The sequence below is a fragment of the Klebsiella sp. X13 genome (genome assembly GCF_003323835.1).
Lineage (GTDB): Bacteria > Pseudomonadota > Gammaproteobacteria > Enterobacterales > Enterobacteriaceae > Klebsiella > Klebsiella ornithinolytica.
On sequence record NZ_CP030874.1, the window covers coordinates 3,611,324 to 3,668,994 of the forward strand.

Sequence of the window (57,671 nt, forward strand, 5' to 3'; positions counted from 1 at the left end):
AACTACCACCGTATGGCCCGGTTGCCATACATTGAACTTTACAGTGCAGGTGCACCATCCTGGTGCATGTTTTCGCTGCACTTTAATCCGTTTGTTGCCCGGCCGCGTGGAGCAACCACCCGGCCGGGTCAGACCTTTTCAGGCCCGGTGAACCGGGCCATCAGGTTTTATTTCCCGCTTTTGACTTTCGTCCACGCACGCGTGCGTACGCGGTCGATTTTCGGATCCTGCACCTTCAGGGTGAACAGTTTGGCGAACACATCGGCCGGCGGGTAGATAGCCGGGTTATTACGGATGGTTTCGCTCACCAGCGGCGTGGAGGCTTTGTTGCCGTTAGCGTAGTACACCTGATCGCTGATTTTGGCGATCACTTCCGGGCGCATCAGATAGTTAAGGAACTGATAAGCCTCATCTTTGTTTTTCGCATCCGCCGGCATCGCGAAGACATCAAAGAACGCCAGCGCCCCCTCTTTTGGAATGAAGTAGGAGACGTTCACACCGTTCTTGGCTTCTTTTGCCCGGTTCGCCGCCTGCCAGACGTCGCCAGCCCAGCCGATGGCGACGCAGATATCGCCGTTAGCAAGGTCGTTAATATATTGCGAGGAGTGGAAGTAGCGGATATTCGGCCGCAGTTTCAGCAGCAGGTCGGTCGCCGGACCGGTGTAATCATCGGCTTTTGTGCTGTTCGGATCTTTGCCCAGATAGTTCAGGACGGTGGCAAAAATCTCTTCCGGTGCATCGAGGAAGGAGACGCCGCAGCTTTTCAGTTTTTCAAGGTTCTCCGGCTTAAGTACCAGATCCCAGCTATTCAGCGGCGCATCTTTACCGAGTACGGCTTTCACTTTATCGACGTTATAGCCAATGCCGGTGGTCGCCCACAGATACGGCATCGCGTACTTGTTATCCGGGTCGTGTTTGGCGACCAGCTTGAGGACTTCCGGGTCAAGATTCTTCCAGTTTGGCAGCTTGCTCTTGTCCAGCGGCTGGAAGACACCTGCCGCCAGCTGACGTTCAAGGAAGCTGGCGGACGGGACCACCAGGTCAAAGCCAGTGCTGCCCGCCATTAATTTGCCTTCCAGCACTTCGTTGGAATCAAAAACATCGTACACCACTTTAATGCCGGTCTCTTTTTCAAAATTTGCCACCGTATCCGGCGCAATATAATCAGACCAGTTATAAACATGCAGGGTTTTTTGTTCAGCGGCGAGTGAACCGGCAGAGACGGCCATCAACGCACCCGTAACCAGACCTGTTAACCATTTTTTACCAAAGGCGGTCATATCTCTTTTTCCTTCTCAATGCCCGTTAACAAGCGGGCTTAATATACGCACTTGTCTGCATGCAATAATCATGCATATTTTCTCATTGCCTAAGAAAAGGAGAGAGGACCTCTCCCGGAATGGTTGCCCGCAACTGGAAGCATCGTCAGAATAACTGTAGCCAGAATAAGAGGCTATAGCCCAGGTAAAATAACGCCTTTTATCAATTTTTTATGCAGTAACGGTCTACGTGATAAGCCAAAAGCGGCTGAATGGCGGTGAAAAATTCTTTAAGGGAAGGTTAAATGCAGAATAAAAGCACGTAATACGCAGCCGCTATGGCAGTGGCTGCGCTATTCATCGACAGGCTTAGTGAAGAAAATGGTGCTGAATATCTTCAGCGACGTACTCTTCTTCTTCGGCTTTATAGAGCACCTGGTTGGCGGCTGCTTCGAGGATAACCATAGAGATCTGCTCTTCGCTCTGACGGAAGAACCAGCCAAACTGTTCGACGGTAATGCCGACGCCAACGGATAGCGCCTGACACACCACCAGTTTAGGCAGATTGTCATCCTGAATATCGAGGAAGGCTTTGACGGTCAACGAACTGGCGTTAATTGCCGAAAGATCTGCGGAAAGCCCGAGCAGCGCCGAAGGCTTCACTTCTGCCAGAGCAGAAAAGAGCACGACGTTATCCACCAGATCGAGCTTCGCATCAAAAATGCCGTCGAAATTCTGCATATGCGGCAGATGCAAGGCCTGGCAGGAATCACACTCAAAGAAGTTGATGCCTAACTCATCGAGCCAGTGACGTAGCGTATCCAGACCCGGAACGACCAGTGAATCCATATGACCTGTGACCTCTTACTGTAGAAAAACGACGCCATAGCTTACGCAAAAAACGCAGCGCATACCATGAAAGTGTCGCCCGCGCCGGTTATCCGCCCATTTTCAGACAAAATTCTGGCGTGGCCTGACGCTCAATCCAGGCGATCATGCGCCCGGCAATATCAATTCCGGTGGTCGTTTCAATGCCCTCCAGACCCGGAGAGGCGTTCACTTCCATGACCAGCGGCCCACGGGTCGCGCGAAGGATATCCACCCCGGCGACATCCAGCCCCAGGGTTTGCGCCGCCCTGATGGCCATCTCACGTTCCTGATCGCTGATCGTGGCCACCGTCGCCACACCGCCGCGGTGCAGGTTAGAGCGGAAATCGCCCTCTTTCGCCCGCCGCTCGATCGCCGCCACCACTTCATTACCCACGACCAGGCAGCGGACATCCCGCCCTTTCGCCTCGGCGATATACTCCTGAACCAGAATATGCGCATTCAGGCCGCGGAAAGCGTCGATCACGCTCTCTGCCGCCTGGCGGGTCTCCGCCAGCACCACCCCGATGCCCTGCGTCCCTTCCACCAGTTTGACCACCAGCGGCGCGCCGCCGACCATGGCAATCAGGTCGCTGGTATCATCCGGAGAGTGCGCGATCCCGGTCAGCGGCAGATCGATGCCCTGCCGCGCCAGCAGCTGCAGCGAGCGCAGCTTGTCGCGGGCGCGGGTTATCGCCACCGATTCATTGAGCGGATAGCTGCCGAGCAGTTCAAACTGACGAAGGGCAGCGGTCCCGTAATAGGTAATCGCCGAACCAATGCGCGGGATCACGGCATCGAAATGCGGGAGCTGACGTCCTTTATAGTGAATCGATGAGGCCACCGGACTCACGTTCATATAGCAGGAAAGTGGATCGAGGATTTCCACCTGGTGGCCGCGTTTTTGCGCGGCTTCGCGCAGGCGACGACATGAATAAAGCGTTCCATCCCGGGATAATATAGCAATTTTCACCCTGCACCTCTGCAACAAGGCCCGCTCCGGCGGGCCTGCAATATGTTAATTGCGCCACGACCGCCCGGTGCACCAAATGGCGGGGCGGAAAGCAGGCAGCAGTGTACACGCAATCAGCGCGTTGCCCACCCCTGCTTATGCAGATATTCGAGAATAAACGGGCGACTTTCTTTAATGATAGTGCGGCGAATATGGTCGCTCCAGGTATCACGGCGGGTGTTGCTGCCGCGCGACAGGTAGTATTGCGCCATCTGCTCATCATATTGCGCCAGCACTGCCTCATCCACCGGCTGGTACGCATTTTCATGCACCAGCATAGCGGCGGGCATACGCGGCTTCACCTCAGGGTTATCGGCAGGCCATCCCAGACACAGACCAAACAGCGGCAGGACGTGCTGTGGCAATTTCAGCAGTTCGGTCACCTCTTCAATGCTATTGCGGATCCCACCGATATAGACGCCGCCGAGGCCCAGGGATTCGGCGGCAACCAGCGCATTTTGCGCCATCATTGCGGTATCCACCGCCCCCAGCAGCAGCTGTTCGGCCAGCCCGAGCCGGGCATCCGGACAGATTTGCAGCAGACGGTTAAAGTCGGCGCAAAATACCCAGAATTCCGCCGCGCGCGCCACGTGCTGCTGGCCGCCGCTCATCGTGACCAGCTGCTGACGAAGCTGAGGATCGGTGACGCGAATAATAGAGCTGCATTGTAAAAAGCTCGAGCTCGAGGCCCCCTGCGCGCTGGCGATAATAGCTTCGCGCTGTTCGTCGCCGATCGGCGCATCGGTGAAGTGGCGGATGGAGCGGTGGCTACGCAGCAGATCAATGGTCGGCGTCATCTTGTTTTTCTCTGTCTGATGAAGAAGTTGGTTTTGGAGTGTGAGTCAGCTGCGGCGCGACGATCCTGGCCATTCGCCACATTAATGCTATCGCGGCCGGGAGCATCAGCAGGATCCCGGAAAAGATCATCAGCATCGCCGCCGTCGGGCTGGAAAACGGCGCCGGCAGCTGCAGGTACTGATTGAGCGAGAGCCAGGCGAGGGTCAACAGCGCAATCCCGATGATCTCTACCACCAGAACGCTTTTCGGCAAAACGGCAGGCGATCGCATAGCTCAGCTCTCCTCCAGTCAATATTATTCGCGCGCTCTCCTGGCTAATCGCGCGCGGCAGACACAGTATAATGATTTAACCACGAAGACATTTATCAAACATAGCCTTAAACCATCGAAGAAAAAGGCAGAACCTTCTTTTCCTCGCCGGCATAACGCGTCATCATAGCGGTCATTCGCCATCCGGCTGAGATTTAAGGAGAGAAAGTATGTTTACCGTTATTTTTGGTCGTCCTGGTTGCCCGTATTGTGTTCGCGCCAAAGAGCTGGCAGAGAAACTGACCAATGAACGCGATGACTTCAACTACCGCTACGTTGATATTCACGCCGAAGGCATCAGCAAGAGCGACCTGGAAAAGACCGTAGGTAAACCGGTTGAGACCGTTCCGCAGATTTTTGTCGATCAAAAACATATCGGCGGCTGCACTGATTTTGAAGCCTGGGCGAAAGAGAATCTCGGTCTGTTTGCCTGAGCCGACTCATTTCTCTGACGAATGATTGCGTCTGGTATCCAGCCAGGCGCAGATAAACAGAAAGCACAGCGCGCCCAGCGCGCACCAGAACACCGCGCTAAACAGCCACGCCAGCTGTTGCCAGAAGGTACGCTGAGCCGCAAAAAAAATCCGCATGATCAGCAGACAGACGGGGGTAGCCAGAATTGCCCCCACCAGCGGCTGGATGACGCGTCGCCCCGGAGAGAGGCAGCTGGCGGCCGCACCGGGCAGCAAAAAATAGAGCAGTCCAACCTCAGGATTACCGGTAGCCCGAAAGACGCCTTTCATATGCAGTAACAGCAATAAACACACTACGATAAACAGAAAGAACCCACAGGTAATACCCACCCAGGCACGCTCAGATTTCACAATATCCTCCTGATTCTGCTTCTAACCCACTTCAATTCGTCCAGTCAGATAAAGCATTCCGGCAATCCATGCCAATTTAGCTCCCCATCGGCGTAAAAACGATTGTGACTAGCCGCAGCATCCAGGAAGGATTAAACTACCGGCTCTGTTTTTACTGGTTATAACGGGATGCCAGAACAGGGTTCGGGACAACGCGAACACTGGACCAACCTTAGACCAAATAACCATTTCCTTCAACAACTTACTAGTAAATGAGAAGTTGGCTTTCGTGAATATAAACGTCGCAGATTTGTTAAACGGGAATTACATCCTGTTATTATTCGTTGTACTTGCCCTGGGGCTTTGTCTCGGGAAACTTCGTCTCGGGTCAGTACAACTTGGTAATTCTATTGGCGTTTTAGTGGTTTCATTATTATTAGGTCAGCAGCATTTCAGTATTAACACTGATGCGCTAAATCTGGGCTTTATGCTGTTTATTTTTTGCGTTGGCGTGGAAGCGGGTCCCAACTTTTTTTCTATTTTTTTCCGCGACGGAAAAAACTATCTGATGCTCGCCCTGGTGATGGTCGGCAGCGCGATGCTGCTGGCGATGGGGCTGGGAAAACTGTTCGGCTGGGACATCGGCCTGACCGCCGGGATGCTCGCAGGCGCGATGACGTCAACGCCGGTGCTGGTCGGTGCGGGGGATACGCTACGGCACTTTGGCCTGCCCAGCGATCGGCTGGCGCTCTCCCTCGACCACCTGAGTCTGGGCTACGCCCTGACCTATCTGATTGGTCTCGTCAGTCTGATCGTCGGCGCGCGCTATATGCCGAAGCTGCAGCATCAGGATCTGCAAACCAGCGCCCAGCAGATTGCGCGTGAACGCGGACTCGATACCGACTCCAAACGTAAAGTCTACCTGCCGGTGATCCGTGCCTATCGCGTCGGCCCGGAGCTGGTCGCCTGGGCTGACGGTAAAAATCTGCGCGAGCTGGGGATTTATCGGCAAACCGGCTGCTACATTGAGCGTATTCGCCGTAACGGTATTCTGGCGAACCCGGATGGCGATGCCGTCCTGCAGATGGGCGATGATATCGCGCTGGTGGGTTATCCGGACGCCCATGCCCGCCTTGATCCCAGCTTCCGTAACGGCAAAGAGGTCTTCGACCGCGATCTGCTGGATATGCGCATCGTCACCGAAGAGATCGTGGTGAAAAACCACAACGCCGTAGGCCGCCGTCTGGCCCAGCTGAAGCTGACCGATCACGGCTGCTTCTTAAACCGCGTCATCCGCAGCCAGATTGAAATGCCGATCGACGATAACGTGGTGCTCAACAAAGGCGACGTGTTACAGGTCAGCGGCGATGCGCGACGCGTCAAAACCGTTGCCGACCGTATCGGCTTTATCTCCATTCACAGCCAGGTGACCGACCTGCTTGCCTTCTGCGCCTTCTTTATCGTCGGGCTGATGATCGGCATGATCACCTTCCAGTTCAGCTCTTTCAGCTTTGGTATCGGTAACGCGGCGGGGCTGCTGTTTGCCGGGATTATGCTCGGTTTCCTGCGCGCCAACCACCCGACCTTCGGCTATATTCCGCAGGGCGCGCTCAATATGGTGAAAGAGTTCGGCCTGATGGTCTTTATGGCCGGGGTCGGTCTGAGCGCCGGCGCCGGGATTGGCCACGGCCTGGGCGCCATCGGCGGCCAGATGCTGGCGGCGGGTCTGATCGTCAGCCTGGTGCCGGTGGTGATTTGCTTCTTGTTTGGCGCCTATGTGCTGCGTATGAACCGCGCGATGTTGTTTGGCGCCATGATGGGGGCGCGCACCTGCGCCCCGGCGATGGAAATTATCAGCGACACCGCGCGCAGCAACATTCCGGCGCTGGGCTACGCGGGCACCTATGCGATTGCCAACGTGCTGCTGACCCTGGCGGGGACGCTGATTGTCATCATCTGGCCAGGGCTACAGTAAATATTTAAGAAAAAAATGGATAGAGGCAGAACTTTTCTCTTGGGCATCAGTCATAAGTAGTGCCACTGCTTTTCTTTGATGTCCCCATTTTGTGGAGCCCATCAACCCCGCCATTTTGGTTCAAGGTTGATGGGTTTTTTGTTGCCTGAATTTTATGATGTTTAAAATCATGAAGTTACAATGCATCGTTTTATCCAATGGCGACAAAGTGGCGACAGCCTCAAAGAGACAATGCTACCTGGCCTGAATTTGTGGGGTGGGGCTGCACAGGCTGGGCCTCTTTAGGTGTAGAGATTGAGCGCACAAAAGTCTCATGCGTTACGAACGTATGGCTGCAGTTGATATTCTGGCACTTGTTGTAACGTTCTTTGGTCATTGAAGAGACCAGGAAAATGGGTAAATCATCATTTTTCACTTCCAGTTCAATGTTAGTCGTAAATCCGCTATCCGGGTTGACCGTGTGCGTTAACGTTGTGATGGTCCAGTTGGCACCCTCAATGGGTTGCTTAAAGCCGCTGACCTTAACGGGCATTTCCGCATAGGGAAAGGTTGTCATCAGAATAAACAAGAGAGTTAGAAGTGTGATTAGTGTCATCTCTGATACAAAATCAGCGAAGTCCTCTCCTCTGGCAACACTATGAATAGACGGAAAATAAAAAACACTCAACCCTGCTTTCTAATCTATATTTTAAATGTACAGCAATGAAATTCATTTCCTTATGCAGGGGGATATATGAATAAAGTCGGACTTATGATTGCAGCATTAATAATTTCAGGCTGCACAGTAAAACCAGAGGTAACTTACAAAAAAATAGATTCATCAAATCCTCCTATTGATACAACCTTGACAGATAGTTTTTATCTAGCTTCATCCATCATCGAAATTCAACCAACAACCGAAAAGATAAAACTTAACGACGGCAAGGATACATCAGTCTCGAAATATAAAGTTATTGTAACTCAAACTGACTATCCTGACTTTAAAGTTGGAATTATTTCAAATGATGGCTTCTTTACAAAAACAAGAGTGTCCATTTCAAAAATAGACAATACAGATAGAGTCAAAGAAATTGGTCTTGAAACAACTGACAACAGAGTTCAGACCATAAAAGACATTTCGTCCGTTGTTGTCGCACTTGTTCCATTCGTAGGCTTAATGAGCAACGATAATAAATCATCCACTTACACGAATAAGATTTCCGTAGCGGAAATGATCGAGCATTTCAAAAATACTACAGAATCATCTTCAATCATCGTACTTGATAAAATAACAAAAGCAACAATAAAATTAGGGAAGCAACCATTAGATTCAATACCTATTGATGAATTCAGTAAGCCAGATGTTCGAGATAGTTTAAAAAATTCTTTTATATACTCATCCTGCACTAACATCGACATTGAGGTCGAAACCAAACGTAAAGATGGAGAGCCTATCAAGCAGGAATTTACAACAAGAGTTAGCGACCCAAGATATATTCAATACGTTGCATTTCCTTATAAAGGAAAGATCATCACACACGATCAATGCGGAGTATCTGTCACGACAGAGACATCAAATCCATCGTCAGATGCAGCAGTCATTGCAGCTTTATTAACTGAAGTGAAGAACATTAAAACAGAAATTGATAAAAACAAAAAGAATCCCTAACCAAAATCAACCCAAGAGACTATTCACATGCAAACATCTTATCTTATTTATTATGAAGCTTTCGATTCGAATGGGAATTTAGTTCTGGATGGTAATTCATATCATGATGTAGACACATCAACTGTTAACTCAATAGGAAAATACATACTACAACATGTTTACCCCATACTTTTAAGTGATATTAAAGGTATTACACCTAGTGCAAGCCGAATTGTGCTAAAAGGTGTGTTTAAGCTCTAATAATTTTCATTGTGGGGGGAGCTAATCCCCCTTTCCTTTAATAACTCAACTCTATGGTATATCCACATAATACTGCTAATTGGAAGATAACCAATGGAGCAATTGCTCACGAATAATGCTCTCTGTTTCACCATCCCCCCCAGCAACCGCCGCTCCGGGTAACGCGCTTCCACCCCTTCCGGCTGACACGATCACGCAGACCATAGTGATGAACGCGGGTAATACGCTCCACTCTTCCCTCAAATTCGACACTGCCAGAGTCCGGCTGAAGGTTGCTTTCAGGTATTTTGTGGTACGGAGTTTGGCAAACATCTGCCGCCGGATACTGTAAGTACACCGGTTTTAGTGCCACTCACTTTTGAGAGTTCCGGGCTTTCCGCCATCAGTCGGTACGCTTCCGGCGTCAGGTTGTTCAGGGATTCATGAGGTCGCTCGCTGTTATATTCCGTCAGCCAGTGTTCTGTAATTTCCCGGGCTTCATTCAGAGTTCTGAACAGATAAAAATCCAGGATTTCTGTCCGGTACGTCCGGTTAAAGCGTTCGATAAATGCATTCTGCGTCGGCTTACCTGTATTGGAATGCTAAAGGTTACAACTTTGATGCTAATTATATGACAGATTTCATGATGGATATGGAAGCTAAGAATAGAGGTGTCCATTAATCACGAAAAGTGGCGACAAAGTGGCGGCAGCGGTTGGCAATGCCCCGTAATCGCCACTCCTTACCACCAACCTAACTTATTGATTATATTGCAACTCATTGTTTTTACTAACCCATTTACATAAATGGGTTTTTTGTTGCCTGAATTTTATGATGTTTAAAATTATTCGGTTACAACCGCCAGGCGGTACCATTGGCGATAGCCCGGCGACCGCCGCCGCCACCTCAGCCAGGCATCTTCCCTGGACCTGCTCCTCACCCCACCATTTCTGTTGTCCCAGACCTCATGGATGCGTTGCCCTCCCCTGACCCCGCGGGTGATGTACACTGATACGCCGGGTGAAGCGCCGAGTTGCACACGTCATCAGCAAAGAACAGAGCGATCCGCTCGCGACGCCTCCCGCTTGCCCCGCCAGTCAAATCATACCCATAAGGAATGTTCACCACAGGAGATGTTGATGCCCGCTTTCCAACCTGATGTTATTTCTGAGTTCTCCGGCGCGCCGCTGAGCACAACTGTCGCGGCCCTGACCGTTCTCGCTTTTCTGTTCCAGCCATTGCGAAAAGCCGTCAATGGGATTTTCAAATATAAAAAAGGCCACGGCAGCGTATTAAAGAATGCGGGGGTGCCCCCCTTCATTTTGAACTTCTTTGCCATCTCCATCCCATTGAAAAAATTGCCCTCGACAGGCTGGCCCGAGAAATTAATCACCCTCTTGTTCTCAGCTCTTTTCGCATGGTCTTTGTGGTATTTTGTCCCACCGCTTGTGCAAACCTTTACCGCCCCGCCAGACACGGCACTGTTGATTTGGAAAAAGTCAGGCGATCGCTTTTACATCTCCAGAACAGCAGCCACGGAGGCTACGCTGCTGACGCCCCCTCGCTGGACCGTCACAGCCAACGACTGTCAGGCCAATAAAGCCCCGACGAAAAACACCGCCAGCGTCCTGGATCGCGAATATCGTGACGATCTTTGCCGCTTGCTGACAACAGCCGAAGGCAAGGAGTATTTAGAAGAATCAATTAAAAACTTCGAAAAAGATAAAATCTTCACTTACTCATCCATTTTTATTATTGAATTTATGCTGCTATGGCTGCTGTTGGGATTCATGTTAATGATTCACTACACCAATAAAGTCAGGCACTTTATTTTGCTTGAACAACAAAAAGCGATTCATTGCGTCCAGGGCAACTTCGCGGCGACAGGTATCTACGCCATCTATCAGGAGCTGGAGGAGAGAGACGCTCGCAGACCCCGGCGGTAACTGTATGCTCCGTCGCATTGGCATCCTTCCGGTTATTGCTCATACTTTGACCAGCTCAGTCCGGTGAGAGGTAAAGGCGATGCTGGTGAAAGATAAAGTTGCCGTCATCTTCGGCGGTAGCGGTGCGATAGGCTCCGCCGTGGCGCATGCTATGGCGCGCGAGGGGGCGCGAGTCTACCTCGGCGCGCGCGATCGGAAGAAGCTGGATCGGGTGGCGGATGACATTCGTGCCGCGGGCGGCAGGGCCGAGACCTTTGTCGTTGATGTCCTCGATGAGCGATCGACCGGCGAGCGGATAGCGCAGCTGACGCAGCACAGCGGCGGGCTCGATATCGTCATCAATGCTACCGGCTTCGTCCATAATCAAGGCAAGGAGATCACGACGCTCTCCCTCGCCGAGTTTATGCAGGGCATCACCCCGTTCCTGGCGGCCCAGTTCAACCTGGCGAAAGCCGTTATCCCCCATATGGGCGGCGCTCGCCCGGGCGCCATTATCACCGTCGTGGCTCCGGCGGCAACAATGGCCATGCCGGGCCACCTGGGCCATATCGTCGGTTGTGCGGGTAGCGAAGCCTTTATCAAAGCGCTCGCCAGCGAACTGGGGCCGAAGAATATCCGCGTCCTCGGCGTGCGCTCGCACGCCATTACCGGTGCGGTTGAGGCCGGCTCTTACACCGCGGAAGTCTTTGCGGCAAAAGCGCAGGCGATGGGATTGACGGTCGAACAGTGGGTTGGCGGTGCGGCACACAGCACCATGCTCAAACGTTTGCCGACGCTGGCGCAGGTGGCGGATGTCATCACCTTTCTGGCATCCGATCGTGCCGACGCCATGACGGCAACGATGGTGAATATGACGGCCGGTGCCACTACCGGTGGATAGCCCTCGGATCTCGCAATACCTCGGCGTACAGCGCTTTATCTGGCTATTGCCCCTCTCCGGCCAGGCGTCCGACCATCAGGCGGATAGCCTGCTTTGAGAGCGGCGCGCTATCGGTGACAAAATGCAGGGTCATTCCCTCGATAAACGCATCCAGTCCGCGAGCCGTAGCCGGCTCAAACCACTGTTCCAGCGTTTGCTGACTGCGCCGCATCCAGTGCTGCATCACCGCCTTCAGCGCCGGCTGGCTGCTGCAAAACGCATACAGCTGATACATCAACTCCATATTTCGCGCGGTCGTCACCTGGGCGCTAAAGATCAGCTCGGCAATCGCATCGCAGGCCTCTTCACGGCTGCTGACCGAGGTAAAAAACTGCTGGTACTGCGCGGACATATCGCGGGTAAAAATGCGAAACGCCTCTTCTATCAGCGCGTCAATGCCGCTGAAATAGTAGGTCAGCGAGCCTAACGGGACTTCCGCACAGCTGGCAATTTTACGATGGGTTACCGCGTGAATCCCGTGGGTGGCAATGGTATCCAGCGTGGCCTGTAAAATGCGCTCCCGGCGCTGCGGATCGTTCGGTCGACGGGCCATATCTTTCCTCTTAGTCGCTGTCATGCGCAGGCAATCGGCAGCAATATCACGCTCCCTGGCGCCCGGTTCTTGTCCGAATACGCATTCTGAAGAATATGTACAAATGTACACAGTCTTGCTACTGTTGTCTCCATCTTCTCATTCACAGGCGTTTACGGATGACAGCGCAAACCTCCCGCCGGGCCTTACAGCTCCGACTCTGGGCCCTTTTCATGTTCTTTTTTATCCCTGGATTGCTGATGGCCTCATGGGCTACCCGTACTCCGGCGATCCGTGACCTGCTGACGCTGTCAACGGCGGAAATGGGCATCGTTTTATTTGGCCTGTCGATTGGTTCGATGAGCGGGATTCTCTGCTCGGCGTGGCTGGTCAAACGTTTTGGCACCCGCAAGGTGATTCGCACCACCATGTCGTGCGCCGTGGTCGGCATGATGGTACTCAGCGTGGCGCTGTGGCTCACCTCGGCGGTCCTGTTTGCCATCGGGCTGGCCATTTTTGGCGCCAGCTTCGGTTCGGCGGAGGTGGCGATTAACGTTGAAGGCGCCGCCGTCGAGCGCGAAATGAATAAAACCGTCCTGCCAATGATGCATGGATTTTACAGCTTCGGCACGCTGTTCGGCGCCGGCGTGGGGATGGCGGTGACCGGTTTTGGTCTGCCCGCCGCACCGCATATTCTGCTGGCTGCGCTGGTGGCGATAGCCCCGATTGCTATTGCGATTCGCGCCATCCCGGATGGAACCGGACAAAATGCGGCAGAGAACGCGCATCATGAGGAAAAAGGTCTGCCGGTATGGCGTGATGTTCAGCTGTTGCTGATTGGCGTCGTGGTGCTGGCGATGGCCTTTGCTGAAGGATCTGCCAACGACTGGCTGCCGCTGCTGATGGTGGACGGCCACGGCTTTAGCCCCACCTCCGGCTCCTTGATTTACGCCGGCTTCACCCTCGGGATGACAATAGGTCGCTTTACCGGCGGCTGGTTTATCGATCGCTACAGCCGGGTCACGGTAGTCCGTGCCAGCGCCGTGATGGGCGCGCTGGGTATCGGCCTGATTATCTTCGTCGACAACCCGTGGGTGGCCGGCGTCTCGGTACTGCTGTGGGGTCTTGGCGCATCGCTCGGTTTCCCGCTGACCATTTCCGCCGCCAGCGACACCGGTCCCGATGCGCCGAAGCGCGTCAGCGTGGTAGCGATAACCGGCTATCTTGCCTTCCTGGTCGGGCCGCCGCTGCTGGGCTTCCTTGGCGAACACTTCGGCCTGCGCAGCGCCATGATGGTGGTGCTGGGTCTGGTTATGGTAGCGGCGTTGGTCGCCAGAGCGGTGGCTAAACCACAACATGAACCTGTCATGGAGAACAGTTAATGAGCATCAAACTGATTGCGGTAGACATGGATGGCACCTTCTTAAGCGATGCCAAAACCTACAATCGCCCGCGCTTCCTGAACCAGTATCAGCGCATGCGCGAACAGAATATTCGCTTCGTCGTCGCCAGCGGCAACCAGTATTACCAGCTGATTTCGTTTTTCCCGGACATCGCCCACGAGATAGCCTTTGTCGCCGAAAACGGCGGCTGGGTGGTCAGCGCCGGCGATGACGTTTTTAACTGTCAGCTGCCGAAAGATCATTTCCACACCGTCATCGACTATCTGCAGACGCTGACCAATATTGAAATTATCGCCTGCGGTAAACGCAGCGCGTATACCCTCAATAGCTATAACGATGAGTTGAAGACGGTCGCCGCGAAATATTACCATCGCCTGCAGCTGGTGGACGATTTCAACCATATCGATGACGTGATACTGAAATTCGGCCTCAACGTGCCTGACCAACTGATTCCGCAAATCCAGCCGCAGCTACACGCGGCGTTGGGCGATATGGTGACCGCCGTGGCAACCGGCTACGGCAGTATCGATCTGATTATTCCCGGTGTGCACAAAGCCAACGGTTTGCGTATTTTGCAACAGCGCTGGGGCATTGAGAATCATGAAGTCGTCGCCTTTGGCGACAGCGGAAATGATATTGAAATGCTGCAACATGCCGGATTTGGCTTTGCGATGGCCAACGCGGCAGCACCGGTGAAAGCTGTCGCCGACTATGATGCGCCGCATAACAATGAGGAAGGTGTGCTGCACATCATCGACAAAGTGCTGAATCGCGAAGCGCCGTTCGCCTGACCTTCGTCCGGGTGCGGCAGTCGTGCCCCACCCGGAACGCTTCGCCGCTATGCCTGCGGGTCGTTGGAACTGCCGACGCTCTTGTCTTTGAGAAAATAGACAATCATCGCCAGCCACACTACGCCGCTGAGCAAGTTAAACAGGCTGAATACCCCGCTACCACCCAGCTCATACGCATGCTTACTGACCTCGATGCCGACGGTAAATATCAGCATCTGCAGCATCCCCATCGCGGCCGAAACCGTACCTTTGCTCATGTCACTGGCAAACAGCGTCAGGCGGACTAACCCGGCGTTCGCCAGACCAATCCCGAAGGCGTAAACGCTCAGCCCGGCGGTCATCCACAAATAAGCATGGGTCGATACCACCGTCGCCACCGCAGAGAGCAGCAGCCCGAACATAATCGGCCAGCCGCCGAGAATAATCAGCGAGCGTACCGTCCGCCGCGAGGTCAGTCGCGCCAGCACCAGGTTACCGGCAATCAGCGCGCCGAAAATCGGCACCTGCAGCAGGCCATACTCATAGCTGGTGGCCTTTTCGCCGCTGATGATAATCACCGGCGACTGGGCAATCCACGCCAGCAGCGGCAGGCTGACAAACCCGGTCGCCAGCGCGCCGGCGACGAAGCGCAGATTCTTCAGCACCAGGCCATAATCGCGACCCAGCTCTTTCATCGACAGCTTCTCGCCCATCCGCGTCGCGGTTTCCGGCATCGCGCGCTGCAGGCCCACAAAGGCAATAGCGGCCAGCACGGCAAACAGCACGAACATCATTTCCCACGGCAGGATGTGGACCCAGGCCGCTCCCACCAGCGGACCGAGCAGCGGGGCAATCAGCGCAACGTTCGCCATCAGGGCGGTGATTTTGATACACATCGCCTCCTCAAACGACTCCTGAATGGCGGCATATCCCACCGCGCCGATGAAGCACAGACTAATGCCCTGCAAAAAGCGCAGCAGCGTGAACTGCTCAATGGTCTGCGCCAGCAGCGTGGCCAGACAGGTGACGATAAACCACACCACCCCGGTGAGCATCACCGGGCGACGGCCGATACGATCCGACAGCGGCCCCAGCAGCCACTGCAAAAACATACCGCCGGCGAGATAGGCGGTCATCGAGGTCGGAACCCATTCATTACCGACCTGAAACTCTTCCACCACCGAGAGCATTCCCGGCTGGATCATATCGTTGCCGATATAAGTGGAAAATTCGTATAACACCAGGCAGAGCGGGAACAGAAGCGCCTGCCGTCCGAGGCGTTTGCCTGAAAGCGAATAATTCTGCATGCAATCTCTTCGTTAAACAAAAATCGCGCAAAGTTTAATGAAAGTCTTGCGGAGGAGATAGTGAATTGTGAGTGACAATTAAAAATAGCGCAATGCGCCTTCAGCCGGCGGATATTGCCGCCATTTTAATTAAACCTGTCTATATTTCGTTTATATTTCAATTAGGTTACAGGCGATATACTCATCCTCTGCGGCATATTCACCACCATATGCCGCGCCACGGCTTCTTAACAAGCTGATAATTAAGACAATACTGCTTTACCTTATCGCCACCGTTTTTTAAGGTGGGCGGCTGATTGCTATCGGATACCAAGAGCCTGAATCTATGCTGGAAAATATCAACGACGCGCTGTTTGCCTTAATCAACGCCACCCCCGCCTCGCCCTCGTGGGTCATCGCCCTGGCGACATTCATTGCCAAAGAGGTGATTCTGATTGTGCCTCTGTTGACCGCGGCGCTGTGGCTCTGGGGGCCAAACCAGCGGCAGCTGGTGTTTAAAGTGCTCCTGGCGCTGGCGATTAGCCTGAGTCTGTCATGGATTTTTGGCCTGCTCTTCCCGCATGAGCGTCCGTTTGCCGCAGGCGTCGGCTATCAGTTCCTGCATCACGCGCCGAATAACTCCTTCCCCAGCAATCACGGTACCATCAGCTTTACCTTTGCGCTGGCTTTCTTGTTCTGGCATCGCCTGTGGTCCGGGATCGCGCTGCTGGCGACTGCCGTGGCGATCGCCTGGTCCCGGGTCTATCTTGGCGTTCACTGGCCGCTGGATATGCTGGGCGGCCTGCTGACCGGGATGTGCGGTTGCCTGGCCGCCGGATTACTGTGGCAGGCCGGCGGTCAACCGCTGTATCAATACCTGCAGCAGCTGTACCGGGTTTGCTTCTCCCTGCCGATTCGTAAAGGCTGGGTGCGTGACTAACCCTCTTTCGGCAGGTAAAATTGCCCACTGACGCCCTGCCGATGCAGGGCGATTTCAGCGTAGAGGGAATATGGAAACACGTCGTGATGAACGTATCAGCCAGCTCATTCAGGCGCTCAAGCGCAGCGATAAGCTTCATTTAAAAGAGGCCGCCGCGCTGCTTGGCGTATCAGAAATGACCATTCGTCGCGACCTGAACGGCCATAATGGCCCGGTGGTGTTGTTAGGCGGTTATATCGTTCTCGAACCGCGCAGCGCAACCCATTATCTGCTCAGCGACCAGAAAACCCGCCTGGTGGAGGAAAAACGCCGTGCCGCCCGTCACGCTGCCGCGCTGCTTGAAGCCCATCAAATGGCCTTTTTCGACTGTGGGACCACCACGCCCTGGATCATTGACGCGATCGATAACGCCCTGCCCTTTACCGGCGTCTGCTATTCGCTGAACACCTTTCTGGCGCTGCAGGAAAAACCCCAGTGTCGGGCCATTCTCTGCGGCGGCGAGTTCCATGCCAGCAATGCCATTTTTAAACCACTCAGCCTGCAGGATACGCTCAGCCATCTGTGCCCGGACATCGCCTTTTATTCCGCGGCCGGAATCGACTGCGCGCAGGGCGCCACCTGCTATAACCTCGAAGAGCTGCCGGTTAAACACTGGGCGATGAGCAGCGCGCGCTATCACGTACTGGTTGTCGATCACAGTAAATTTGGCAAAGTCAGACCGGCGCGGATGGGCGATTTATCGCGTTTTGATGTGATTGCCAGCGATGTCTGTCCGGATGAGGATCTGCTCGCGCTGGCGAAAGAAAAGCAGATTTCACTACTCTACTGACCGCGCCCCGCAGGGCGCGGCCTGTCGGTTATGAGAACCAGCTACCGAACCAGCCGTGCAGTTTCATCAGCACGAAGTCCATCATCCGGCTAAAGAAACCGCCTTCATTGACCGCTTCCATGACGATCAGCGGGCGCTGCTCGATGGTTTTATCATTGAGCTTAAAGTCGATGGTCCCGACCACCTGCCCTTTGCTAAGCGGCGCCGTCAGCTGCGTATCCGTCAGGGTATAGCTGGCTTTCAGGTTTTTCAGCTGCCCGCGCGGCAGGGTGATCGAACCGGCTTCGCCCGCCCCGAGTTTGGCTTCGTTGCTGTCGCCAAACCAGACGCGCTGGGTGATAAAGGTGGCATCCGGTTTAATCGGCGTCACGGTCTCGTAGAAACGGAAGCCCCAGGTCAGCAGCTTTTCGGATTCATTAAAACGAATACGGTCGGTCTTGGTGCCGAGCACCACGGCAATCAGACGCATGTCTCCCTGGGTAGCCGAGGAGACCAGGTTGTAGCCAGCGCCGGCGGTGGTCCCTGTTTTGACGCCATCCGCGTTCAGGTTTGAGCTCCACAGCAGACGGTTGCGGTTCGGCTGACGAATCTTATTGAAGGTAAACTCTTTCTCTTTATGAATGGCGTACTCTTCAGGCACGTCATGAATCATCGCTTTGGTCAGCAGCGCCATGTCGCGCGCGGTACTAAACTGGCCCGGCGCATCCAGGCCGTGCACGGTCATAAAGGTGGTATTGGTCAGCCCCATTTTTTGCGCATAGCCGTTCATCAGGCTGACGAATGCATCCTGGCTCCCCGCCACGTAGTCGGCGATCGCGATGCTGGCATCGTTGCCGGACTGGATAATCACGCCTTTATTCAGGTCTTCGACTGAAACCTGCATCCCCGGCTTAAGGAACATCACCGATGACCCGCGCAGCGCCGGGTTACCGGTAGCCCAGGCATCGCGACCGACGGTGACCATATCGGTGGACTTAATCTTGCCCGCCTTCAGCGCCTGTCCGACGACATAGCTGGTCATGATCTTGGTCAGACTTGCCGGGTCGAGTTTTTCATCGGCGTTGCCCTCGCTCAGCACTTTACCGCTGGCGTAATCCATCAGGATCCAGGCTCGGGCATCGATCGATGGGGCATCGGGGAGTTGTTCCGCAGCCTGCACCGCAGGTGCGACAAGAACGAGAAGCGCGCAGCCTGCCACGAGGCCGCGAAGAGAAAAAGCGTCATGCGTCATAAGAGCCACCCAAGTATCCTTTCCAAACAAAATATGCCGCAACACTCTATCGGCGCAGCAGCAGCCGGTGAGTAAAGCGTACAAATGACCTTAAAGAAACAGCGAGTTGGTAAAGTTTTTAAAGTTTACGCAATAACCTCGCTCCCTGCTGAAAACAGAGCAATTTTTTTGATCATGATTGCCTAAATATTATCTTTATTCCAACATGATTGCTCACCATGCTGCAACGACGGCTCAATAACAGGCAGGAACCGATATGATTACGCTATGGGGCAGAAATAACTCGACGAATGTGAAGAAAGTACGCTGGGTGCTGGCGGAGCTGGGCCTTCCATATCAGCATATTATGGCAGGGCTGGAGTTTGGCTTAAATCATGACCCGGAGTATCTGGCGATGAACCCGAATGGCCTGGTGCCGCTGCTGAAAGATGATGCCAATGATCTCGTCCTTTGGGAATCGAATGCCATTATTCGCTATCTGGCCGCCGAGTATGGACAGGACCGTTTATGGGTCACTGCGCCGCGCAAGCGCGCCCAGAGCGACAAATGGATGGACTGGGCAAACGGTTCGCTTTCTCCCGCCCATCGTCCGGTGTTAATGGGGCTGGTCAGAACGCCGGCGGATAAGCGCGACCCGGCGGCTATCGCCGCCGGTATTGCCGCCTGTGAGGCGCTTTTCGCGATGCTTGATGATGAGCTGGCGACCTCCGCCTGGCTATCCGGAGAGGCCTTTGGCCTCGGCGACATCGCCGTGGCGCCGTTCGTTTATAACCTGATGACGATTGTTGAAAGCTGGCAGCCGCGCCCGCACCTGCAGCGTTGGTACCAGCAGCTTAACCAACGCCAGGCGTGGCGCGATGTGGTGATGATTCCGGTCACCTGATGCTAGTCGGCCGGACTGACCTTCAGCAGTTCACCGTTGGACTCGTCGGTTAATACATACAGATAGCCGTCGGGTCCGACGCGCACATCGCGGATCCGCTTGCCGCGCTCGCCCAGAATACGCGCCTCTTCGCGCACCTTATCGCCATCCACCTTCAGAACAATCAGCGACTGGTCCTTCAGCGCCCCGATAAACAGCTTATGCTGCCACTGTGGGAAGGTCGACGCTGCGTAGAAAGCCATCCCGCTTACCGCCGGAGAGTGCTTCCAGACGAAAAGCGGCGCTTCCGTTCCGGCGACCGCCGTGCCCTGCGCTTCGGGGATCGCCAGTCCGCTGTAGTTGACGCCATGCGTCGCCAGCGGCCAGCCGTAGTTCTTACCCTTCTGCGGAATATTGATCTCGTCACCGCCGCGCGGCCCGTGTTCGTTGAGCCACAGCGTATCGCTCCAGGGATTCATCGCCATTCCCTGCGGATTGCGGATGCCATAAGACCAGATTTCCGGTCTCGCCCCCGCGCGATGAACAAAAGGATTATCGGCAGGCACTTCGCCGTCCTGGGTCAGACGCACCACTTTTCCCTGCAGTTTATCCAGATCCTGGGCCGTGGGGCGTTGGTTATTTTCGCCCAGGCCGATGAATAAATACCCTTTCCCATCAAACACCAGGCGCCCACCGAAATGGTTGCCGGTGGAGAGCTTCGGCTGCTGGCGGAAGACAACCTGAAAATGCTCCAGATGCTGAAGGTTGTCGCTCAGGCGGCCATAGCCTACGGCGGTACCGGCTTTGCCGTCATCGCCGACTTCAGCAAAACTCAGCCAGACCCGGCGGGAGTGGGCGAAATCCGGAGCCAGCGCCACATCAAGCAATCCTCCCTGGCCGCTGGCCCAGACCGGTGGGACGCCGGTTATCGCGGGCGAAAGACCTTCCCCCTGCCGCCAGCGCTTCAGTTCGCCGGAACGCAGGGTTATCAGTATTCCCCGATCATCGGGGAGAAAGGCCAGCGCCCACGGATGGGCGAGCTGATTTTGCAAAACCTCAACACGCACCTTCCCGGCGAGAGTCACGACGGGAAACAGCAGGGTGGCGAGCATCAGCGAAATGGCGACCTGGCGCATGGCATTTTCCTTTCATCGGCAATATTTTCGGCAATGCGCTAAGGGTAGCCAGCGGGGGAACATCAGGAGGGGATTTTTACATAACATTAAGCAGGGGGAGCTGACCTCCCCCTGAATTCAGACGTGGGTCACTGGCGCCTGTTTATTCAGTTTACGAATATTCATCGTCAGCTCTGCCAGACAGCGTTCTAGCGTCTCTACGTTAACCGCAATATACGACGGGCAATCATGATGCCCGCTCATCAGGCAAACCGCCGCAGACGCGATGGCTCCACCTGCAAGACGGAGAGCGTCCTTTTCTTCCGGTGCAAGAACGTGCTGCAACTGCAGCCCGTTCTTACGCATTTCACCACACAGTTCGAACAAGTTATCACGCAGATGCTCATTTTCGCTGACTGACATATAGCCCTTCGCTTTGCGTAGCTGCAAATAAGCGTCGAGATCAATATTGGCATTAATCAGCTTATTCAGAAGGTTACGATACAGTCTGTCAACGTTCATCAGGGTTCCTCCTCTGTCATCCATTACCATTATCAGAATATGGCTATTTTTCGTACAAAATGATGCGCGAGGTCAATAATTCCTGGTTAATTAACATCATTTACAATGTTACATTTATGTTCAAAATTGCGATCCGCTCGCCCTCTCTTTCAGGCTCCCATGAAAAAAATCACAATCAATGTTATACGCTCTCATAAAACACCCCATCGTAATGAAGGTGTGAATATCAATAAATAACTCTTTTTTGCCGATAAGATCACAAATAACTATCATTTCAATTGATCAAAATTTCCAGCGGGTGTCATATCAACGCCATTAATGTAATACGTATAACATTTAATAAAAAACACAATCTGCGGCCATTGCCCGCAGCATTAACTCCGATCCGCCTGAAGGAACTGAAATGATTACGCCCGGCAAAAGAAACTATATCTTGTTGAGTCTTTTCGATTTCCTCTATCTATTCGCCTGGTCATCCACCATGGCGTTCTTTGTCATCTGGACAACTCAGCATCTCGGCATCAGCGCCACCAAAACCGGCCTGCTGTACTCCGTCAACGCCTTCATTGCTCTGTTGATGCAGCCTTTTTTTGGCTTTATTGCCGATAAATTTGGTCTGAAAAAACGGCTTATCTGGATCCTGCTGGCCATGCTGCTGCCGGTCGGCCCGTTCTTTATTTATCTCTATGCCCCGCTGCTGGTCCACAGCTTCTGGCTGGGCGCCTTACTGGGCGGTATCTACCTGGGGATAATTTTTAACTCCGGCTGCGGAGTGATTGATTCGTATATCGACAAAATTTCGCGGCGCTATCGCTTTGAGTATGGCCGGGTGCGGATGTGGGGCTCGTTAGGTTGGGCCGCCGCCGCGTGGATCGTGGGAAAATATATCGACAGCAACCCCAATCTGGCCTTCTGGCTGGCCAGTATTGCCATTGTGATTGCCGCCATCTGCTTCATGCTGACTAAAATCGAACTCACCGAAGCCGAGATGGAAAAAACCAGCGCGCTGAAGGTCTCCCATGCGCTGGAGCTGGCGAAAAACGGGCAGTTCTGGATGCTGCTGATCTTTACCTTATTCGTTACGCAAATTTATGACACCTACGATCAGCAGTTTGCGCAGTACTTCTCATTGCAGTTCCCGACCCCGGAAGAAGGCAACCGCTGGTACGGAATTCTGGCCTCCATCCAGGTCTGCGGTGAAACGCTCTTTCTCTGCCTGATGCCGTGGTTTGTTAACCGCACCGGGGCCAAGTGGGCGCTGATTATTGCCGGATTGATTATGTCGGTACGTATCGTGGGTTCCGCCATCCCGCTTGGTCCGGTGTGGATTGGCGCGGTGAAAATGATGCACGCGCTGGAAAAACCACTGATCCTGGTATCAGTATTTAAATTCATCGCCGCCAACTTCGACCATAAGTTGTCATCAACGGTCTATTTGCTGGTGCTGTTTGTGGCCTCCATCGCCACGGCGATTTACTCGCCGCTGGCCGGCTATCTGTATGACACCATCGGCTTCGCGCATACATATTATATTCTCGGCAGCATCGCCGGGCTCTTCACCCTGATATCGATTTTCACCCTACGCGATAAGCGAGAACCCACCGCCCCAGGTTCAGCACCGGCAGGAGGCGTCGCGCAGCCATAACGAACCATCCGCCCGGGGGGATCTCCCGGGCTTTTTCATCATCTGTCACACCGTGGCTATACTCTTTTTCATAAAGATCTGTAAAATTCCTGCCCTGACCATTCCAATAATCGAACACTTTTTAAACTATGAGCAATGTAACGCATCAGCCGAAGATCGGCTTTGTCTCTCTGGGCTGCCCGAAAAACCTCGTGGACTCAGAACGCATCCTGACCGAACTGCGTACCGAAGGTTATGACGTGGTCCCCACCTACGACAATGCCGATATGGTTATCGTCAACACCTGCGGCTTTATCGACAGCGCCGTTCAGGAGTCTCTGGAAGCCATTGGCGAAGCGTTAAAAGAAAATGGCAAAGTTATTGTGACCGGCTGCCTGGGCGCGAAAGAAGACCAGATTCGCGAAGTGCATCCGAAAGTGCTGGAGATAACCGGGCCGCACAGCTATGAACAGGTTCTGGAGCATGTCCATCACTATACGCCGAAGCCGAAACACAACCCGTTCCTGAGCCTGGTGCCGGAACAGGGCGTGAAGCTCACGCCACGTCATTACGCCTACCTGAAAATTTCCGAAGGCTGTAACCATCGCTGCACCTTCTGCATTATCCCGTCGATGCGCGGCGACCTTGTCAGCCGTCCGATTGGTGAAGTGCTGTCCGAAGCCAAACGCCTGGCCGATGCCGGCGTCAAAGAGCTGCTGGTTATCTCTCAGGATACCTCCGCCTACGGCGTCGATGTGAAGCATCGCACCGGCTTTCACGACGGCGCGCCGGTAAAAACCAGCATGGTCAGCCTGTGCGAAGAGCTGGCGAAACTGGGTATCTGGGTCCGTCTGCACTACGTCTACCCGTACCCGCACGTCGATGACGTGATTCCGCTGATGGCGGAAGGTAAAATTCTGCCGTATCTGGATATCCCGCTGCAGCATGCCAGCCCGCGCATTCTGAAACTGATGAAACGTCCGGGTTCTGCCGACCGTCAGCTGGCACGCATTAAGCAGTGGCGTGAAATCTGCCCTGACCTGACCCTGCGTTCGACCTTCATCGTCGGCTTCCCGGGTGAAACGGAAGAAGATTTCCAGATGCTGCTCGACTTCCTGAAAGAGGCACGCCTGGACCGCGTCGGCTGCTTTAAGTACAGCCCGGTTGAAGGCGCGACCGCTAATGAGCTGGCGGATCAGGTGCCTGAAGAGGTAAAAGAAGAGCGCTGGAACCGCTTTATGCAGCTGCAGCAGCAGATCTCCGCCGAACGTCTGCAGGAGAAGGTCGGCCGCGAGATCATGGTGCTGATCGATGAAGTGGACGAAGAAGGCGCCATTGGCCGCAGTATGGCCGATGCCCCGGAAATTGACGGTGCGGTCTACCTGAACGGCGAAACGAAGGTCAAACCAGGCGACGTCGTCCGTGTGAAAGTCGAACATGCCGACGAATACGACCTGTGGGGCAGCCGGGTTTAATCCTGCGCCTCTTATCCCCGGATTGCGGCGCTAACGCGCCTGATCCGGGCTACAAAACTGCACTCATCCGCACCCATCCGTAGCCCCGGTTAGCGACAGCGCCACCGGGGAATAGCCCCTACCCCTTTATCTTCGGATCCAGCGCGTCGCGCAGGCCGTCCCCCAGCAGGTTAAACGCCAGCACCGTCAGGAAAATCGCAATCGCCGGGAACAGCACCACGTGCGGCGCCATCACCATATCCGCCCGCGCTTCATTGAGCATTGCCCCCCATTCCGGGGTCGGGGGCTGCGCCCCGAGTCCCAGGAAAGAGAGGCTGGCAGCGGAGATAATCGATACCCCGATACGCATGGTGAAATAGACCACGATCGACGAGACCGTTCCGGGCAGAATATGGCTGAACAGAATCGTCGTATCGCTGGCGCCGATGCTGCGCGCCGATTCAATAAAGGTCTGCTGCTTGAGCACCAGGGTGTTACCGCGCACCAGGCGGGCAAATGCCGGGATCGAAAAGATCGCCACCGCAATGATCACGTTCGACATCCCGCTGCCCATCACCGCTACCACGGCAATCGCCAGCAGGATCCCCGGGAAGGCGAACAGCACGTCGCAGATGCGCATGATGATGCGATCCCACCAGCCTTCATAATACCCGGCCAGCAGACCGAGCACGGTACCGATCGCCGCGCCAATCAGCACCGCCAGCACGCCGGCGGCCAGCGAAATCTGCGCCCCCACCAACACCCGGCTAAAGATATCGCGCCCGAGCGAATCCACCCCGAACCAGTGCATCATCGACGGACCGTCGTTGAGCCGGTCGTAATCAAAATAGTTTTCCGCATCGAACGGCGCTATCCACGGCGCCGCGAGAGCAACTGCAATCAGCAGCAGGACAAATACACCGGCGCCCATCGCCACCGGCTGACGACGAAATCGCCGCCAGAACTCACGCCACGGCGTGCGTATTTGTCCGGGCTTAACTCCCGGCATGGCGTTAATAGCCGCCTGTCTTCTCCAGTTGAGCAATCGCACCTTACTTGTACCTGATAGCCGGGTTAATGGCGGCGTACAGAACATCCACCACTAAATTGATAAGAATAAATTCCAGCGAAAAGAGGAGGACTTCCGCCTGAATGACCGGATAGTCGCGCATCTCCACCGAATCCACCAGCAGCCGTCCAAGACCTGACCAGTTAAAGACCTTCTCGACCACGATCGACCCACCGAGCAAAAAACCGAACTGTAGTCCCATCATGGTCACCACCGGGATCATGGCGTTGCGCAGACCGTGTTTCAGCACCACCCGGGTCTCACTGACCCCTTTGGCGCGCGCCGTGCGCATGTAATCTTCATGCAGAACATCGACAAAAGAGGCGCGGGTAAAACGCGCCATCACCGCCGCGACCGCCGCCCCCAGCGTCAGGGAAGGCAAAATATAGTGCCGCCAGCTGTCGGCGCCCACCGTCGGCAGCCAGCCCAGCTCCACCGAGAAGACCTGCATCAGCAGCATACCGAGCGCAAAAGCCGGAAACGAAATACCGGTCACCGCCAGCGCCATCCCCAGGCGGTCAGGCCAGCGATTGCGCCACACGGCCGCCACAATGCCCGCCGCCATGCCGAAGATCACCGCCCAGCTCATGCTGGCCAGAGTCAGCCACAACGTCGGCATAAAGCGGCTGGCTATTTCGCTGCTGACCGGACGGCGTGACGCCATCGAGGTGCCGAAATCGCCCTGCAATACGCTGGTGATATAGTGCCAGAACTGGACATGCAGCGGCTGGTCGAGCCCCAGCTGCTGGCGCACCATCGCCACCACCTGCGCGTCGGCCTCAGGTCCGGCAATCAGCCGCGCCGGATCGCCAGGCAACATATGCACGAACAGGAATACCAGCACCGCCACAATCAGCAGCGTGGGAATCAGCCCCAGCAGACGCTTAATCACATAATTGAGCATCGTCCCCCCTTGCTGGTATCCCTGTCGCCCTCGGGCGCGAATGAAGAGCAGAGCCCCTCGCGCCACCTTCCTCTCCCGCTGCGGGAGAGGGTCAAAGTCCCTTCCATCACTGGCTTAAATCCGCCTGCTCGAAGCTGAACCCGGTATCCGGCTGGATATAGAAACCGGTCAGATTTTTGCTGTGCGCTGAGACCAGTTTTTCCACCACCAGCGGCACCCACGGGGACTCTTTCCAGATAGTCTCCTGCGCCTCTTTATAGAGCCGCGTTTTTTCCTTCACATCGGTGGTTTTCAGCGCATCCGTCAGATCTTTATCCACCTGCGGATTGCCATAAAACGCGGTGTTGAACAGGGTCGGCGGCCAGTTTTGCGAAGCAAACAGCGGCGACAGCGCCCAGTCAGCTTCGCCGGTTGAAGCCGACCAGCCGGTGTAGAACATGCGTACTCCGCTCTCTTTCTGCCCTTTACCCTCGACTTCCGCCGCACGCTGGCCGGCATCCATCGCCGTCAGCTGGGCCTTAATGCCCACCTGCGCCAGCTGCTGCTGGGTGAACTGCAGCACTTTCTGCGCGGTACTGTGGTTATGCGATGACCACAGCGTGGTGCTGAAACCGTTAGGGAAACCGGCCTCTTTCAGCAGCTCGCGGGCTTTCGCCGGATCGTACGGCCACGGCTTAAAGCTTTCGGCATAGGCAATAGACGGCGGTACGACGCCGGTGGCCGGTGTCGCATAGCCGGCGAACGCCACTTTGACCAGCGCCTGGCGGTTGATGGCGTAGTTGATCGCTTCACGTACTTTCGGGTTATCGAACGGTTTTTGCGTCACGTTCATGCTGATGTAACGCTGCATGATCGACGGGCTGGCCACCAGCTCCAGCTTGCTGTTTTTTTCCAGCAGCGGTGCCTGTTCATAAGGGATGGGGAATGCGAACTGCGCTTCGCCGGTTTGCAGCATCGCCGCACGAGTGTTGTTATCCACCACCGGACGCCAGGTGATCGAGTCGAGCTTCGGCAAGCCTGGCTGCCAGTAGCCGGTAAACTTCGTCACCTTCACGAAATCGGTCTGATTCCAGGTGTCCAGCTTATACGGCCCGGTTCCCACCGGATGGAAGCCGATCTCTTTGCCGTACTTTTTCAGCGCCGCCGGAGAGATCATCGCCGTGGCCGGGTGGGCCAGGATATTGATGAACGCGGAGAACGGCTGCTTCAGGGTAATTTTTACCGTCGTCGGATCGAGCGCTTCAGTACTGGCGATATTTTTATACAGGTTGTAGCGCTTGAGATGATTATCAGGATTGCTGGCGCGATCGAGGTTGGCCTTCACCGCCTCGGCATTAAAGTCGGTGCCATCCTGGAACTTCACCCCGGAATGGAGTTTGATGGTGTAAACCAGTCCGTCCGGCGAGATGGTGTAACTCTCCGCCAGCACATTTTGCAGCTTCATCTCTTTATCCAGACCAAACAGCCCTTGATAGAACGATTTGGCGACGGCCTGGGACAGGGTGTCATTGGCATCATACGGGTCGAGGGTCGTGAAGTTAGAGCCGACCGCGACGACCACATCTTTCGCGGCAAAAGCCGGGCCTGCCGCCAGCGCTGACGTGACGACCAGCGCCAGCAACCCTTTGCGTAATACACGTTGTGTCATGTTGTTCTCCTGAAAGGCTGTACTGTTGGTGTCGTTGTTATCTTCCCAGCACGTCGGCGACGGGTTCCCTGGCGACAAAATGGCCCGGCCCCACCTGTTGTAACGGCATGCTGCTAACCTCGGTGCCCCGCTTATAGATATTGCCCGGCAGTTCGTCAGAGAGCAGTACGCGCTGCGGATGACGATGCGTCGGGTCGGCAACCGGTACGGCGGCCATCAATTTACGGGTATAAGGGTGCTGCGGGTTTTCAAACACGGCGCGCCGCGGGCCTATCTCGACAATCCGCCCACGATACATCACCGCCACGCGATGACTGATGCGTTCAACCACCGCCATATCGTGTGAAATAAACAGGAATGCGATGCCCATTTCGCGCTGTAAATCGAGCATCAGATTAATAATCTGCGCGCGGATGGAAACATCCAGCGCTGACACGGCCTCGTCGGCAATCACCACTTTCGGATTGAGCGCCAGCGCGCGGGCGATGCAAATACGCTGGCGCTGGCCGCCGGAAAACTCGTGCGGGTAGCGCCAGGCATGTTCCGGCTGCAAACCGACTCGCTCCAGCAGCCAGGCGACGCGCGCGCGGGCCGCGTCCCCCTCCAGCATGCCGTGTACGCGCAGCGGCTCCATGATCGAATAACCCACGGTTTGTCGCGGGTCGAGCGACGCAAACGGATCCTGGAAAATAAACTGGATATCGCGGCGCAGCGCCTGAAGTTTGCTGTTTGCCAGCGTATCAATCCGCTCGCCGTTAAAAACGATGGTGCCGCCCTGCGTCGCCACCAGCCGGAGCAGAGCCCGGCCGGTCGTTGACTTCCCGCAGCCGGACTCGCCGACCAAAGAGAGGGTTTCTCCTGGCCACAGGTCAAAACTCACCTTCTCCACCGCATGAACTTCGCGGGTGACGCGATTCAGAATGCCGCTGCGCAGCGGGAAGCGCGCCACCAGATCGCGCACTTTAAGAATCGGCTCGCCGGCGACGACGGTATTCTGCTCGCCCTCGTCAGGCGCAGCTTGCTGTAATAACGGAAAATGACGCGGCAGATCGCTACCGCGCATCGACCCGAGCCGCGGGACCGCGGCCAGCAGCGCCCGGGTGTAGGGGTGCTGCGGCGCGCGGAAGATCTCCTCCACCGTGCCGCTCTCCACCGCTTCTCCGCGGTACATCACCAGTACCCGATCGGCGATATCGGCGACCACCCCCATATCGTGAGTAATAAAGATCACCCCCATCGCCATCTCTTTTTGCAGCACGGCAATGAGCTGAAGAATCTGTGCCTGAATTGTCACATCCAGCGCCGTGGTGGGCTCATCGGCAATCAGAACCGCAGGACGACAGGAGAGCGCCATCGCGATCATCACCCGCTGACGCATCCCACCGGAAAGCTGATGGGGATAGCGCGAGAGCACCGTTTCCGCCTCGGGGATCCTGACCTGATCGAGCATTTTCTTCGCTTCGCGCAGCGCCGCATCATGCCCCAGCCCCTGATGCAAACGAATAGACTCGGCAATCTGCTCTCCGATAGTAAATACCGGGTTTAGCGAGGTCATCGGCTCCTGGAAAATCATCGCCATGTCCGCCCCGCGCACGCTGCGCATCCCCGCGGCGGACTGCTCGCTCAGGGAGACGACCTGACGGTTGCGACGGCGCAGCCACAGCGCTTCGCTGCTGACCTCGCTTACCGCCCGATCGAGCAGGCGCATCAGCGCCAGCGCGGTCACGGATTTTCCTGAACCCGATTCGCCGACAATGGCTAACGTTTCGCCCCGCCGCAGGGTAAACGACAGCTGACGCACCGCGGAAAACGTCTCCTGCTGCTGGCGAAACGCCACGTTCAGATCGCGTACCACCAGAACATCATCGGCGTCGATTTCTTGACTATGCGGCAACCTGCTTCCCCTTATTCCCGATAAATACCAATCGTCGGCGTATCCCCGGCATAGCACCAGGCCCGATACATGCCTTCGCTGTTAAACGGCAGAACCACGTTGCCTTCTCTGTCGATGGCAATCAGGCCGCCGCTGCCGCCGAGCGCCGGCAGTTTTTCCATCACCACCCGCTCACAGGCCTCATACAGGCTGAGATTGCCATACTCCATCAACGCCGCAATATCGTAGGCCGCGAGCGTGCGCATAAACACTTCGCCGGTTCCGGTGCAGGAGACCGCGACGCTGGCGTTATTGGCATAGCAGCCGGCCCCCGGCAACGGGCTGTCACCGACGCGCCCGGGGAGCTTATTGGTCATGCCGCCGGTCGAGGTCGCCGCCGCCAGATTACCGGCCAAATCCCGCGCTACCGCCCCGACGGTCCCCATCTTATGGCGCTCATCGAGCGGCGCGGGGCGATGATCGAGCACGATTTCATCGTCGGCCTGGGCCTGTTGTAGCTGGAGTAAACGCTCGGTGGTCGAAAACAGATGGTTCTCGACCCGTTCCATGCCATGAGAAACGGCAAAGGCTTCCGCCCCTTCACCAATCAGCAGCACGTGCGGGCTTTGTTCCAGCACCAGACGCGCGGCCAACACCGGATTACGCAAATGTTTCACTCCGGCAACCGCCCCGGCCTGCAGCCGGTTGCCGTCCATGAGGCAGGCATCCAGTTCATGGGTTGCATCGCGGGTAAAGACCGATCCGATACCCGCGTTAAACAGCGGACACTCCTCAAGCAGCCGCACCGCTTCCGTCACCGTATCCAGCGCGCTGGCACCTGCCGCCAGCATTTTTTGCCCGCTATCGACGATCGCTGAAAGCGCCGCCACGTATTGTCGTTCACGTTCCGGCGTCAGGGCGGAACGCGTAATCGCCCCCGCCCCGCCATGAATTGCTATCACCGCCTTGCCCATTCAGCGATCCTTTACCGATAAAGTGTCTTGATACATCCTGCAAACCGCTCCTGACAGGCGACGGATAACCCGCTCTTTTCCAGGTGTATTCCCCTGCTGCCCCGCTGTATTCAGGATGATTTTGTGTATAAATATCATTATCGTGCTGACTGTCCTATACAATTTTTGAATATAGAAAGCGCGGAGTGCGGTGTAAACCCTGTACCGTGGTGGCATATAGCCGCCAGCGCTTTTCTGTCATAATAGGTGTTTTCGATGTTTTGCCCGCAGGAGACCCCCATGGATTTTACCGCCGGACTGATGCCGCTCGACACAGCCCTGACTCAGATGCTCAATCGAATTACACCGCTCAGCGCGGTGGAAACCGTCCCGCTGTTGCAGGCCTTTTCGCGCGTAACCGCCCATGATCTCATTTCACCGCTGGACGTCCCGGGTTTTGATAACTCGGCGATGGACGGTTATGCCGTGCGTCTGGCCGACCTCGCCGACGGCGCGGCGCTGCCGGTGGCAGGTAAAGCGTTCGCCGGACAGCCGTTCCACGATGCCTGGCCTGCCGGAAGCTGTATTCGCATCATGACCGGCGCACCCGTCCCGCCAGGCTGCGACGCGGTGGTGATGCAGGAAGAGACGGAGCAGACCGAAGAGGGCATCCGCTTCATCGCACCGGTCAAAGCCGGGCAGAACATTCGCCGCCGTGGGGAAGATATCGCCGATGGCGCCGTGGTCTTCCCGGCAGGAACCCCGCTTACCGTCGCCGAACTGCCGGTGCTCGCTTCGCTGGGGATTGCGCAAGTTGCGGTGGTGCGCAAAGTGCGCGTCGCGGTCTTCTCGACCGGGGATGAACTGCAGCTGCCGGGCCAGCCGCTGGGCGACGGGCAAATTTACGATACCAACCGCCTCGCCGTTCACCTGATGCTTGAGCAGCTGGGCTGCGAGGTGATTAACCTTGGCATTATTCCCGACGATCCGGATCGACTGCGCGAGGCGTTTATCGAGGCCGACCGGCAGGCCGACGTAGTCATCAGCTCCGGCGGCGTCTCCGTCGGGGAAGCGGACTACACCAAAGAGATACTCGAAGAGCTGGGTGAAATCGGCTTCTGGAAGCTGGCCATCAAGCCGGGTAAACCTTTTGCCTTCGGAAAACTGAATAACAGCTGGTTCTGCGGCCTGCCGGGTAATCCGGTTTCCGCCACCCTCACCTTCTATCAGCTGGTGCAGCCGCTGCTGGCAAAACTGGGGGGCAACGGCGGCCAGGCGCAGCCGATGCGCCTGCGCGTTCGCGCCGCTACGCGGCTAAAGAAATCACCGGGCCGTCTCGACTTCCAGCGCGGCGTGCTGCGACGCAATCCGGACGGTGAGCTGGTGGTTGAATCGACCGGTCATCAGGGGTCGCACATCTTCAGCTCTTTCAGTCTCGGCAACTGTTTTATCGTTCTCGAACGCGAGCGCGGCGCCGTTGAAGCGGGTGAGTGGGTTGAAGTCGAGCCCTTTAACCATCTGTTCGGGGGGCTGTAATGGCGGTTGAACTGAGCGATGAGGAGATGCTGCGCTACAACCGTCAAATCATCCTGCGCGGTTTCGACTTTGACGGTCAGGAGCAGTTGAAAGCCTCCCGGGTGCTGGTGGTTGGCCTGGGCGGGCTCGGCTGCGCGGCCGCGCAGTATCTGGCGGCGGCGGGCATCGGTCAGCTCACGCTGCTGGATTTCGACACCGTGTCGCTCTCCAATCTGCAGCGTCAGACGCTGCACAGCGATGCGACCCTCGGCCAACCGAAGGTCGACTCCGCGCGCGACGCGCTGGCACGCATCAACCCGCACGTTCAGCTCACGACGCTGAATGCGGTGCTGGAAGAGGAAGCCTTGCGGGCGCAGATCGCCGCCCACGATCTGGTGCTCGACTGTACCGATAACGTCGCTATCCGCAACCAGCTTAACGTGGGCTGTTTCCGGCACAAAACGCCGCTGGTTTCCGGCGCGGCGATTCGCATGGAAGGTCAGATCAGCGTTTTTACCTGGCAGGAGGGTGAGCCGTGCTATCGCTGTCTGAGCCGTCTTTTCGGCGACAACGCCCTCACCTGCGTTGAGGCGGGCGTGATGGCGCCGCTGGTGGGTGTCATCGGCGCGTTACAGGCGATGGAAGCGATTAAAGTGCTCAGCCGCTACGGCACGCCGGCGGCAGGCAAAATCGTCATGTATGACGCAATGACCTGTCAGTTTCGTGAAATGAAGCTGCCGCGTAATCCGCAGTGCGAGGTATGCGCAAGCCACTAACCCCCCACCGGCGGCGACCGTCGCCGGATAATCTGTGACCCGCTACACCTTTCCCTCTTCTCCCCGATCGTATCCGTTCTGCTTGTTGATTTGCATCAATGTAACTTTCATTCGAAAGTAATTTAATCTTCATATGCAAAGAGAGGGCTCAACATGATCTTCAACATTCAGCGCTATTCAACCCACGACGGCCCGGGGATTCGCACCGTCGTATTCCTTAAAGGCTGCTCGCTGGGTTGCCGCTGGTGTCAGAATCCGGAAAGTCGTTCCCGCACCGCGGATCTGCTGTATGACGCTCGTCTGTGTCTCGACGGCTGCGATTTGTGCCAGCAGGCGGCGCCGGAGGTGATAACCCGCAAGCTGGATGGCCTGATTATCCATCGTGAAAAGCTCACCGACGACCACTATGCGCGGCTGCGCGAATGCTGCCCGACCACCGCACTCACCGTCTGCGGCGAAGAGAAGCCTGTGGAGGAGATTATGGCCACGGTACTGCGGGATAAACCATTCTACGATCGCAGCGGCGGCGGAGTTACCCTCTCAGGCGGTGAGCCGTTTATGAATCCTGAGCTGGCGCAGCAGCTGTTTCAGGCCAGTCATGAAGCCGGTATTCACACCGCCGTCGAAACCTGTCTGCACGTGCCGTGGAAATATGTTGCGCCTTCGCTGCCGTGGGTAGATCTGTTTCTCGCCGACCTTAAGCACGTGAACGAAGCGATTTTCAACCAATGGACGGACGGCAGCGCTCGCCGGGTGCTGGATAACCTGCAACGCGTTGCGCAGGCCGGGAAAAAAATTATCATCCGCGTCCCGCTGATTCAGGGATTTAATGCCGATGAAGCCGCCATTACCGCCATCACCGATTTTGCCGCCGACCGTCTGAAGGTCGAGGAGATTCACTTCCTGCCGTACCACACGCTGGGAATGAACAAATATCAGTTACTCAGTCAGCCCTATACCGCTCCGGACAAACCGCTTGCTGCACCCGAGCTGCTCGCCTTCGCGCAGCACTATGCTCAGAGCAAAGGTTTAACGGCTACTTTACGAGGATAAACTCATGACTACCCTGAAACTGGATACGCTGAGCGCTCGCATTCAGGCGCATAAAATGGCGCTGGTTCATATCGTTAAGCCGCCGGTATGCACCGAGCGCGCGCAGCATTACACCGCCGCTTATCAACAGCATCTGGATAAGCCGATCCCGGTACGTCGCGCGCTGGCGCTGGCCCATCACCTGGCGGAGCGGACTATCTGGATCAAACACGACGAGCTGATCGTCGGCAACCAGGCAAGCGAAGTCCGCGCCGCGCCGATCTTCCCGGAATATACCGTCAGCTGGATTGAAAAAGAGATCGATGATCTGGCCGATCGTCCGGGAGCCGGTTTCGCCGTCAGCGAAGAGAACAAGCGGGTGCTGCATGAGATCTGCCCGTGGTGGCGTGGACAGACCGTTCAGGATCGCTGCTACGGGATGTTTACCGATGAACAAAAAGCGCTGCTGGCCACCGGCATTATTAAAGCGGAAGGCAATATGACCTCCGGCGACGCCCACCTGGCGGTCAACTATCCGCTGCTGCTGGAAAAAGGCCTCGACGGCATGCGCGCCAAAGTAGCCGAGCGCCGTTCACGCATCAACCTTACGGTGCTGGAAGATTTGCACGGTGAGCAGTTCCTCAAAGCCATTGATATCGTGCTGGAAGCGGTGAGCGAACACTGCCAACGCTTTGCCGAACTGGCCCGTACCATGGCTGCCGCCGAGACACGCGAAACGCGCCGGGACGAGCTGCTGGCCATCGCCGAAAACTGCGACCTCATCGCCCATGAACCGCCAAAAACGTTCTGGCAGGCGCTGCAGCTGTGCTACTTCATCCAGTTGATTTTGCAAATTGAATCCAACGGCCACTCGGTTTCCTTCGGCCGTATGGACCAGTACCTCTATCCATACTACCGTCGCGACGTCGAGCTGCAGCAATCGCTGGCGCGTGAACAAGCGATTGAACTGCTGCATAGCTGCTGGCTGAAGCTGCTGGAAGTGAACAAAATCCGCTCCGGCTCGCACTCGAAAGCCTCCGCAGGCAGCCCGCTATATCAGAACGTGACGATCGGCGGCCAGAACCTGGTGGACGGCAACGCGCAGGATGCGGTGAATCCGCTCTCCTATGCGATTCTCGAATCCTGCGGCCGTCTGCGCTCCACCCAGCCGAACCTCAGCGTGCGCTACCACGCCGGTATGAGTAATGACTTCCTTGACGCCTGCGTACAGGTCATTCGCTGCGGCTTCGGGATGCCGGCGTTTAATAACGACGAAATCGTTATTCCGGAATTCATCAAACTCGGTATCGAACCGCAGGATGCCTACGACTACGCGGCCATCGGCTGCATCGAAACCGCCGTCGGCGGCAAGTGGGGCTATCGCTGTACCGGGATGAGCTTTATCAACTTCGCCCGCGTAATGCTCGCCACCCTGGAAGGTGGCCGCGATGCTACCAGCGGTCAGGTGTTCCTGCCGCAGGAACACGCGCTGTCGAAAGGCAACTTCACCCGCTTCGAGCAGGTGCTGGAAGACTGGGATACCCAGATTCGCTACTACACGCGTAAATCGATCGAGATTGAGTACGTCGTCGATACCATGCTGGAAGAGAACGTCCATGACATTCTGTGCTCGGCGCTGGTGGATGACTGCATCGAGCGGGCGAAGAGCATTAAACAAGGCGGCGCCAAATACGATTGGGTATCCGGACTGCAGGTCGGGATCGCCAACCTCGGCAACAGCCTGGTCGCCGTGAAAAAGCTGGTGTTTGAGCAGGGGGCAATCGGTCAGCAGCAGCTGGCGAAAGCGCTGGCGGAAGACTTTGAAGGCCTGACCCACGAGCAGCTGCGTCAGCGTTTAATCAACGGCGCACCGAAGTACGGTAACGATGATGACAGCGTGGATACCCTGCTGGCGCGCGCGTACCAGACCTATATCGATGAGCTGAAGCAGTACCACAACCCGCGCTACGGCCGCGGTCCAATCGGCGGTAACTACTACGCTGGTACCTCGTCAATCTCTGCTAACGTGCCGTTTGGCGCCCAGACCATGGCCACGCCGGACGGACGTAAAGCGCACTCACCGCTGGCGGAAGGTGCCAGCCCGGCTTCCGGGACTGACCATCTGGGGCCAACGGCGGTCATCAGCTCCGTCGGCAAACTGCCGACCGGTTCGATTCTCGGAGGCGTGCTGCTAAACCAGAAGCTGAACCCGGCGACGCTGGAGAACGAGTCCGATAAGCAGAAACTGATGGTGCTGCTGCGTACCTTCTTCGAAGTGCATAAAGGCTGGCATATTCAGTACAACATCGTGTCGCGGGAGACGCTGCTGGAAGCGAAGAAGCACCCTGACCAGTATCGTGATTTAGTGGTCCGCGTGGCGGGATACTCAGCGTTCTTTACCGCCCTGTCGCCGGATGCCCAGGACGATATCATCGCCCGTACCGAGCATACGCTGTAAGAAAAGCCCCGGCTGGCGCTGCGCTGAGCCGGGCTACGGATTCACGGCCATTTGCTGGCTGGTAGCCCGGGACAGACGTGAGCGCCGCAACCCGGGGATTTTCTCCCGTACATTGTCAGCCGCTAGCGGAGTCAACCCACCTATCTGGAGCGCAACGAGGCGGATGAAGTTTCATTCGAAATAAATTTGTGCTTCAGGTCACATTGTAATTAGAATGTTACTGGTCGAAGTTAGCCAGGAGCATTTGTTATGACCGTTAAAGTTATCGTCACCGATATGGACGGAACTTTTCTCAATGACGCCAAGCAGTACGATCGCCCGCGTTTTCTCGCGCAGTTCGCGCAACTTCAGCAGCAGGGTATTGAATTTGTTGTCGCCAGCGGCAACCAGTACTATCAGCTGATCTCTTTTTTCCCGGAAATTCGCGAGCAGATCTCTTTTGTCGCCGAGAACGGTGCGCTGGTGTACGAACACGGCCAACAGCTGTTCCACGGCGAGCTGACCCGCCATGAATCCCAGGTGGTGATTGGCGAGCTGCTGAAAGACCGTCAGCTGAACTTCGTCGCCTGCGGTCTGGAGAGCGCCTACGTCAGCGACAACGCCCCCGACGCGTTCGTCGCTCTGATGTCAAAACACTATCATCGCCTGCAGCGAATCAGCGATTATCAGAACATTAACGACACCCTGTTCAAATTCTCGCTCAATCTGCCGGATAGCGATATCCCGCAACTTATCGATAAACTGCACGTTTCACTCGATGGCATCATGAAGCCCGTGACCAGCGGTTTCGGCTTCGTTGATTTAATTATTCCCGGGCTGCACAAAGCGAACGGCATCAGCCGCCTGCTCAAACGCTGGCAGCTCTCGCCGCAGGAGTGCGTCGCCATCGGCGACAGCGGCAACGATGCGGAAATGCTGAAGCTGGTGAAATACGCATTCGCCATGGGCAACGCCGCCGAAAGCATCAAAGCTATCGCCGATTACACGACTGACGACAACAACCATCACGGCGCGCTGAAGGTCATTCAGGCCGTTCTCGATAAGACGCCTCCCTTCTCCTGCTGACCGCTGACCGGGGCCCCCTGCCCCGGTTTTTTCCATTTTGTGCACCTCCTCTAAATTTTAAACTTGCATTAACTTTAATTTAACTTAAATTAACGTTTGTAAGATTTAATACTTTCGAATGAAAGCTGAAAGCTGAGTGAGGTCACCATGGCTGCTATCTACACCCACGAAACATTACCCGCCGACCACAAAGCGGCGATTCGCCAAATGAAACAGCATCTGCGCACGCAAATCGGCGATGTGCAGGCGGTATTCGATCGCCTCAGCGCAAAGATTAGCGCCCGCCTGGAAGAGATTGAGGCGTTGAAAGCCCGCGGCGAGGATGTCTGGCCGGTGATCCCGTTCAGCGATATCGCGCAAGGGAAAGTCAGCGACGCCCAGCGCGAGGCCATTAAGCGCCGCGGCTGTGCGGTTATCAAAGGTCACTTCTCGCGCGAACGAGCGCTGGCCTGGGATAACGCGATGCTTGAATATCTCGATCGCAACCATTTCGACGATGTCTACAAAGGCCCTGGCGACACCTTCTTCGGCTCACTTGACGCTTCGCGCCCGGAGATTTACCCGATTTACTGGTCACAGGCACAGATGCAGGCGCGTCAGAGCGATGAGATGGCCGCCGTGCAGTCTTTCCTTAACCGCCTGTGGACCTTTAACCATGACGGCAAGCAGTGGTTCGACCCGGACGTGAGCGTTATCTATCCGGATCGCATCCGCCGTCGCCCGCCGGGAACCACCTCGAAAGGGTTGGGCGCACACACCGATTCCGGCGCGCTGGAGCGCTGGCTGCTGCCGGCCTATCAGCGCGTCTTTGCCAACGTCTTCAACGGCAATCTTGATGCCTATGACCCGTGGAATGCGGCGCACCGTACTGAAGTCGAAGAGTACACCGTCGACAACACCACCAAGTGCTCCGTCTTCCGGACTTTCCAGGGCTGGACCGCGCTCTCGGATATGATTCCCGATCAGGGGCTGCTGCACGTAGTGCCGATTCCGGAGGCGATGGCGTATATCCTGTTGCGCCCGCTGCTGGACGATGTGCCGGACGATGAGCTGTGCGGCGTGGCGCCGGGGAAAGTACTGCCGGTTTCCGAGAAATGGCATCCGCTGCTGATCAAAGCGCTCAGCTCTATCCCGGCGCTCAATGCCGGCGATTCGGTATGGTGGCACTGCGATGTGATTCATTCGGTGGCGCCGGTGGAAAACCAGCAGGGCTGGGGCAATGTGATGTACATTCCCGCCGCCCCGATGTGCGAGAAAAACCTCGCCTACGCGCAGAAGGTCAAGCTGGCGTTGGAAAACGGCGCTTCACCGGGGGACTTCCCCCGTGAAGACTATGAGGCCGACTGGCAGGAGCGTTTTACCCTGGACGATCTCAATATTCATGGTAAACGGGCGCTGGGTATCGCCGTCTAGTCGTCGTAGAGCCCTGCCTGCACAACCGTGGTAAGGCGGTTACCGGAACGTATCCGCCTTACCGAATCCCGTACCACCAGCGTGCCGTGCAGCAGCAGCGAGCCGCGCGGCGCATCCGGGCGAATCAACCGCTGCTGAAGCAGATGTACCGCTTCCGTACCCAGCTCGTCACGCGGGACGTGAACGGCGGTCAGCGGCACATCCTGAATGGCGGCCAGATTGAAACCGTCGATACTCATCACCGAAATATCCTGCGGCACCCGCAGCCCGCGCTTTTGCAGCGCACTCACCGTCCCGGCGACCATAAAATCTCCGCCGACCAAAAATGCCGTTGGCAGCGATTTGCCTGCCCGCGCGTCGAGCCATTCGCCTACCCGCTCTTCGCTGTCCCTGGCGCTAAAGCTGGCGACCGTAAGCAGGTCACGCCCATCGGTAAAATGCAGGTTGCGCATCCGCCAGGCCTCTTTGATACCTGCCAGCCGCAGGTCCATCGTGTAACGCCGCAGGCACATGACATTCAGCACCGCCCGATGGCCCATATCAAACAGATACTGCGCGGCAAACTGGCCTATTAGCCGGTGATCCGGCGCAATGGAAGAGAGGCGCATCGCTTCGTCGCGGCAGTTGATCAGCACGCAGGGTTTCGCCAGATCTACCGCCAGATCGTGAATATGCGGATCGTCAATGCCCAGCAGGATCGCCGCTTCGGTTTCCGGTTCGTTCATGCGGGCCAGGAACTGATTGGCATCGCTGTCATTCTCTTCCAGCGCGCAGGTTCGCAGGCGCACCTCATGAGCAGCCAGCGCATGGTGGATACTTTGAATGACCCGGTAGTAATAGATATCAGAACGCTCATCAAACGCCCGCTGCGGCGCAAAGACGACCAGACTGTTGAGCAGCATACGCCCGGCGGCAATGCCTTCCAGCACCCCCATGTCGCGCGCGCACGTCAGCACGGCCCGCCGGGCCTTGTCACTGGTGTTCGCTTTTCCTGCCAGCACTCTGGAAACCGTGCTCGCCGACATCCCCGTCCGGCTGGCGATCTCGGCTATTTTGAGCTTTTTATCCATTTTGTGATCCAGCTCCATCTTCAAAATGAAAGAATTTTCATCATCGACAAAGCCAGATTATCAAGTAAATGTTTGCCTCTTCAGTGAGCATTTCATCATCTTATGAAAAAACTTTCATAAATAACGCTACTGCCCGCCGATTTTCTCGCCTAACCTGAATTGGTCCGATAGCTTCCATACTAGTTACCCGGATATAAGAAGAAATAAAACAATATTATTCAAACTATTACAGGAACCGGTATGACAACTCGTGGTGCGAGTCGCTCATTACCCTACATTAAAAAAACCTCGTGGAGAGTTCTATGAGTCAAGGCCTCAACAACGATATCGCCGCCAGCAAGTCCCGGCGGGTGATAAAAAATTTACGCTGGTGGATGCTGGTCCTTTTTTTGCTCGGCGTTACCGTCAACTACATCACACGTAACTCTCTGGGGATTATCGCCCCGGAGCTGAAGGTCTCGCTCGGCATCACCACCGAACAGTATTCGTGGATTGTCGGCGCTTTTCAGTTGGCCTACACCCTTTTCCAGCCGCTGTGCGGCTGGCTTATCGACGTCATCGGCCTGAAGCTCGGCTTTATGATTTGCGCCACCCTGTGGGCCGTTGCCTGTATCGCTCATGCCGGTGCCGGTAGCTGGCTGCACCTGGCCATCCTGCGCTTCTTTATGGGCGGTGCGGAAGCCGCCGCCACGCCGGCAAACGCCAAAACTATCGGCGAATGGTTCCCGAAATCGGAACGTCCAATCGCCGCCGGTTGGGCCGGCGTCGGCTTCTCGATTGGCGCGATGCTGGCGCCGCCGATTATCTACTTCGCCCACGCCTCTTTCGGCTGGCAGGGCGCGTTCATGTTCACCGGCGTGCTGGCGCTGCTGTGGGTCGTGCTGTGGTGGGCGCTTTATCACAACCCTGAAAAACACCCGAACCTCGACAAAAGCGAGCTGGCGTTCATTCGTCAGGACAATGAGCCGCCGGCCGTTAAGCTGCCGTTCTTCACCGCGTTAAAAACCGTCTCGAAAAACAAGCGTTTTTACGGTATCGCGATTCCGGCGTTCATGGCCGAACCGGCCTGGGCCGTGCTGAGCTTTTGGGTCCCGCTGTACCTTGCTAAAGAGCACGGCATGGATCTGAAACAGATTGCCATGTTCGCCTGGCTGCCGTTTCTTGCCGCCGACCTCGGTAGCGTCGTCAGCGGCTATCTGACCAGACTGTATACCCGCTGGTTCGGCTATACCCGGGTTAACGCCGTCGTCGCCAGTTCGGTGACCGGCGCCTTTTTGATGATTTCGCTGGCCCTCGTTGCCATTACCCGCGACCCCTATATCACCATCGTGCTGATCTCCATCGGCGGCTTCGGCCACCAGATCATCTCCTGCATGCTGAGCGCGCTGGTGGTGGAGTCGTTTGATAAAGGCCAGATGGCAACCGTCAACGGGATGCGCGGTTCCGCGGCCTGGATTGCCAGCTTCCTGTTCTCGCTATTAATCGGGGTGACTGCCGACAAAATTGGCTTCAACCCGCTGTTTATTGCCATGGGGTTCTTTGACCTGATTGGCGCCATCTTCCTGGTGGCATTTATTGCTGAACGTCGCGCCAAACGCGTCTGAGAGTGGATACAAAGATGAAAACGCTGAAACACTGGACATTGCACCAACGGTTAGCTCATCACGTTGAGTTAACTATCGACGGGCAGCACACGCTGTGCCTGTATGTACTGGAAGAGAACCTGTTCCGCGTCCTGCTAAAGCGCAAAGGTCAGCTGGCGCTGGACCGTACCTGGAGCATTGCACCGCAGCAGGACGTGCCGTGGGAAGGACGTCCTCGCGAGGATCTGAGCGGCTTTAGTCTGCCCGCGTGGACGCTTGAACAACGCGCTGACAGCCTGACGGTCGCCACCGGGCAGCTGCGCGTCACCGTTCACCAGCCGCTGTGGCTGGAATGGAGCTATCGTCATGACGACGGCGAATGGCTCCCGCTGGTCAATGACCGCCCCACCAGCGCCTATCTGCTCAACGCCCACGGCGACGGCGCGGCACACTATCTGAGCCGCCGCAAGGACGAACGATTCTATGGCCTTGGCGAGAAGGCCGGCGATCTTCAGCGCAACGGTAAACGCTATGAAATGCGTAATCTCGATGCGATGGGCTATAACGCCGTCAGTACCGACCCGCTGTACAAGCATATCCCCTTTACCCTCACCCAGCGTAGCGACATCAGCTACGGCCTGTTCTACGATAACCTGAGCAGCAGCTGGCTGGATCTGGGCAATGAAATTGATAACTACCACACCGCCTATCGCCGCTGGCAGGCGGAAGCGGGCGATATCGATTACTACCTGTTCACCGGCCGACGGGCGCTGGACGTCACCAAAGCGTTTGTTCGCCTGACCGGCAAAACGCTGTTCGGGCCGAAGTGGAGTCTCGGCTACAGCGGCTCCACCATGCATTACACCGACGCGCCGGATGCGCAAAATCAGCTGATGAACTTTATCCGTCTGTGTGAAGCGCATGCGATTCCCTGCGACTCTTTTCAGCTCTCTTCCGGCTACACCTCGATCAACGGCAAGCGCTACGTGTTTAACTGGAACTACGACAAGGTACCGCAGCCGAAAGTGATGAGTCAGCGCTTCCATGACGCCGGCATCAAGCTGGCGGCCAATATTAAACCCTGTCTGCTGCAGGACCATCCGCGCTATAGCGAAGTGGCGGAAAAGGGGTTATTTATTCGCGACTCGGAGACCGACGCACCGGAACGTTCCAGCTTCTGGGATGACGAAGGATCGCACCTCGACTTCACGAATCCCCAAACCGTCGCCTGGTGGCAGGACGGCGTTACCCGCCAGCTGCTGGAGATGGGCATCGATTCCACCTGGAATGATAATAACGAATTTGAAGTCTGGGATGGCGAGGCCCGCTGTCACGGCTTTGGCCAGAACATCGCCATCAAGCATATTCGCCCGGTGATGCCGCTGCTGATGATGCGCGCCTCAATGGAAGCCCAGCAGCGTTTCGCGCCACACAAGCGACCGTATCTGATCTCCCGTTCCGGCTGCGCCGGAATGCAGCGCTATGTCCAGACCTGGAGCGGCGACAACCGTACCAGCTGGGAGACCCTGCGCTATAACACCCGCATGGGGCTGGGGATGAGTTTATCCGGCTTATATAACGTGGGCCACGACGTCGGCGGTTTTTCCGGTGATAAACCGGATGCCGAGCTGTTCGTACGTTGGGTGCAGAATGGCGTGATGCACCCGCGCTTTACCATTCATTCATGGAACGATGACCAGACGGTCAACGAGGCGTGGATGTATCCGGGCGTGACCCCGGCGATTCGCAGCGCGATTGAACTGCGCTATCGTCTGCTGCCCTATCTGTATACGCTCCTGTGGCAGGCCCACGCTGACGATGAGCCGATGTTGCGACCGACGTTCCTCGATCATGAGCACGATCCGCAAACCTTTGCAGAGTGCGATGATTTCCTGCTGGGGCGCGATCTGCTGGTCGCCAGCGTCGTCGAACCGGACCAGCGTCAACGCCGGGTGTGGCTGCCGGAAAACTGCTCCGGCTGGTACGATTTTTATAGCGGGGAGTGGTTCTCCGGCGGCCAGTGGATAACGCGAGATGCGCCGCTGGAACATCTGCCGCTGCTGGTCCGCGCCGGAGCCGGCCTGCCGCTCAGCGAACGCATCACCCACGTCAGCGCGACAAAAGACGATCGGCGCGAGCTGAAGCTGTACCCGCTGAAAGGCGTGGGGTCGTCGCAGGGTCTGCTGTTTGAGGACGATGGCGAAAGCTGGGGCTATAAAGAGGATGATGCGCTGTGGCTGACGTGGGAGATGGTCTGCGACGCCAGCACCATCAGCCTGCAGCTAACCCCTCGCGGCCGTTATTGCCCGGCCTGGCATGCGCTGAAAGTGACTTTACCCGCCGGTGAAAAGCGCAAGCTGCTGATAAATGGTGAAGAAGCCGGAGAATGGCGTCTGAAGTAGTCCCGGAGCCCTTCCCTGTCGGGAAGGGCCGCTAATTGATGTCCAGCTGTAACTAACTACGCCATAACTGTAAGGCGGCGTGGCGTTTTTGAGGCGTCGGTTATACCGTAAGAGTGCCCCTTCTCTGGATCCGGACCTCTGACGATGAAACTACCGAGCGCTCTTATTGTCTGGCTGATGTTATGTTCCACCAGCGCACTGGCATTTCAGGAAAAACCCTCTCCTGAAATGCCGCTGCCCTCCGCCGCGGCCAAAACCACCGCCATCAGCCGCTTTGCCGCTGATGAAAACGATGCGGCGATCGCCCAGGCCTATAGCCCCGGGACATTTACCGGTACCGCGCCAACCTCCCGCGGTTTCCCGGCCCCTGCCGCCGCCGTCCATCACCACTAACTTGCCCTGCCTCTTCGGTTGGTGCCGGGCGGCCGCTGTCGCGAACCTGTCCGGCTCATCAGGTCGTACCGCCGGGCGGCCGTCCCCCTCAAACCGCAGCAATCAGAAAACCAATCAGCACGCAGTAAAGCACCAGGCTCAGTAAAGTCAGAACAATAATCATTGCACGCTACCCCGTTCAGATTCAGAGAAGACGGGGTTCAGCCACGCAATCACTCAGCGAAAACGCGCTCATGGCCCCCTCCTGCAACAGATAATTCAGCGGCTATTTATTCACAGTATTGTGCAGGAAAGATGAGTAAATTAAGGGGTCTGAATGCAGGGCGGATTGCAGCGGAGAGATTCAGCGCAGGGTGGCGCTGAACAACGTTATCCCGGCACGCAGGCGCGCCGGGAACGCAGACACTTAGTTATCGATACCTTTGCTACGCAGGTAATCTTCGTAGTTACCGCTGAAGTCGATCACGCGCTCCGGCGTAATTTCGATCACGCGGGTTGCCAGAGAGCTGACGAACTCGCGGTCGTGGGAAACGAAGATCAGGGTTCCCTGATACATCTCCAGCGCCATGTTCAGCGATTCGATCGATTCCATATCCAGGTGGTTAGTCGGTTCATCCATGACCAGGATGTTCGGCTTTTGCATCATCAGCTTACCGAACAGCATGCGGCCTTTTTCACCACCGGACAGCACTTTAGCGGGCTTTTTGATATCGTCCTGGCTGAACAGCAGACGACCGAGGATGCTGCGCACCGCCTGCTCGTCATCGCCGTCCTGCTTCCACTGGCTCATCCAGTCGAAGACGGTCAGATCGTTTTCAAATTCGTACTCGTGATCCTGCGCATAGTAGCCAATCTGCGCATTTTCAGACCATTTTACGCTGCCGCTGGTCGGTTCCAGCTCACCCACCAGGGTTTTCAGCAACGTGGATTTACCCACGCCGTTGGTCCCCAGCACGGCAAGCTTCTCACCCACTTCCAGCAGAAGATTGACGCCTTTGAACAGCGGACCATTGTCAAAACCTTTCGCCAGCGCTTCCACTTCCAGCGCATTACGGAACAGCTTCTTATCCTGTTCAAAACGGATGAACGGGTTCTGACGGCTGGACGCTTTTACTTCATCCAGCTTAATTTTGTCAATCTGGCGGGCGCGGGAAGTCGCCTGGCGAGATTTTGAGGCGTTCGCGCTAAAGCGGCTGACGAAGGATTGCAGGTCGGCAATTTGCGCCTTTTTCTTGGCGTTGTCGGCCAGCAGGCGTTCGCGAGCCTGGGTCGCGGCGGTCATATACTCGTCGTAGTTACCGGCATAAACGCGCAGTTCGCCGTAGTCGAGATCGGCCATATGGGTGCAGACCATGTTCAGGAAGTGACGGTCGTGCGAAATGATAATCATGGTACTGTCACGTTCGTTCAGCACCTGCTCGAGCCAGCGAATGGTGTCGATGTCCAGGTTGTTCGTCGGTTCATCGAGCAGCAGGATATCCGGGTTCGAAAACAGCGCCTGCGCCAACAGTACACGCAGCTTCCAGCCTGGCGCCACTTCGCTCATCGGGCCGTAATGCTGTTCAACCGGAATCCCGACGCCGAGCAGCAGTTCACCGGCGCGCGCTTCGGCAGAATAGCCGTCCATCTCACCGTAAGTGACTTCGAGGTCGGCCACTTTATAGCCGTCTTCTTCGCTCATTTCCGCCAGAGAATAGATGCGATCGCGCTCCTGCTTCACTTCCCACAGCTCGCCGTGGCCCATAATGACCGTATCCAGCACGGTGAACTCTTCAAAGGCGAACTGATCCTGACGCAGTTTACCGATACGTTCGTTCGGATCGAGAGAGACGTTACCCAACGTCGGCTCAAGATCGCCGCCGAGGATCTTCATAAAGGTGGATTTACCGCTACCGTTGGCGCCAATCAGGCCGTAACGGTTGCCGCCGCCAAATTTGACGGAGATGTTTTCGAACAGCGGCTTACTGCCAAACTGCATGGTGACGTTGCTGGATACTAGCACGGGGTTATCCTGAAAAAAGAGAATGAGAAGTGTGATACATCGGGCATTATGCCAGCAAAGCCATCACTTTTCACGGTTTGCAATAAAATCGCAGGCAGCGCCTGTGGTACGGTCTCTCTCATATTGCGCGATTCATTTAACCGATACATGATTTTTTCCCTTAATCTGGAAGGAACCTATGACCACATACTCCCGCCATCCGGCATTCTTATCGCTTCAGGGCGGCATCAACTTTCGTGACCTCGGCGGCCTGCATACCGCCGACGGCCGCCGCATACGCGAGGGGAAACTCCTGCGCTCCGGCGCGTTACATCGGATGACCGACGAGGATCTGAGCCATCTGGACAATCTGCCGGTGACCCGGGTCATTGATTACCGCGATCCGCACGAGGTCCAGCGCAGCCCCGACAGGTTGAATGGACGGATGCGTTATCTCAATGCGCCCGCCAATCCTCTGACGCCAGGCGTCGATGCCAAAGTCACGGAACTTAACGCCGCGACGCTCAATGCCATGAGCGGCGAGAAATTTATGCTGCAGCTTTATCGTCAGCTGCCCTTTAATAACGCCGCTTATCGCCAGCTTGCCGGCTGGCTGATGCAGCCAGCTGACGGTGCGCTGTTGCAGCACTGTGCGGTGGGTAAAGATCGTACCGGCGTGGGCTGCGCGCTGACGCTGTTCGCCCTTGGCTGCGACACGCCGACGGTGATGGAGGAGTATCTCCTCACCCACGGTACGCTGAACCAGGTCGAAACCGGACTCCTCGGCCTGCTCGGAGATCAACTGAGCTCCCGCGGACGGCAAAATCTGGCAGAAATCCTGACGGTACATGAGTCGTACCTCGCGGCGGCGCTATCGGCAATTCACGAGCGCTATGCCAGCGTGGATGCATGGCTGGAACAGGAATATCAGCTGACGCCCGACGCGCGCGAAGCGCTGCGCTCACGCTTTCTCGAGGGGTAAATGCCGTTTTTTCCTGCCACGATTTGCCGCAGAAATGAAAAACGGCGAACTACACTTGAAACAACTGGCAAAAAAGTGTGATTTCGTACACATCTGATTTCCCTGTTGGATGGAATGCACATATAATGCGCTCCCATCTATTAGCTGAATCATCTGACAAAGGCCTTTGTGGCTTTGCCACTGCACACGACATGAAGAATATGAAAATATCGACACTCTTAGCGGCAGCCTTCGCCCTCGTCGGCTTTTGCAACACTGCATCCGCTGTCACTTATCCGCTGCCGACCGACGGTAGCCGACTGATTGGTCAGAACCAGGTGATTACGGTTCCTGATAACAACAAGCAACCGCTGGAATATTTCGCAGCTAAATACCAGATGGGATTGTCCAACATGCTGGAAGCCAACCCGGGCGTGGATACCTATCTGCCGAAGAGCGGCACCGTGCTGAATATCCCGCAGCAGCTGATTCTGCCGGACACCGTGCATGAAGGTATCGTTATCAACAGCGCGGAAATGCGTCTTTACTACTACCCGAAAGGCACCAACACCGTTATCGTGCTGCCAATTGGTATCGGCCAGCTGGGCAAAGATACGCCGATCAAATGGGTCACCAAGGTAGAACGTAAGAAAGCGGGTCCAACCTGGACGCCGACGGCGAAGATGCACGCGGAATACATCGCGGCGGGTAACCCGCTGCCGGCCGTCGTACCGGCGGGTCCTGACAATCCGATGGGGCTGTATGCGCTATACATTGGTCGTCTGTATGCGATCCACGGCACCAACGCTAACTTCGGTATCGGGCTGCGCGTCAGCCACGGCTGCGTCCGTCTGCGTAACGAAGACATCAAATTCCTGTTTGAGAATGTGCCGGTTGGTACCCGCGTCGAGTTTATCGATGAGCCGGTGAAAGCCACTACCGAGCCGGACGGCAGCCGTTATGTCGAAGTACATAACCCGCTCTCCACCACCGAAGCGCAGTTCCAGGGCGGTGAAATCGTACCGATTACGCTGACCAAAGAAGTCCAGGCGGTCACCAGTCAGTCCGATGTCGATCAGACCGTGGTCGAGCAGGCTGTCCAGAACCGTTCCGGTATGCCGGTTCGTCTGAACTAATCTTCTGACGTAACGACATAAAAAAAGCAGGCCTTGCGCCTAATGCGGGTCACTGAAAGGTGACCCGCTTTTTTTTGGTTTATCGCCGGCCAGGGCGATGCCGGTAAACGGTGGTTTGCACCACCGTAAAAACTAAATCCCCGGCTTAACAGCGACCTACGGGGCAGGAACGCCTACAGATATGTTGAAGCCGCATCGAAACGGCAATCTCTGTGAGATGACGGATTCTTACACCTCTGGCGGATCGGTCAACCGCCCCCTGAACGATCGCCATTAGGCCCGGTGCCCGCCTTTTTTATCCGTTATTGACCAGGATAATGCCGCCATGATCGTAGCGATAGTGGCAGCGGGCATACTCCAGCGGCGTCCCGTCTTCCAGATAGATAACCTGCTCAACTTCCAGTACCGGGTCGCTCTCGCCGCAGTTCAGGTGCAGCTGGTCGAGGGCATCCGGCTTCATCGCCCGCACCACGCGATACGAGCCCATTAGCTTCAGCCCCAGCGTCTCCTGCACGTAGCGAAACACCGAACTTTCCAGATGCGTTTTATTCAGCCCCGGCACCAGCGCCACGGGCATCACCGTCATATCCAGCGAGACCGGTTCGCCGTTGAGCACCCGCAGGCGAACAAAATCATAGACTGGGGCATCGGCGTCGATAAGCAGCGAGGTTTGCTCTTTTTCCGTGGCAAAGCGCAGTTCAAAGCGGATCACCTGGCTGGCCACTTCCCCGAGATGCTCCCAGGTTTTGGTGGCGCCGAAGTAATCGCTACCCGGCAGTTCCCACTGCGAGAGCTGCAGAAAGTTTTTCCGCACGAAGGTGCCCTGCCCTTTGCGGGTATAAATAAGGCCCTCGACAATAAGCTGGCGCATCGCCTGCTGGATGGTCATCCTGCTGGTGTTAAATTCCGCCGCCAGCGCAAACTGGTCGGGTAACGGGACGCTGGCGGGGTACTGCTGGCTGATAATCCGTTTTTTTATTTCCCGCGCGATCGAAAGATACTTCGCCGTCATTCCCCGTCCTTTTTTATGATGATTGTCTCTGGATATACTCTGCTGCACCAGTGCTGGCGGGCCTAAGAATACACCAAACGCCCGCCGCTCGCCCCGCTACATCTCTGCACCATTGCTGCGGATAGCCTGCTTTAACCAGGCGTAGCTTTTCTTCGGCACGCGCTTAAGGTCCTTCAGATCGTGGTTTTCGCGATTCACATACACCACGCCGTAGCGCTTGCGCATATCGCCCTGAGAGCTGAGGATATCAATCAGTCCCCAGCCGAGGTAGCCTATCACCTGCGCGCCATCTTCAAATATCGCCTCTTTCATGGCGTTGATATGATCGCGATGATAGGCAATACGGTAATCATCGGCCACCGGCGTCTCACCATCCCATGACTCAATCACGCCAATGCCGTTTTCAATCGGGAATACCGGCAAACGCCAGTCGTTGTAGTAGCGCGTGATGATCATGCGGAAACCGAGCGGGTCAATCTGCCAGTTCCATTCCGTCGCTTTCAGCCAGCTATTCGGTTTATCGCCGAACAGCATATAGTTGTTCACCGGCGTACCGGGAGGAACGGGATCGCTGTCCAGAGTCCGGCTGGCATAGTAGCTGAAGGCCAGATAGTCGACTTTTACCGTCGCCATCAGCGCCAGATCCTCTTCCCGATAGATCTCGCTAAAACCTTCCCGCGCCACGAAGTGCATGACTTCCGGGCTGTAGCCTTCACCGGCAAATGCGCGGAGCAGGTTCTGGTTAAAGAACTCATCAAGCTGCTGGGCGCAGAGCATATCGCGCGGCTTACAGGTCGCCGGATAGACCAGCGCGTGCGCCAGCATACCGCCCATCAGGCAGTGCGGTTTCGCCTGATGCAGATAGTGGGTCAGGTGAACATGGGCCATCATCACGTGGTGCTGGATCTGGTACAGCTCGCGCAGGGTTTTCTCACCGCGCAGATAGCCCGTAATGAGGAACGCCTCCGGCATATGGTAGAGATTCTGCTCGTTGAAGGTCAGCCAGTACTTCACCTTATCGCCGTAGCAGGCGATCATCTTCTGGCCGTAACGAATAAAGGCGTCCATCACACGACGGTCGGTGAAACCGTTATAGCGTTCCGCCAGTGAAAGCGGCATATCGAAATGATACAGGCAGATCATCGGCTCAATACCGCGGGCGATCAGTTCATCAATAAACCGGTGGTAGAAAGCGATCCCCTCTTCATTAAATTCGCCGTCGCCCAGCGGACACACCCGACTCCAGGCAATCTGGAAGCGATAGCAGTTCATCCCCAGATCCTGCATCAGGTCGAAATCTTCCCGGTAACGATGGTATGAGTCCGTGGCGACTTTCCAGTCGGAGGCGAATTCCGCAGGCTCGCGAATGTCGTACACCGACATCCCTTTCCCCCCTTCATTCCAGGCCCCTTCCGTTTGCATGCTGGAAACCGAATTACCCCACAAAAAGTCCGCCGGTAGTCTATTGTTCATCTCACGCCTCTATATGACTAGTCATTTAAATTTCATGACTAGTCATATAAACGATCTTCACCACCCAGGCAAAACAAAGGATCGTTTTTTGTGAGCGCAGCAAATAAAAAAAGCCGGATCGGGGGCCCCGATCCGGCCAGACAGCGACCTGTATTTACTGCTGTGCGAGCTGATCGCGGCGATATTCACCCTGCCGCTCCAGCATCCAGCCGGGGTATTCGCGCGGCAGTGCGCTGACCGCATCCAGCTGGGCCAGCTCCACCTCGCTCAGTTGAATATCGACGGCGGCGAGGTTGTCCGCCAGCTGCTCGGGACGTTTGGCGCCGATAATCACGCTGCTGACCGCCGACTGATGCAGCAGCCAGGCGAGGGCAATCTGCGCGACCGAAACACCTTTAGCCTCCGCGATGACGCGCATGACATCGATGCAGTCGAAGGCGCGATCTTTATTTACCGGCGGGAAATCAAACGCCTGCCGACGGCCGCCCTCGGCGCTCTGGCCGTCACGATCGTACTTTCCGCTCAGCAGACCGCCGGCCAATGGACTCCAGACCATCAAACCGACCCCTTCACTCTGCATCATCGGAATCAGCTCACGTTCGAGATCGCGCCCGGCAATCGTGTAGTAAGCCTGGAGGGAGGCGAAGCGCGACAGCCCCAGACGCGCGGAAATCCCCAGCGCTTTCACGATTTGCCAGGCCGCCCAGTTTGACACACCGATGTAGCGGACATGTCCCTGCTGCACCAGATTATCCAGCGCATAGAGCGTCTCCTCGATGGGCGTTGCCGGATCGAAACCGTGCAGCTGATAAAGATCGATGTGATCGAGCTGCAGCCGTCGCAGACTCTCTTTGACGCTCCCCATGATGTGAAAGCGCGAACTGCCGCGGGAGTTGACGCCGGCTGTGCCGGTTTCGCCAAAGACTTTGGTGGCCACCACCACGTTCTCGCGCGGAACCTTCAGATTTTTTAGCGCCTGACCGGTTAACATTTCCGAACGGCCTTCAGAATAGACATCGGCGGTGTCGATAAAGTTAATGCCCGCATCCAGCGCACTGCCCACCAGCTGTTCGGCCTCAGCCTGGCGCAACTGACCAATTTTTCCCCACATGCCGCCTTCGCCGCCAAAAGTCATGGTGCCCAGGCACAGTCGGGAGACAAACAGACCGGTATTTCCGAGTTTTTGATAACGCATTGGACTCTCCTCATCAGGATATTAAACCTCAGCGTTAACGTTATACGCCCGCGGCGGAACGGGCGAATGGGGTGATTCTGTCTGTTTCTTGCCCAATCCTCTGAAAATCAGGCGATGAATAACAGTAAGGTGTAGCCCACCAGCGCCGCCCACAGCAGCAGCGGCAGAGAGTAAAGATGGAAGCGCCACCAGATGCGGCGATCTGATGCCATACGCAGTGCAATTAAATTCGCCAGCGAGCCGGGAAGCAGGCCAAAGCCGCCGACGTTGACCGCCCAGGCCAGCAGCGGCGAAGGAGGAACATAGTTGAGCAGCAGTATGGTGGCCGGTACGTTGCTGATGAACTGCGACAGGCCAATCGTCGACAGCCACAAGCCGCCGGCAGAAAGCTGCCCCACCCCGCTTAAAACCTGATGCAGCGCGGGAAGTTGCGTCAACAGATGAACGTCAATGAACATCACCATAAAGACCAGCAGCAGCGACCAGTCCACATGGATAATCACCGCCCGCGCCAGCAGCAGAAAGCCGAGAATAATCAGTCCCAGCCCCCACAGTTCAAGCTTCATTTCTAAAGCCGTCAGGAAGATCAGATAAAACGCCAGGCAGCCCCACACCAGCTTCGGCTGCCACGATGGCGCCCGGTCCGCGCTTTGAAAGTGCAGACGGGTGGCGGAGAAACAGCACCAGCACAGTACCAGCAGCGTCAACATCATTGCCGCCGCCAGCGGTAGCATTTGCCCGATAAACCCAAGGAAGCTGAGGCCGGATCGCCCCCACAGCAGGATATTTTGTGGATTACCGATCGGTGTTAACAAAGATCCGGCGTTGACCGCCAGCGCCTCGAAAATAATCAGCCGGTTAACCGGTATCGCGCACCATTTTTTCAACGTCAGCGTGAGCGGTACGACGATAAACAGCGCCACATCATTGGTCAGAAACGTCGAGAGCAGCGCCGCCGCAAGGACCATAAATATGGCCAGCTGACGCTCGGTGGCAAACCGACGCGCCATTTTGCGGCCAAGCACATCAAAATAGCCGCTCAGTTCAATCCCTTTAGTCAGCAGCATCAAGCCGCTCAGGGTGATAATCGTGTGCCAGTCGATAGCCTGGGGCCAGCTTTTTGGCGCAAACGGGACAAAGAAACTTAAGCCGCAGGCGATGATCACCAGTAAATGCAGAAAACGATCGCGAGCCAGAGAGTGAACAAAGGGAAGATTCATTCTCCTTGCTGCCCGTATTTAAGGGTGAACTGATTAAATGCCGCCAGCGTCTCTTCACTGACGTGATGTTCCATCCCTTCCGCGTCACGACGGGCTATCTCCGGACTCACGCCCAGAACCAGTAAGAAATTCTCGACGATCTGGTGGCGTTCGCGGCTCTCATGCGCCAGCTTCTCACCTTCCGGAGTTAAAAAGACCCCGCGCCATGGGATCTGCTCAATCAGCCCGACGCTGGCCAGGCGTTTTAACATTTTGGCCACCGTTGGCTGGGAGACCCCCAGACGCGCGGCCATATCAACCTGACGCGCCTCTCCCACTTCGCGAATCAGATCTGAAATCAATTCGACGTAGTCGTCAATCAGCTCCCGGCGGTGGGCTTCGCGTACCTGGCGAAACCCCTCAACGTGTTCTTCAACATTAACAAGCTGCGTCACTTTTTTTGTTATAGGTCTTCCGGCGCGACGGTTCATTGTGCTTCCTCATACGTGTGACGCATCAAGCATCATCTCAAAAGATCCCCATTGTAAATGATTGGGCCCGTAGCACAAAAAATTAACGTTTTAGCCATAGCTATAAAATATAGCCTGTGCTATATCTGTATGTAATACAGACATCCTTCAAGGAGCGAAGGGCGAAATTACAGGAGGTCCCATGAACGAATTCCAGAGGTGCTTACGCGTGTTTACTCATTCTCCTTTTAAAGTCCGCTTAATGCTGATTAACATGCTGTGCGACATGATGAACGGCAAGAATCGCCAGGAAAAACCCCATCACTAAATGCGGCGTCGCGGTACGCCGCTTCATTTTTCCGTCACAATACCCTGTCAAACTGACCCGTTTCGCCGCGTTCTCGCCGCTTTTTTCAAGTTTTGTAAGCTTTCTCTCAAAACAATCCGTTATGTCCGGTTGACCTTATCATTTGCAAGCCCTATCTTTTGTCAGCCCTGCCACTACTGCGGCTCGCAGAGACCCTCTTCAGGCACTGTCCAGCAGGTTTTACCCCTTGATGCCAGGGGATGCACATGGCGTCTTTTTGATTAATTACTATGAATGTCACCCTGAAAGAAACGCTGGTCGCTCGCGGATTAGTCCCTAACCCGTGGACAGGATTTTATTTTCTCCAGTCTCTGCTGATTAACCTCGCACTCGGCTATGAATTTAGCCTGCTCTATACCGTCGCATTTACATGCGTGTTACATCTGCTGTGGCGTCATGCCCCGCGGATGCAAAAGGTTGTGGTAGGAGGCTACTCGCTGCTTGCCGCCTTCTATTACCCGTTTGGCCAGGCGTACGGCGCCCCCAACTTCAATACTCTGCTGGCGCTGCATGCCACCAATGTCGAAGAGTCCACCGAAATTCTGACCATCTTTCCCTGGTACAACTACCTGCTGGCGGTCTTTATTTTTGCGCTGGGCGTGATTGCCGTGCGTCGTAAAGCGGAAGCGCGTAAGCCGTGGAGCAAAATGGAGGTGCTGGGGCTGCTGTTCAGCATCGGCATCTTCTTTCTGCAGCCGGTGCAGAATCTGGCCTGGGGCGGCGTCTTCAAAGTGATTGATACCGGCTATCCCGCCTTCCGTTTCGTGAAAGACGTGGTGGTCAACAATAATGAAGTGCTGGACGAGCAGGCGCGTATGGCTCAGCTGGCCAATATGAAAGACAGCTGGCATGTGCTGGCGGTCAAACCCAAATATCAGCTTTACGTCGTGGTCATCGGAGAGAGCGCGCGCCGCGATGCGCTTGGGGCTTTTGGCGGCCACTGGGACAACACGCCGTTCGCCAGTTCAGTCAACGGCTATCTGTTTAATGACTACATTTCCGCCAGCGGTTCAACGCAAAAATCTCTCGGCCTGACGCTCAACCGGGTGGTGGACGGCAAGCCGCAATACCAGGATAACTTCGTCACGCTGGCGAACCGCGCCGGCTTCCAGACATGGTGGTTTTCCAATCAGGGGCAAATTGGCGAATACGATACGGCGATAGCCAGCATCGCAAAGCGTGCGGATGAGGTGCAGTTCCTCAAGAATGGCGATTTTGAGGCCAACAAAAATACTCAGGATGAGCAGCTGTTGAAGCTAACCGAGCAGGTGCTCTCCGTGCAGCGGACCCAGCCGCAGCTGATCGTCCTGCATCTGATGGGATCGCACCCGCAGGCCTGCGATCGCACCAAGGGAAAATATACCGTCTTTGTGCAATCGAAAGAGACGTCCTGCTATCTCTACAGCATGACGCAAACCGATACGCTGCTCGGCAAGCTCTATCATCAGCTGCAGAATTCCGGCGAAAGCTTCTCGATGACCTATTTTTCCGATCACGGTCTGGCCTTTAAAGAGCGCGGTAAAGAGGTTCAGTACCTGGCGCACGACGATAAGTACCAGCAGAATTTCCAGGTGCCGTTTATGGTGCTGTCCAGCGATGATAAAGCGCATAAAGTGATTAAGGCACGGCGCTCTGCCAACGATTTCCTCGGGTTCTTCTCCCAGTGGACCGGGATCCGCGCCGCCGAGATTACGCCTCGCTACCGCTTTATCTCTGAACAAGCCGCCGGGCCGGCCTATATCACCAACTTCCAGCTACAGAAAGTAGACTATACCCACCTGGGTAGCGATCTGTTCACGACCCACTAGCAGGCACGCCGCCGGGAAACGGCGGCGGCAAACCCGGGCGAACGTCGCGGGCTGCAGGCAAAAAAAATCCGCCCCAGTGAGGCGGATTTTTTATATCACCGAAGCGATTAGAAGCTGTAACCAACGCCAGCGATCCAGGTGCCAACGTCAACGTTACGAATACGAGACTGCTCGTAGGAGAAGTCCAGAGCAACGTTTTCGATCGGGTTGAACTGCATACCTGCACCGTAAGAGAAACCGTAGTCGCTCATGTCGTGCTTGTTCGGGTAGCTGTTGTCCTGGAATTTACCGTGACCGATACCCACTACGCCGTAGATGCTAGCCCAGTCGTTCAGACGGTAAGCCGGACCTGCGGTGATGCCGTAGTACTGGCCTTTCTGGTATACGCCAGATTCAGTACGGTCTTTTTCGGTGTAGGTGAAAGAACCGATAACACCCAGCGGGCTATTGTCTTGCTCGTAACGGTACTTCAGGTTGAAACCGCCAGCTTTGTTGGCTTCACCCTGCATGTCGCTCTGAGCATAACCACCGGTAACGGTAGAAGTTGCAGCGAAAGCGGTACCTACGGATGCAGCCAGAACAACGGCCAGTGCTGAAAAACGTGCAATTTTATTCATAACCACCTCAAATGTGTTTCTAATAAGTCCTAAGTCTTAAATATATCAAAAACTTTCAGGAAACTCTTTTGACTTTACACTGTCTAACATAGCTTTTCATGTAACCAAAAGTTTCCATAATTCTGTAACAAACTGGAAAACAACCGTTTTTGGCGAATACCCTACTATTAAGGCCGATAAAGCCCCGCACGTGCATCCAGATTAATCCTAATCAACAGGTTAATTTCTCTTCTCGTCTCGCCCCATTGTACGCCTCCCGAACGCGTTTTTTTCAACAATAGATAAACCGTAGCCAGGTAATTCATTTACACTGGAACCTTTACCGCATTTGACAAACCCTGACAGGAGAAAGGATGCCCGGCTCGTCCCGCAAAATACCGGCATGGCTGCCGATACTGGTCATTTTAATCGCCATGGTCTCTATCCAGAGCGGCGCTTCGCTGGCGAAATCGCTGTTCCCGTTGGTCGGCGCACCCGGCGTAACCGCGCTGCGCCTGGCATTAGGCACCTTGATTCTGGTGATTGTCTTCAAGCCCTGGCGCCTGCGCTTTACCGCAGAGCAGCGCCTGCCGCTCCTCTTGTATGGTCTGGCGTTGGGGGCAATGAATTATCTCTTCTACTTATCGATTCAGCGCATTCCGCTGGGGATTGCGGTGGCGCTGGAGTTTACCGGGCCGCTGGCGGTGGCGCTGTTTGGCTCGCGGCGTCCGCTCGATTTCGTCTGGGTGATCCTGGCCGTACTCGGGCTGTGGTTCCTGCTGCCGCTGGGGCAAGACGTCGCGCAGGTCGATCTGACCGGTGCGCTGCTGGCGCTGGGCGCCGGGGCCTGCTGGGCCGTCTATATTCTGACCGGCCAGCGTGCCGGAGAAGAACACGGTCCGGCAACGGTGGCGATGGGATCGCTTATTGCCGCCGTGGTCTTTGTCCCGCTGGGCATGCTGCAGGCAAGCGACACGCTGTTCCAGTGGTCGCTGC

Annotated in this window: 51 protein-coding genes and 3 pseudogenes (1 of these 54 cut by a window edge); 26 read left to right on the forward strand and 28 right to left on the reverse strand. The window is 56.0% G+C overall.

The genetic code is table 11. The features are described from left to right. Positions 1–167: 167 nt before the first annotated feature. The 5 genes from potF to DSD31_RS17165 all read right to left on the reverse strand — a co-directional run bounded on the left by potF (position 168) and on the right by DSD31_RS17165 (position 4,206). Entirely contained in the window at positions 168–1,280 is a 1,113-nt protein-coding gene (gene potF, locus DSD31_RS17145; RefSeq protein ID WP_004859954.1) for a spermidine/putrescine ABC transporter substrate-binding protein PotF, read from the reverse strand. Positions 1,281–1,628: 348 nt separating this feature from the next. Then, entirely contained in the window at positions 1,629–2,108 is a 480-nt protein-coding gene (locus DSD31_RS17150; protein ID WP_004859952.1) for a type III secretion system chaperone family protein, read from the reverse strand. Between the two features lie 88 nt (positions 2,109–2,196). After that, positions 2,197–3,099: a 30S ribosomal protein S6--L-glutamate ligase gene (gene rimK / locus DSD31_RS17155; RefSeq protein WP_004859950.1), complete on the reverse strand. Its 903-nt coding sequence runs from the start codon at positions 3,097–3,099 to the stop codon at positions 2,197–2,199. 113 nt (positions 3,100–3,212) lie between these two features. Further along, a complete protein-coding gene (nfsA, locus tag DSD31_RS17160; protein ID WP_004859949.1) occupies positions 3,213–3,935 on the reverse strand; it encodes an oxygen-insensitive NADPH nitroreductase in 723 nt (240 codons plus the stop codon). Next, on the reverse strand, positions 3,919–4,206 hold the full coding sequence (locus DSD31_RS17165; protein ID WP_015584819.1) for a YbjC family protein: 288 nt from the start codon (positions 4,204–4,206) through the stop codon (positions 3,919–3,921). The genes nfsA and DSD31_RS17165 overlap by 17 nt, the downstream gene beginning before the upstream one ends. Before the next feature lie 209 nt (positions 4,207–4,415). On the opposite strand from DSD31_RS17165, the gene DSD31_RS17170 reads away from it, so the two are divergent. After that, positions 4,416–4,679, forward strand: a complete 264-nt coding sequence (locus DSD31_RS17170) for a GrxA family glutaredoxin (RefSeq protein ID WP_004859945.1) — start codon at positions 4,416–4,418, stop codon at positions 4,677–4,679. Between the two features lie 6 nt (positions 4,680–4,685). Here the strand turns inward: DSD31_RS17170 and DSD31_RS17175 are convergent, their stop codons facing one another. Next, positions 4,686–5,069, reverse strand: a complete 384-nt coding sequence (locus tag DSD31_RS17175) for an inner membrane protein YbjM (protein WP_004859943.1) — start codon at positions 5,067–5,069, stop codon at positions 4,686–4,688. Positions 5,070–5,337: 268 nt separating this feature from the next. Between DSD31_RS17175 and DSD31_RS17180 the strand changes: the two genes are divergently transcribed. Then, the gene (locus DSD31_RS17180; RefSeq protein ID WP_004859941.1) at positions 5,338–7,023 is read left to right on the forward strand and encodes an aspartate:alanine antiporter; all 1,686 of its coding nucleotides are present in this window, start codon (positions 5,338–5,340) and stop codon (positions 7,021–7,023) included. Between the two features lie 220 nt (positions 7,024–7,243). Here DSD31_RS17180 and DSD31_RS17185 read toward each other — a convergent pair whose 3' ends face one another. Continuing rightward, positions 7,244–7,438 carry an ogr/Delta-like zinc finger family protein gene (locus DSD31_RS17185; RefSeq protein WP_227538653.1) on the reverse strand — a complete coding sequence of 65 codons (195 nt, stop codon included), beginning with the start codon at positions 7,436–7,438 and terminating at the stop codon, positions 7,244–7,246. After that, positions 7,415–7,564 (reverse strand): annotated as a pseudogene (locus DSD31_RS26505) (phage late control D family protein); the annotation flags it as partial. The pseudogene DSD31_RS26505 and the gene DSD31_RS17185, both read right to left, overlap by 24 nt. A gap of 192 nt (positions 7,565–7,756) precedes the next feature. On the opposite strand from DSD31_RS26505, the gene DSD31_RS17190 reads away from it, so the two are divergent. Next, entirely contained in the window at positions 7,757–8,671 is a 915-nt protein-coding gene (locus DSD31_RS17190; protein ID WP_113991204.1) for a hypothetical protein, read from the forward strand. Between the two features lie 315 nt (positions 8,672–8,986). Here the strand turns inward: DSD31_RS17190 and DSD31_RS17195 are convergent. Together DSD31_RS17195 and DSD31_RS17200 are read right to left on the reverse strand one after the other, a co-directional pair. Beyond that, positions 8,987–9,235: pseudogene (locus DSD31_RS17195) on the reverse strand (phage virion morphogenesis protein); the annotation flags it as partial. A 65-nt stretch (positions 9,236–9,300) separates the two neighbouring features. Next, a pseudogene (locus DSD31_RS17200) lies at positions 9,301–9,480 on the reverse strand (integrase core domain-containing protein); the annotation flags it as partial. A 549-nt stretch (positions 9,481–10,029) separates the two neighbouring features. On the opposite strand from DSD31_RS17200, the gene DSD31_RS17210 reads away from it, so the two are divergent. Then, positions 10,030–10,836 (forward strand): DUF6216 family protein, encoded by an 807-nt coding sequence (locus tag DSD31_RS17210; RefSeq protein WP_113991205.1) that lies wholly within the window; start codon positions 10,030–10,032, stop codon positions 10,834–10,836. 79 nt (positions 10,837–10,915) lie between these two features. Further along, complete coding sequence (locus DSD31_RS17215; RefSeq protein ID WP_113991206.1) at positions 10,916–11,716, forward strand: SDR family NAD(P)-dependent oxidoreductase; 801 nt, start codon at positions 10,916–10,918, stop codon at positions 11,714–11,716. Positions 11,717–11,759: 43 nt separating this feature from the next. On the opposite strand, the gene DSD31_RS17220 is transcribed toward DSD31_RS17215, so the two are convergent. Further along, positions 11,760–12,308 carry a TetR/AcrR family transcriptional regulator gene (locus DSD31_RS17220; protein WP_004859910.1) on the reverse strand — a complete coding sequence of 183 codons (549 nt, stop codon included), beginning with the start codon at positions 12,306–12,308 and terminating at the stop codon, positions 11,760–11,762. A gap of 158 nt (positions 12,309–12,466) precedes the next feature. Here DSD31_RS17220 and DSD31_RS17225 point away from each other — a divergent pair, with 158 nt between their 5' ends. Both DSD31_RS17225 and DSD31_RS17230 read left to right on the forward strand, forming a co-directional pair. Beyond that, entirely contained in the window at positions 12,467–13,669 is a 1,203-nt protein-coding gene (locus DSD31_RS17225; RefSeq protein WP_004859909.1) for an MFS transporter, read from the forward strand. Beyond that, a complete protein-coding gene (locus DSD31_RS17230; protein ID WP_004859908.1) occupies positions 13,669–14,481 on the forward strand; it encodes a Cof-type HAD-IIB family hydrolase in 813 nt (270 codons plus the stop codon). The genes DSD31_RS17225 and DSD31_RS17230 overlap by 1 nt, the downstream gene beginning before the upstream one ends. Before the next feature lie 47 nt (positions 14,482–14,528). Here the strand turns inward: DSD31_RS17230 and DSD31_RS17235 are convergent, their stop codons facing one another. Then, complete coding sequence (locus DSD31_RS17235) at positions 14,529–15,767, reverse strand: MFS transporter (RefSeq protein WP_004859906.1); 1,239 nt, start codon at positions 15,765–15,767, stop codon at positions 14,529–14,531. A 325-nt stretch (positions 15,768–16,092) separates the two neighbouring features. On the opposite strand from DSD31_RS17235, the gene ybjG reads away from it, so the two are divergent. Together ybjG and deoR are read left to right on the forward strand one after the other, a co-directional pair. Next, complete coding sequence (gene ybjG / locus DSD31_RS17240) at positions 16,093–16,686, forward strand: undecaprenyl-diphosphate phosphatase (protein ID WP_075808813.1); 594 nt, start codon at positions 16,093–16,095, stop codon at positions 16,684–16,686. 70 nt (positions 16,687–16,756) lie between these two features. Beyond that, a complete protein-coding gene (deoR, locus tag DSD31_RS17245) occupies positions 16,757–17,515 on the forward strand; it encodes a DNA-binding transcriptional repressor DeoR (protein WP_004859902.1) in 759 nt (252 codons plus the stop codon). A 28-nt stretch (positions 17,516–17,543) separates the two neighbouring features. Here the strand turns inward: deoR and dacC are convergent, their stop codons facing one another. After that, complete coding sequence (gene dacC, locus DSD31_RS17250) at positions 17,544–18,746, reverse strand: serine-type D-Ala-D-Ala carboxypeptidase (RefSeq protein ID WP_015584824.1); 1,203 nt, start codon at positions 18,744–18,746, stop codon at positions 17,544–17,546. 256 nt (positions 18,747–19,002) lie between these two features. Here dacC and DSD31_RS17255 point away from each other — a divergent pair, with 256 nt between their 5' ends. Then, positions 19,003–19,629 carry a glutathione S-transferase family protein gene (locus DSD31_RS17255; protein ID WP_015584825.1) on the forward strand — a complete coding sequence of 209 codons (627 nt, stop codon included), beginning with the start codon at positions 19,003–19,005 and terminating at the stop codon, positions 19,627–19,629. 2 nt (positions 19,630–19,631) lie between these two features. Here DSD31_RS17255 and DSD31_RS17260 read toward each other — a convergent pair whose 3' ends face one another. Both DSD31_RS17260 and bssR read right to left on the reverse strand, forming a co-directional pair. Continuing rightward, the gene (locus DSD31_RS17260) at positions 19,632–20,720 is read right to left on the reverse strand and encodes a PQQ-dependent sugar dehydrogenase (protein WP_224050162.1); all 1,089 of its coding nucleotides are present in this window, start codon (positions 20,718–20,720) and stop codon (positions 19,632–19,634) included. 141 nt (positions 20,721–20,861) lie between these two features. Then, complete coding sequence (gene bssR / locus DSD31_RS17265) at positions 20,862–21,245, reverse strand: biofilm formation regulator BssR (protein ID WP_015584826.1); 384 nt, start codon at positions 21,243–21,245, stop codon at positions 20,862–20,864. Positions 21,246–21,651: 406 nt separating this feature from the next. Between bssR and DSD31_RS17270 the strand changes: the two genes are divergently transcribed. Together DSD31_RS17270 and rimO are read left to right on the forward strand one after the other, a co-directional pair. Continuing rightward, positions 21,652–22,890, forward strand: coding sequence for an oligosaccharide MFS transporter (locus tag DSD31_RS17270; protein WP_162098177.1), 1,239 nt, complete (start codon positions 21,652–21,654; stop codon positions 22,888–22,890). A 128-nt stretch (positions 22,891–23,018) separates the two neighbouring features. Continuing rightward, a complete protein-coding gene (gene rimO / locus DSD31_RS17275) occupies positions 23,019–24,344 on the forward strand; it encodes a 30S ribosomal protein S12 methylthiotransferase RimO (protein ID WP_004859888.1) in 1,326 nt (441 codons plus the stop codon). 118 nt (positions 24,345–24,462) lie between these two features. On the opposite strand, the gene gsiD is transcribed toward rimO, so the two are convergent. The 5 genes from gsiD to iaaA all read right to left on the reverse strand — a co-directional run bounded on the left by gsiD (position 24,463) and on the right by iaaA (position 30,791). Beyond that, complete coding sequence (gene gsiD / locus DSD31_RS17280) at positions 24,463–25,374, reverse strand: glutathione ABC transporter permease GsiD (protein ID WP_113991207.1); 912 nt, start codon at positions 25,372–25,374, stop codon at positions 24,463–24,465. A gap of 1 nt (position 25,375) precedes the next feature. Beyond that, a complete protein-coding gene (gene gsiC / locus DSD31_RS17285) occupies positions 25,376–26,296 on the reverse strand; it encodes a glutathione ABC transporter permease GsiC (RefSeq protein WP_113991208.1) in 921 nt (306 codons plus the stop codon). A 106-nt stretch (positions 26,297–26,402) separates the two neighbouring features. Next, a complete protein-coding gene (gene gsiB, locus DSD31_RS17290; RefSeq protein WP_015584829.1) occupies positions 26,403–27,944 on the reverse strand; it encodes a glutathione ABC transporter substrate-binding protein GsiB in 1,542 nt (513 codons plus the stop codon). Between the two features lie 37 nt (positions 27,945–27,981). Next, positions 27,982–29,838, reverse strand: coding sequence for a glutathione ABC transporter ATP-binding protein GsiA (gene gsiA, locus DSD31_RS17295; protein ID WP_032724625.1), 1,857 nt, complete (start codon positions 29,836–29,838; stop codon positions 27,982–27,984). Positions 29,839–29,849: 11 nt separating this feature from the next. Next, positions 29,850–30,791 carry a beta-aspartyl-peptidase gene (gene iaaA, locus DSD31_RS17300; protein WP_004859879.1) on the reverse strand — a complete coding sequence of 314 codons (942 nt, stop codon included), beginning with the start codon at positions 30,789–30,791 and terminating at the stop codon, positions 29,850–29,852. 279 nt (positions 30,792–31,070) lie between these two features. Here iaaA and moeA point away from each other — a divergent pair, with 279 nt between their 5' ends. The 6 genes from moeA (at position 31,071) to DSD31_RS17330 (ending at position 39,029) form a co-directional block, all read left to right on the forward strand. Beyond that, positions 31,071–32,306: a molybdopterin molybdotransferase MoeA gene (gene moeA / locus DSD31_RS17305; RefSeq protein ID WP_004859877.1), complete on the forward strand. Its 1,236-nt coding sequence runs from the start codon at positions 31,071–31,073 to the stop codon at positions 32,304–32,306. Beyond that, a complete protein-coding gene (gene moeB / locus DSD31_RS17310) occupies positions 32,306–33,061 on the forward strand; it encodes a molybdopterin-synthase adenylyltransferase MoeB (protein ID WP_015584830.1) in 756 nt (251 codons plus the stop codon). The genes moeA and moeB overlap by 1 nt, the downstream gene beginning before the upstream one ends. 153 nt (positions 33,062–33,214) lie before the next feature. Then, a complete protein-coding gene (locus DSD31_RS17315; protein ID WP_004859872.1) occupies positions 33,215–34,114 on the forward strand; it encodes a glycyl-radical enzyme activating protein in 900 nt (299 codons plus the stop codon). Between the two features lie 4 nt (positions 34,115–34,118). Next, entirely contained in the window at positions 34,119–36,551 is a 2,433-nt protein-coding gene (locus tag DSD31_RS17320; RefSeq protein ID WP_004859870.1) for a formate C-acetyltransferase/glycerol dehydratase family glycyl radical enzyme, read from the forward strand. A 249-nt stretch (positions 36,552–36,800) separates the two neighbouring features. Continuing rightward, on the forward strand, positions 36,801–37,616 hold the full coding sequence (locus DSD31_RS17325) for a Cof-type HAD-IIB family hydrolase (RefSeq protein WP_044348295.1): 816 nt from the start codon (positions 36,801–36,803) through the stop codon (positions 37,614–37,616). Between the two features lie 147 nt (positions 37,617–37,763). Continuing rightward, positions 37,764–39,029: a DUF1479 domain-containing protein gene (locus tag DSD31_RS17330; RefSeq protein WP_004859865.1), complete on the forward strand. Its 1,266-nt coding sequence runs from the start codon at positions 37,764–37,766 to the stop codon at positions 39,027–39,029. Here DSD31_RS17330 and DSD31_RS17335 read toward each other — a convergent pair. Then, the gene (locus DSD31_RS17335; protein ID WP_162098176.1) at positions 39,026–40,117 is read right to left on the reverse strand and encodes a LacI family DNA-binding transcriptional regulator; all 1,092 of its coding nucleotides are present in this window, start codon (positions 40,115–40,117) and stop codon (positions 39,026–39,028) included. The two genes, DSD31_RS17330 and DSD31_RS17335, sit on opposite strands and share 4 nt — an antisense overlap. Before the next feature lie 284 nt (positions 40,118–40,401). Here DSD31_RS17335 and DSD31_RS17340 point away from each other — a divergent pair, with 284 nt between their 5' ends. From DSD31_RS17340 to DSD31_RS17350, 3 genes are all read left to right on the forward strand, one after another. Beyond that, positions 40,402–41,703, forward strand: a complete 1,302-nt coding sequence (locus DSD31_RS17340; RefSeq protein WP_113991209.1) for an MFS transporter — start codon at positions 40,402–40,404, stop codon at positions 41,701–41,703. A 14-nt stretch (positions 41,704–41,717) separates the two neighbouring features. Beyond that, positions 41,718–44,084 (forward strand): glycoside hydrolase family 31 protein, encoded by a 2,367-nt coding sequence (locus tag DSD31_RS17345; RefSeq protein ID WP_113991210.1) that lies wholly within the window; start codon positions 41,718–41,720, stop codon positions 44,082–44,084. A 144-nt stretch (positions 44,085–44,228) separates the two neighbouring features. Beyond that, complete coding sequence (locus DSD31_RS17350) at positions 44,229–44,477, forward strand: hypothetical protein (RefSeq protein WP_071359255.1); 249 nt, start codon at positions 44,229–44,231, stop codon at positions 44,475–44,477. A 406-nt stretch (positions 44,478–44,883) separates the two neighbouring features. On the opposite strand, the gene DSD31_RS17355 is transcribed toward DSD31_RS17350, so the two are convergent. Continuing rightward, on the reverse strand, positions 44,884–46,479 hold the full coding sequence (locus DSD31_RS17355) for an ABC-F family ATPase (protein WP_004859854.1): 1,596 nt from the start codon (positions 46,477–46,479) through the stop codon (positions 44,884–44,886). Positions 46,480–46,657: 178 nt separating this feature from the next. On the opposite strand from DSD31_RS17355, the gene DSD31_RS17360 reads away from it, so the two are divergent. Together DSD31_RS17360 and ldtB are read left to right on the forward strand one after the other, a co-directional pair. Beyond that, complete coding sequence (locus DSD31_RS17360) at positions 46,658–47,440, forward strand: tyrosine-protein phosphatase (RefSeq protein WP_004859850.1); 783 nt, start codon at positions 46,658–46,660, stop codon at positions 47,438–47,440. 191 nt (positions 47,441–47,631) lie between these two features. After that, positions 47,632–48,555, forward strand: coding sequence for a L,D-transpeptidase (gene ldtB / locus DSD31_RS17365; protein WP_160873486.1), 924 nt, complete (start codon positions 47,632–47,634; stop codon positions 48,553–48,555). 295 nt (positions 48,556–48,850) lie between these two features. Here the strand turns inward: ldtB and DSD31_RS17370 are convergent, their stop codons facing one another. From DSD31_RS17370 to mntR, 5 genes are all read right to left on the reverse strand, one after another. Beyond that, on the reverse strand, positions 48,851–49,567 hold the full coding sequence (locus tag DSD31_RS17370) for a GntR family transcriptional regulator (RefSeq protein ID WP_004859844.1): 717 nt from the start codon (positions 49,565–49,567) through the stop codon (positions 48,851–48,853). Between the two features lie 96 nt (positions 49,568–49,663). After that, positions 49,664–51,040, reverse strand: a complete 1,377-nt coding sequence (locus tag DSD31_RS17375) for a glycoside hydrolase family 1 protein (RefSeq protein ID WP_032716938.1) — start codon at positions 51,038–51,040, stop codon at positions 49,664–49,666. Between the two features lie 154 nt (positions 51,041–51,194). Continuing rightward, positions 51,195–52,235 carry an aldo/keto reductase gene (locus tag DSD31_RS17380; protein WP_015584838.1) on the reverse strand — a complete coding sequence of 347 codons (1,041 nt, stop codon included), beginning with the start codon at positions 52,233–52,235 and terminating at the stop codon, positions 51,195–51,197. A gap of 107 nt (positions 52,236–52,342) precedes the next feature. Further along, positions 52,343–53,455, reverse strand: coding sequence for an anion transporter (locus DSD31_RS17385; RefSeq protein WP_113991211.1), 1,113 nt, complete (start codon positions 53,453–53,455; stop codon positions 52,343–52,345). After that, positions 53,452–53,925, reverse strand: a complete 474-nt coding sequence (gene mntR / locus DSD31_RS17390) for a manganese-binding transcriptional regulator MntR (RefSeq protein WP_004859834.1) — start codon at positions 53,923–53,925, stop codon at positions 53,452–53,454. Before mntR ends, DSD31_RS17385 begins: the two co-directional genes overlap by 4 nt. 181 nt (positions 53,926–54,106) lie before the next feature. On the opposite strand from mntR, the gene mntS reads away from it, so the two are divergent. Continuing rightward, positions 54,107–54,232, forward strand: coding sequence for a manganase accumulation protein MntS (gene mntS / locus DSD31_RS17395; protein ID WP_004859832.1), 126 nt, complete (start codon positions 54,107–54,109; stop codon positions 54,230–54,232). 269 nt (positions 54,233–54,501) lie between these two features. Continuing rightward, positions 54,502–56,079 (forward strand): phosphoethanolamine transferase, encoded by a 1,578-nt coding sequence (locus tag DSD31_RS17400; protein ID WP_015584840.1) that lies wholly within the window; start codon positions 54,502–54,504, stop codon positions 56,077–56,079. Positions 56,080–56,186: 107 nt separating this feature from the next. Here DSD31_RS17400 and ompX read toward each other — a convergent pair whose 3' ends face one another. Continuing rightward, entirely contained in the window at positions 56,187–56,696 is a 510-nt protein-coding gene (gene ompX, locus DSD31_RS17405) for an outer membrane protein OmpX (protein ID WP_004859826.1), read from the reverse strand. Between the two features lie 353 nt (positions 56,697–57,049). Here ompX and rhtA point away from each other — a divergent pair, with 353 nt between their 5' ends. Then, a protein-coding gene (gene rhtA / locus DSD31_RS17410; RefSeq protein WP_069476119.1) for a threonine/homoserine exporter RhtA crosses the window boundary here: on the forward strand, positions 57,050–57,671 show its 5' portion. Its footprint extends 266 nt past the window's final position; the window shows 622 of its 888 coding nt (coding positions 1–622); it begins with the start codon at positions 57,050–57,052; its stop codon lies off the right edge, out of view.

Excerpts from the sequence above, each read along its gene's own strand:
- potF (WP_004859954.1), bottom strand. The coding sequence starts at position 1,280 with ATGACCGCCTTTGGTAAAAAATGGTTAACAGGTCTGGTTACGGGTGCG.
- DSD31_RS17150 (WP_004859952.1), bottom strand. The coding sequence starts at position 2,108 with ATGGATTCACTGGTCGTTCCGGGTCTGGATACGCTACGTCACTGGCTC.
- nfsA (WP_004859949.1), bottom strand. The coding sequence starts at position 3,935 with ATGACGCCGACCATTGATCTGCTGCGTAGCCACCGCTCCATCCGCCAC.
- DSD31_RS17165 (WP_015584819.1), bottom strand. The coding sequence starts at position 4,206 with ATGCGATCGCCTGCCGTTTTGCCGAAAAGCGTTCTGGTGGTAGAGATC.
- DSD31_RS17170 (WP_004859945.1), top strand. The coding sequence starts at position 4,416 with ATGTTTACCGTTATTTTTGGTCGTCCTGGTTGCCCGTATTGTGTTCGC.
- DSD31_RS17190 (WP_113991204.1), top strand. The coding sequence starts at position 7,757 with ATGAATAAAGTCGGACTTATGATTGCAGCATTAATAATTTCAGGCTGC.
- DSD31_RS17210 (WP_113991205.1), top strand. The coding sequence starts at position 10,030 with ATGCCCGCTTTCCAACCTGATGTTATTTCTGAGTTCTCCGGCGCGCCG.
- DSD31_RS17215 (WP_113991206.1), top strand. The coding sequence starts at position 10,916 with ATGCTGGTGAAAGATAAAGTTGCCGTCATCTTCGGCGGTAGCGGTGCG.
- DSD31_RS17220 (WP_004859910.1), bottom strand. The coding sequence starts at position 12,308 with ATGGCCCGTCGACCGAACGATCCGCAGCGCCGGGAGCGCATTTTACAG.
- DSD31_RS17225 (WP_004859909.1), top strand. The coding sequence starts at position 12,467 with ATGACAGCGCAAACCTCCCGCCGGGCCTTACAGCTCCGACTCTGGGCC.
- DSD31_RS17230 (WP_004859908.1), top strand. The coding sequence starts at position 13,669 with ATGAGCATCAAACTGATTGCGGTAGACATGGATGGCACCTTCTTAAGC.
- DSD31_RS17235 (WP_004859906.1), bottom strand. The coding sequence starts at position 15,767 with ATGCAGAATTATTCGCTTTCAGGCAAACGCCTCGGACGGCAGGCGCTT.
- ybjG (WP_075808813.1), top strand. The coding sequence starts at position 16,093 with ATGCTGGAAAATATCAACGACGCGCTGTTTGCCTTAATCAACGCCACC.
- deoR (WP_004859902.1), top strand. The coding sequence starts at position 16,757 with ATGGAAACACGTCGTGATGAACGTATCAGCCAGCTCATTCAGGCGCTC.
- dacC (WP_015584824.1), bottom strand. The coding sequence starts at position 18,746 with ATGACGCATGACGCTTTTTCTCTTCGCGGCCTCGTGGCAGGCTGCGCG.
- DSD31_RS17255 (WP_015584825.1), top strand. The coding sequence starts at position 19,003 with ATGATTACGCTATGGGGCAGAAATAACTCGACGAATGTGAAGAAAGTA.
- DSD31_RS17260 (WP_224050162.1), bottom strand. The coding sequence starts at position 20,720 with ATGCTCGCCACCCTGCTGTTTCCCGTCGTGACTCTCGCCGGGAAGGTG.
- bssR (WP_015584826.1), bottom strand. The coding sequence starts at position 21,245 with ATGAACGTTGACAGACTGTATCGTAACCTTCTGAATAAGCTGATTAAT.
- rimO (WP_004859888.1), top strand. The coding sequence starts at position 23,019 with ATGAGCAATGTAACGCATCAGCCGAAGATCGGCTTTGTCTCTCTGGGC.
- gsiC (WP_113991208.1), bottom strand. The coding sequence starts at position 26,296 with ATGCTCAATTATGTGATTAAGCGTCTGCTGGGGCTGATTCCCACGCTG.
- gsiB (WP_015584829.1), bottom strand. The coding sequence starts at position 27,944 with ATGACACAACGTGTATTACGCAAAGGGTTGCTGGCGCTGGTCGTCACG.
- iaaA (WP_004859879.1), bottom strand. The coding sequence starts at position 30,791 with ATGGGCAAGGCGGTGATAGCAATTCATGGCGGGGCGGGGGCGATTACG.
- moeA (WP_004859877.1), top strand. The coding sequence starts at position 31,071 with ATGGATTTTACCGCCGGACTGATGCCGCTCGACACAGCCCTGACTCAG.
- moeB (WP_015584830.1), top strand. The coding sequence starts at position 32,306 with ATGGCGGTTGAACTGAGCGATGAGGAGATGCTGCGCTACAACCGTCAA.
- DSD31_RS17315 (WP_004859872.1), top strand. The coding sequence starts at position 33,215 with ATGATCTTCAACATTCAGCGCTATTCAACCCACGACGGCCCGGGGATT.
- DSD31_RS17320 (WP_004859870.1), top strand. The coding sequence starts at position 34,119 with ATGACTACCCTGAAACTGGATACGCTGAGCGCTCGCATTCAGGCGCAT.
- DSD31_RS17325 (WP_044348295.1), top strand. The coding sequence starts at position 36,801 with ATGACCGTTAAAGTTATCGTCACCGATATGGACGGAACTTTTCTCAAT.
- DSD31_RS17330 (WP_004859865.1), top strand. The coding sequence starts at position 37,764 with ATGGCTGCTATCTACACCCACGAAACATTACCCGCCGACCACAAAGCG.
- DSD31_RS17335 (WP_162098176.1), bottom strand. The coding sequence starts at position 40,117 with ATGGAGCTGGATCACAAAATGGATAAAAAGCTCAAAATAGCCGAGATC.
- DSD31_RS17340 (WP_113991209.1), top strand. The coding sequence starts at position 40,402 with ATGAGTCAAGGCCTCAACAACGATATCGCCGCCAGCAAGTCCCGGCGG.
- DSD31_RS17345 (WP_113991210.1), top strand. The coding sequence starts at position 41,718 with ATGAAAACGCTGAAACACTGGACATTGCACCAACGGTTAGCTCATCAC.
- DSD31_RS17350 (WP_071359255.1), top strand. The coding sequence starts at position 44,229 with ATGAAACTACCGAGCGCTCTTATTGTCTGGCTGATGTTATGTTCCACC.
- DSD31_RS17360 (WP_004859850.1), top strand. The coding sequence starts at position 46,658 with ATGACCACATACTCCCGCCATCCGGCATTCTTATCGCTTCAGGGCGGC.
- ldtB (WP_160873486.1), top strand. The coding sequence starts at position 47,632 with ATGAAGAATATGAAAATATCGACACTCTTAGCGGCAGCCTTCGCCCTC.
- DSD31_RS17370 (WP_004859844.1), bottom strand. The coding sequence starts at position 49,567 with ATGACGGCGAAGTATCTTTCGATCGCGCGGGAAATAAAAAAACGGATT.
- DSD31_RS17375 (WP_032716938.1), bottom strand. The coding sequence starts at position 51,040 with ATGAACAATAGACTACCGGCGGACTTTTTGTGGGGTAATTCGGTTTCC.
- DSD31_RS17380 (WP_015584838.1), bottom strand. The coding sequence starts at position 52,235 with ATGCGTTATCAAAAACTCGGAAATACCGGTCTGTTTGTCTCCCGACTG.
- DSD31_RS17385 (WP_113991211.1), bottom strand. The coding sequence starts at position 53,455 with ATGAATCTTCCCTTTGTTCACTCTCTGGCTCGCGATCGTTTTCTGCAT.
- mntR (WP_004859834.1), bottom strand. The coding sequence starts at position 53,925 with ATGAACCGTCGCGCCGGAAGACCTATAACAAAAAAAGTGACGCAGCTT.
- mntS (WP_004859832.1), top strand. The coding sequence starts at position 54,107 with ATGAACGAATTCCAGAGGTGCTTACGCGTGTTTACTCATTCTCCTTTT.
- DSD31_RS17400 (WP_015584840.1), top strand. The coding sequence starts at position 54,502 with ATGAATGTCACCCTGAAAGAAACGCTGGTCGCTCGCGGATTAGTCCCT.
- ompX (WP_004859826.1), bottom strand. The coding sequence starts at position 56,696 with ATGAATAAAATTGCACGTTTTTCAGCACTGGCCGTTGTTCTGGCTGCA.